Source organism: Paenibacillus piri (genome assembly GCF_004354045.1).
Classification (GTDB): Bacteria; Bacillota; Bacilli; order Paenibacillales; family NBRC-103111; genus Paenibacillus_S; species Paenibacillus_S piri.
The window spans coordinates 115,343-159,391 of sequence record NZ_SMRT01000019.1; the positions used below are offsets into that span (position 1 = coordinate 115,343).

At 45.7% G+C, this 44,049-nt stretch carries 42 protein-coding genes and 1 pseudogene (1 of these 43 running past the window's edge); 35 read left to right on the top strand and 8 right to left on the bottom strand.

Annotation, left to right across the window (positions count from 1 at the left end):
* The 7 genes from E1757_RS29130 to E1757_RS29160 form a co-directional block, all read left to right on the top strand.
* Nucleotides 1–2,503: the 3' portion of a glycosyl hydrolase family 95 catalytic domain-containing protein gene (locus E1757_RS29130; protein WP_133234869.1), read on the top strand. It extends 29 nt beyond the left edge of the window; only the last 2,503 of its 2,532 coding nucleotides appear in the window; the start codon falls outside the window, past its left edge; the stop codon is at nucleotides 2,501–2,503.
* Between the two features lie 348 nt (nucleotides 2,504–2,851).
* A complete protein-coding gene (locus E1757_RS29135; protein ID WP_133234871.1) occupies nucleotides 2,852–3,481 on the top strand; it encodes an NUDIX domain-containing protein in 630 nt (209 codons plus the stop codon).
* A gap of 123 nt (nucleotides 3,482–3,604) precedes the next feature.
* The gene (locus E1757_RS29140; protein ID WP_133234965.1) at nucleotides 3,605–4,162 is read left to right on the top strand and encodes a DJ-1/PfpI family protein; all 558 of its coding nucleotides are present in this window, start codon (nucleotides 3,605–3,607) and stop codon (nucleotides 4,160–4,162) included.
* Between the two features lie 488 nt (nucleotides 4,163–4,650).
* The gene (locus E1757_RS29145) at nucleotides 4,651–6,021 is read left to right on the top strand and encodes a flavin monoamine oxidase family protein (RefSeq protein WP_133234873.1); all 1,371 of its coding nucleotides are present in this window, start codon (nucleotides 4,651–4,653) and stop codon (nucleotides 6,019–6,021) included.
* 171 nt (nucleotides 6,022–6,192) lie between these two features.
* The gene (locus E1757_RS29150; RefSeq protein WP_133234875.1) at nucleotides 6,193–7,158 is read left to right on the top strand and encodes an aldo/keto reductase; all 966 of its coding nucleotides are present in this window, start codon (nucleotides 6,193–6,195) and stop codon (nucleotides 7,156–7,158) included.
* A 1,065-nt stretch (nucleotides 7,159–8,223) separates the two neighbouring features.
* The gene (locus E1757_RS29155; RefSeq protein WP_220446551.1) at nucleotides 8,224–8,790 is read left to right on the top strand and encodes a VanZ family protein; all 567 of its coding nucleotides are present in this window, start codon (nucleotides 8,224–8,226) and stop codon (nucleotides 8,788–8,790) included.
* A gap of 580 nt (nucleotides 8,791–9,370) precedes the next feature.
* A complete protein-coding gene (locus E1757_RS29160) occupies nucleotides 9,371–10,834 on the top strand; it encodes an Msr family ABC-F type ribosomal protection protein (protein WP_133234877.1) in 1,464 nt (487 codons plus the stop codon).
* A gap of 148 nt (nucleotides 10,835–10,982) precedes the next feature.
* Here E1757_RS29160 and E1757_RS29165 read toward each other — a convergent pair whose 3' ends face one another.
* The gene (locus E1757_RS29165) at nucleotides 10,983–11,468 is read right to left on the bottom strand and encodes a DUF3995 domain-containing protein (RefSeq protein WP_246079625.1); all 486 of its coding nucleotides are present in this window, start codon (nucleotides 11,466–11,468) and stop codon (nucleotides 10,983–10,985) included.
* 221 nt (nucleotides 11,469–11,689) lie between these two features.
* On the opposite strand from E1757_RS29165, the gene E1757_RS29170 reads away from it, so the two are divergent.
* The 12 genes and pseudogenes from E1757_RS29170 (at nucleotide 11,690) to E1757_RS29225 (ending at nucleotide 20,632) form a co-directional block, all read left to right on the top strand.
* Nucleotides 11,690–12,316, top strand: a complete 627-nt coding sequence (locus E1757_RS29170; RefSeq protein WP_133234879.1) for a hypothetical protein — start codon at nucleotides 11,690–11,692, stop codon at nucleotides 12,314–12,316.
* A 45-nt stretch (nucleotides 12,317–12,361) separates the two neighbouring features.
* Complete coding sequence (locus E1757_RS29175; RefSeq protein WP_133234881.1) at nucleotides 12,362–13,045, top strand: response regulator transcription factor; 684 nt, start codon at nucleotides 12,362–12,364, stop codon at nucleotides 13,043–13,045.
* A complete protein-coding gene (locus E1757_RS29180; RefSeq protein ID WP_133234883.1) occupies nucleotides 13,038–14,081 on the top strand; it encodes a sensor histidine kinase in 1,044 nt (347 codons plus the stop codon). Before E1757_RS29175 ends, E1757_RS29180 begins: the two co-directional genes overlap by 8 nt.
* Nucleotides 14,082–14,381: 300 nt before the next feature.
* Entirely contained in the window at nucleotides 14,382–15,050 is a 669-nt protein-coding gene (locus E1757_RS37345) for an SRPBCC domain-containing protein (RefSeq protein WP_181956703.1), read from the top strand.
* Nucleotides 15,051–15,095: 45 nt separating this feature from the next.
* On the top strand, nucleotides 15,096–16,133 hold the full coding sequence (locus E1757_RS29190; protein ID WP_133234885.1) for a carboxymuconolactone decarboxylase family protein: 1,038 nt from the start codon (nucleotides 15,096–15,098) through the stop codon (nucleotides 16,131–16,133).
* Nucleotides 16,130–16,483 carry a DoxX family protein gene (locus E1757_RS29195; RefSeq protein WP_133234887.1) on the top strand — a complete coding sequence of 118 codons (354 nt, stop codon included), beginning with the start codon at nucleotides 16,130–16,132 and terminating at the stop codon, nucleotides 16,481–16,483. Before E1757_RS29190 ends, E1757_RS29195 begins: the two co-directional genes overlap by 4 nt.
* A 468-nt stretch (nucleotides 16,484–16,951) precedes the next feature.
* Complete coding sequence (locus E1757_RS29200; protein WP_133234889.1) at nucleotides 16,952–17,266, top strand: ArsR/SmtB family transcription factor; 315 nt, start codon at nucleotides 16,952–16,954, stop codon at nucleotides 17,264–17,266.
* 13 nt (nucleotides 17,267–17,279) lie between these two features.
* Nucleotides 17,280–18,692 carry an arsenic transporter gene (locus E1757_RS29205; protein ID WP_133234891.1) on the top strand — a complete coding sequence of 471 codons (1,413 nt, stop codon included), beginning with the start codon at nucleotides 17,280–17,282 and terminating at the stop codon, nucleotides 18,690–18,692.
* Nucleotides 18,693–18,723: 31 nt separating this feature from the next.
* Nucleotides 18,724–19,149 carry an arsenate reductase (thioredoxin) gene (gene arsC, locus E1757_RS29210; RefSeq protein WP_133234893.1) on the top strand — a complete coding sequence of 142 codons (426 nt, stop codon included), beginning with the start codon at nucleotides 18,724–18,726 and terminating at the stop codon, nucleotides 19,147–19,149.
* Between the two features lie 10 nt (nucleotides 19,150–19,159).
* On the top strand, nucleotides 19,160–19,630 hold the full coding sequence (locus E1757_RS29215; protein WP_133234895.1) for an ArsI/CadI family heavy metal resistance metalloenzyme: 471 nt from the start codon (nucleotides 19,160–19,162) through the stop codon (nucleotides 19,628–19,630).
* Nucleotides 19,631–19,644: 14 nt separating this feature from the next.
* A pseudogene (locus E1757_RS29220) lies at nucleotides 19,645–20,044 on the top strand (methyltransferase domain-containing protein); the annotation flags it as partial.
* A 183-nt stretch (nucleotides 20,045–20,227) separates the two neighbouring features.
* Nucleotides 20,228–20,632 carry a GNAT family N-acetyltransferase gene (locus E1757_RS29225; protein WP_165972336.1) on the top strand — a complete coding sequence of 135 codons (405 nt, stop codon included), beginning with the start codon at nucleotides 20,228–20,230 and terminating at the stop codon, nucleotides 20,630–20,632.
* A gap of 92 nt (nucleotides 20,633–20,724) precedes the next feature.
* Here the strand turns inward: E1757_RS29225 and E1757_RS29230 are convergent, their stop codons facing one another.
* Nucleotides 20,725–21,303: an Hcp family type VI secretion system effector gene (locus E1757_RS29230; RefSeq protein ID WP_165972337.1), complete on the bottom strand. Its 579-nt coding sequence runs from the start codon at nucleotides 21,301–21,303 to the stop codon at nucleotides 20,725–20,727.
* Nucleotides 21,304–21,498: 195 nt separating this feature from the next.
* Nucleotides 21,499–22,899 (bottom strand): MocR-like pyridoxine biosynthesis transcription factor PdxR, encoded by a 1,401-nt coding sequence (gene pdxR, locus E1757_RS29235; RefSeq protein ID WP_133234901.1) that lies wholly within the window; start codon nucleotides 22,897–22,899, stop codon nucleotides 21,499–21,501.
* 111 nt (nucleotides 22,900–23,010) lie between these two features.
* On the opposite strand from pdxR, the gene E1757_RS29240 reads away from it, so the two are divergent.
* Nucleotides 23,011–24,027, top strand: a complete 1,017-nt coding sequence (locus E1757_RS29240) for an aldo/keto reductase (RefSeq protein ID WP_133234903.1) — start codon at nucleotides 23,011–23,013, stop codon at nucleotides 24,025–24,027.
* 478 nt (nucleotides 24,028–24,505) lie between these two features.
* The gene (locus tag E1757_RS29245; RefSeq protein ID WP_133234905.1) at nucleotides 24,506–26,377 is read left to right on the top strand and encodes a bifunctional metallophosphatase/5'-nucleotidase; all 1,872 of its coding nucleotides are present in this window, start codon (nucleotides 24,506–24,508) and stop codon (nucleotides 26,375–26,377) included.
* 209 nt (nucleotides 26,378–26,586) lie between these two features.
* On the opposite strand, the gene E1757_RS29255 is transcribed toward E1757_RS29245, so the two are convergent.
* Nucleotides 26,587–26,967, bottom strand: coding sequence for a DnaJ family domain-containing protein (locus tag E1757_RS29255; protein ID WP_133234907.1), 381 nt, complete (start codon nucleotides 26,965–26,967; stop codon nucleotides 26,587–26,589).
* Nucleotides 26,968–27,158: 191 nt separating this feature from the next.
* Here E1757_RS29255 and E1757_RS29260 point away from each other — a divergent pair, with 191 nt between their 5' ends.
* The 11 genes from E1757_RS29260 to E1757_RS36025 all read left to right on the top strand — a co-directional run bounded on the left by E1757_RS29260 (nucleotide 27,159) and on the right by E1757_RS36025 (nucleotide 36,801).
* Nucleotides 27,159–27,383 carry a hypothetical protein gene (locus E1757_RS29260; protein WP_133234909.1) on the top strand — a complete coding sequence of 75 codons (225 nt, stop codon included), beginning with the start codon at nucleotides 27,159–27,161 and terminating at the stop codon, nucleotides 27,381–27,383.
* Between the two features lie 2 nt (nucleotides 27,384–27,385).
* The gene (locus tag E1757_RS29265; protein WP_133234911.1) at nucleotides 27,386–27,712 is read left to right on the top strand and encodes a hypothetical protein; all 327 of its coding nucleotides are present in this window, start codon (nucleotides 27,386–27,388) and stop codon (nucleotides 27,710–27,712) included.
* 223 nt (nucleotides 27,713–27,935) lie between these two features.
* Nucleotides 27,936–29,480, top strand: a complete 1,545-nt coding sequence (locus tag E1757_RS29270; RefSeq protein ID WP_133234913.1) for an FAD-dependent oxidoreductase — start codon at nucleotides 27,936–27,938, stop codon at nucleotides 29,478–29,480.
* A 30-nt stretch (nucleotides 29,481–29,510) separates the two neighbouring features.
* Entirely contained in the window at nucleotides 29,511–30,668 is a 1,158-nt protein-coding gene (locus E1757_RS29275) for a type III polyketide synthase (protein WP_133234915.1), read from the top strand.
* On the top strand, nucleotides 30,661–31,374 hold the full coding sequence (locus E1757_RS29280; protein ID WP_133234973.1) for a methyltransferase domain-containing protein: 714 nt from the start codon (nucleotides 30,661–30,663) through the stop codon (nucleotides 31,372–31,374). Before E1757_RS29275 ends, E1757_RS29280 begins: the two co-directional genes overlap by 8 nt.
* Before the next feature lie 25 nt (nucleotides 31,375–31,399).
* Complete coding sequence (locus E1757_RS29285; protein WP_133234917.1) at nucleotides 31,400–32,545, top strand: NAD(P)/FAD-dependent oxidoreductase; 1,146 nt, start codon at nucleotides 31,400–31,402, stop codon at nucleotides 32,543–32,545.
* Between the two features lie 125 nt (nucleotides 32,546–32,670).
* The gene (locus E1757_RS29290) at nucleotides 32,671–33,258 is read left to right on the top strand and encodes a TetR/AcrR family transcriptional regulator (protein ID WP_133234919.1); all 588 of its coding nucleotides are present in this window, start codon (nucleotides 32,671–32,673) and stop codon (nucleotides 33,256–33,258) included.
* A gap of 168 nt (nucleotides 33,259–33,426) precedes the next feature.
* The gene (locus tag E1757_RS29295) at nucleotides 33,427–33,933 is read left to right on the top strand and encodes an SRPBCC family protein (protein ID WP_133234921.1); all 507 of its coding nucleotides are present in this window, start codon (nucleotides 33,427–33,429) and stop codon (nucleotides 33,931–33,933) included.
* 43 nt (nucleotides 33,934–33,976) lie between these two features.
* Nucleotides 33,977–34,324 carry a DUF1801 domain-containing protein gene (locus E1757_RS29300; protein ID WP_133234923.1) on the top strand — a complete coding sequence of 116 codons (348 nt, stop codon included), beginning with the start codon at nucleotides 33,977–33,979 and terminating at the stop codon, nucleotides 34,322–34,324.
* Nucleotides 34,325–34,489: 165 nt separating this feature from the next.
* Nucleotides 34,490–35,050, top strand: a complete 561-nt coding sequence (locus E1757_RS29305; RefSeq protein ID WP_133234925.1) for a dihydrofolate reductase family protein — start codon at nucleotides 34,490–34,492, stop codon at nucleotides 35,048–35,050.
* Between the two features lie 416 nt (nucleotides 35,051–35,466).
* Nucleotides 35,467–36,801 carry an NAD(P)-dependent oxidoreductase gene (locus tag E1757_RS36025; protein ID WP_165972338.1) on the top strand — a complete coding sequence of 445 codons (1,335 nt, stop codon included), beginning with the start codon at nucleotides 35,467–35,469 and terminating at the stop codon, nucleotides 36,799–36,801.
* A gap of 37 nt (nucleotides 36,802–36,838) precedes the next feature.
* Here the strand turns inward: E1757_RS36025 and E1757_RS29315 are convergent, their stop codons facing one another.
* Nucleotides 36,839–37,837, bottom strand: a complete 999-nt coding sequence (locus E1757_RS29315) for a hypothetical protein (RefSeq protein ID WP_133234927.1) — start codon at nucleotides 37,835–37,837, stop codon at nucleotides 36,839–36,841.
* Nucleotides 37,831–38,271, bottom strand: coding sequence for a MarR family winged helix-turn-helix transcriptional regulator (locus E1757_RS29320; protein WP_133234929.1), 441 nt, complete (start codon nucleotides 38,269–38,271; stop codon nucleotides 37,831–37,833). The genes E1757_RS29315 and E1757_RS29320 overlap by 7 nt, the downstream gene beginning before the upstream one ends.
* Before the next feature lie 281 nt (nucleotides 38,272–38,552).
* On the opposite strand from E1757_RS29320, the gene argC reads away from it, so the two are divergent.
* Together argC and E1757_RS29330 are read left to right on the top strand one after the other, a co-directional pair.
* The gene (gene argC / locus E1757_RS29325; protein WP_133234931.1) at nucleotides 38,553–39,515 is read left to right on the top strand and encodes an N-acetyl-gamma-glutamyl-phosphate reductase; all 963 of its coding nucleotides are present in this window, start codon (nucleotides 38,553–38,555) and stop codon (nucleotides 39,513–39,515) included.
* A gap of 58 nt (nucleotides 39,516–39,573) precedes the next feature.
* Nucleotides 39,574–40,104 (top strand): DinB family protein, encoded by a 531-nt coding sequence (locus E1757_RS29330; RefSeq protein ID WP_246079626.1) that lies wholly within the window; start codon nucleotides 39,574–39,576, stop codon nucleotides 40,102–40,104.
* A 146-nt stretch (nucleotides 40,105–40,250) separates the two neighbouring features.
* On the opposite strand, the gene E1757_RS29335 is transcribed toward E1757_RS29330, so the two are convergent.
* A complete protein-coding gene (locus E1757_RS29335; RefSeq protein WP_133234933.1) occupies nucleotides 40,251–41,930 on the bottom strand; it encodes a hypothetical protein in 1,680 nt (559 codons plus the stop codon).
* Between the two features lie 168 nt (nucleotides 41,931–42,098).
* Nucleotides 42,099–43,661 carry an extracellular solute-binding protein gene (locus E1757_RS29340; RefSeq protein ID WP_133234935.1) on the bottom strand — a complete coding sequence of 521 codons (1,563 nt, stop codon included), beginning with the start codon at nucleotides 43,659–43,661 and terminating at the stop codon, nucleotides 42,099–42,101.
* A 199-nt stretch (nucleotides 43,662–43,860) separates the two neighbouring features.
* On the opposite strand from E1757_RS29340, the gene E1757_RS36260 reads away from it, so the two are divergent.
* A partial coding sequence (locus E1757_RS36260) for a hypothetical protein (protein ID WP_220446507.1) occupies nucleotides 43,861–44,049 on the top strand: 189 nt, incomplete at its 3' end.

Sequence of the window (44,049 nt, forward strand, 5' to 3'; positions counted from 1 at the left end):
GGATTTGAACTACGATCACAATGTAAAGAGAAGCGAGGGGGGGCTGCCGATCGGGAACGGCAGAATGGGCAGTCTGATTTGGACTTCTCCTTCAGCTGTTAAATTCCAAGTGAATCGTGTTGATGTCTATGCCAATGACCGGTCTACAAACAGCTTTAATCAAAGACATCTGGATTATGGATACGGATGCGGCTTTGTAGATATCGATCTGGCGGATTATGGCGAGGACGTTTTTCAAGACGGTACGATCCGGCAGCAGCTTAGCCTTTATGACGCATTGGCAACCATCCAAGGCAATGGAGTGGATGTCGAGGCCTTCGCTTACGATAACGATGTATTCGCCGTGAAAGTTAATGACGGAAGGGCAGAACCGGAAGGAATTAACATCAAGCTGAAAATGTTAAGACCGGCGGAAGTCGTAACCAAAAGCCATTCAGCGGTTTCTACCTTAAGTATCCATCAGGATATCATGATATTAAAGCAGATATTTAGGGAAGGGGATTATTATTGCTCGTCCGTAGTCGCGATTGGAATATCCGGCCGCAGCGGGGTCATTCGGATGAACGATGAGTTCGGCGGCAGAGCACCTGTAGGCAGCTTCAGAGTTAGTAAAATGTTGGGGATGCCCAATGAAACGGAGATGCGTCTTTGCGTCAAGCCGGCATCGGGGAGCTTCGAAATCTTTATTGCCAGTGCAGCGACATTTGACGAGAACGAGGATATTACGGCTCAAGCTATAACAACGCTTGAATCGGCGCGAACAATGGGCTATGAAAGTATGCTTCGTGAGCATAAGGAATGGTGGAACGAATTTTGGCGGAAGTCGTACATCCGGCTAAGCAGTGAAGACGGGACCGCGGAGTTTGTCGAGGCGCATTATTCATATTTCGTGTATTTGATGGCTTCGAACTCCCGGGGAGGCAACTATCCGATGAATTTCGGAGGAATGCTCCTCAGTCCTCGCGGCGACCTCAGACATTGGGGGGCGATGCAATGGTGGAGCAACCTGAGACTTTATTATAATGCAGTTCTTCCAACCGGCCATTTTGAACTGATGCAGCCTTATTTTAGCATGTATACGGCCATGTATGATTCATGCGCCAGAGCGGCCGAGCAACAATGGGGAAGCAAAGGCATTTACATCCCCGAAACCGTATGGTTTAACGGTGTGGATGAGCTGCCGGAGGATATAGCCGCAGAGATGCAGGATCTTTATTTGCTCAGAAAGTCATGGGAGGAAAGATCCGAGAGATTTAAACGCTATTCGTTCAACAAACATCCGCACGAAAGCAGATGGAACTGGAAAGGATTTGAAAAGTGGGTTGACGGAAACTTGGTTTATACGGAAAAAGGCTACGGTCCTTTCGGTTCCACTTCCCACATGTTTGGCAACGTAGTCGGAATTGCTTATCATTATTGGAATTATTACGAGTTTACAAATGACTTGGCGTTCCTTAGGGACAGAGCTTATCCGATGATCAAAGGCGCAGCCGAGTTCATGCGCAATTATCCTCATGTGCGCAAGGATGATGACGGCAAATACCACATTTATAACAGCATTACCGGGGAATCGTATATCGGAGGCAAAGATACTATGCAGTGCATGGCCTCGCTGCACGCCATCATGCCTGTGGTGTTGAAGTCAGCCGATATATTAGCTGTGGATCAGGAGATGATTCCTGTGTGGGAGGAATTTTACCGCTATCTGGGACCTCTGCCGAAGAGCGACCATCCAACGGCTGTTTTGAAAACAGCAGAGGATGAACCTGCCGTTTGGGTCAGCGCTATCGGACCTGTACAAAATAAAAAAAATGACATTAACGTCGATCCGATGCGATATTTTGACCTTTGTTCGGTGGAAACGTCTTATGAGAATCCGGATTGGTTTGAGACGGGTAAGGCTACCATTCATTATTTGGAAAAATCATACGGAGGTGACTGGAGAAAAGCTCCTACCGAAATGTCGGCTATTGCCTGGATTTTGTCGGGCATGGGTTATGCGGAGGAGTTTAAACAAGCTGTTCTGGCGCAATTGGAATGCGACAACGCAGCAAGAGAGTACTGTTATTTCGACGATACCGGTAAAGTCCCATTTTTCGACAACCGACTGACCGTGCGGGAAGGGATAAACGCCCTGAGCGCGCAGCGTTTGGGCAATGCAGCAACCGCTGTACAATACGCACTCTGTCAAAGCCAGCCCGCAGGGCCGGGTAAAGAGTCGGTCATCCATCTATTCCCGGCATGCCCGAAGGATTGGGATGCTGAGTTCTCGCTTTGGTGTCATGGCGGTTTTAGGGTAACTTCCGCGATACGCAAAAGGGTTATCGAGCTTGTGAGCATCGAATCGATGCTTGGCGGAACATGCAGACTGCGCAACCCGTGGGGCAACCGGGAAGTTGCCGTATATCGGGATAACGATGAAATCATGCGCTCCGTTGACTCATTGATTGAATTCCATACGGACAAAAACACCGCATATACAGTGAGAGAGTCACGTGATTAAACTCAGTTCTGTTGGAGTCATCCGATACCTTTAAAGCATACCAAATCAAATGGCTCAGCAACCGGTTAACCGGTTGCTGAGCCATTTGGTGATCGGTGACATACGGCGTATGCCGCTGAGGAATTTTTCTGGTCGGATGTAGAGTATGTACCGGCATGCGGGTCCCAAAACAGCGATGTAACTCCTTCAAAGATAGGAATAGTATCAGTCCGAAGCGATGAAACGGGCAGATTACAACAATGAAAGGACTTAAGGGACTTGATGTAGAATTAAATCATTCAAACCAAGCTCAACGAGGAACAAGAGCTCAACCGTACATTACGAGGCTGCCGGCATGGGAGGTGGAAAATGCAACAACCAAATGTACTAGATAAAGTCACTTGCTTTATCACTAGGGAAAAGGATACGAAAACAGAACTTCTTCTAATTCAACACCCAAATGCAGGTATTCAATTACCGGCAGGAACAGTTGAAATCAACGAGGATGTGAAACAAGCTGCCTTGCGAGAAGCTAATGAAGAAACTGGTTTAGCTGAATTTATTACATGCAACTATATCGGGAAGCAAGACATTAATTTAGTGGGGAAGTACATTATTTCCCGGAAGGCGAAGGTCTTCTCAAGACCTGACTTGTCAAGCTTTCAATGGGCAGAAATTAGAAGGGGTATTACGGTACAACAAGAACGCAGACAAGGGAAGTTTGTACAAGTATCGTACATAGAAGGAGATCAATATCCAGAGCCTAATTACATAACTTATCAAATAACAGGTTGGGTTGAAGATTCACATTTAGCTTCAAAAATCTCGCGACATTTTTACCACTTACGTTCAAGCTGTTACCTGAATGAGTGGGAACAAGAAGCAGATAATCATACTTTTAAATTATTCTGGACTCCATTCGACAAGTTGCCTGAGATTGTTTCACCACAAAATGAGTGGCTTGACTTTGTTTCAAACGAGTTGATGTATTCCTTCTAAATGATGTTTATTTATTTCAACCTAAACATCTGACATGATTCAACAATTTGCGTCCCTTTACAGGACAAGGCCATGCGCTTAAAATATGAGTGTTATGAAAACCAAAAGAGGGACGTGATGACTTTGTCCAAAAAAATTCTTATCATCACAGGCGATGCTGTAGAAGCTCTCGAAGTGTATTATCCTTATTACCGGGTTCTGGAGGAAGGCTATGAAGCCACTCTAGCCTCGCCGACCAAAAAAGTGTTGCGTACGGTGATCCATGATTTTGAGGGATGGGACACTTATACGGAAAAGCCCGGATATCAATTGGAATCCCATATTTCATTCGCGGATGTCGATCCTGCGAAATACGACGGACTTATCATACCTGGTGGAAGAGCGCCTGAATATATCCGTTTGGATGAAAACATTCCACGCATTGTCGGCCATTTTTTCGAAGCCGGCAAGCCTGTAGGCGCGATCTGTCATGCTGCGCTAGTTCTAAATGCTCTCAAAAATAATCAATATTTCGAAGGGCGTACGCTAAGTGCCTACACAGCATGTCGGTTCGATGTAGAGGCGCTTGGAGCAAAGTTTACAACTGAGACGCTTTATGTTGACGGTAACATCGTTTCGGGGCATGCATGGCCTGATTTGCCAGGTTTTATGCGTGAGTTTATAAGGCTGGTGCGCGGTTAGGATATTAGGAAGAAATAATAAAGGGTTGCTTAAATTGTCATTCCTAATGACAGTTGGAGCAGCCCTTTCTATCATTTCAAGATGCTCGCTCATCTTGGAAAGGCCTCGATAGAGGTTTTCTTAAGCGAGCTTAAAATAACGAAGAAGCTCTTTGGTATAACAAATAACATAATGAATATATTACGCTAACGGGACACAAGAGCTCACCGTACATCACGAGGCTGCCGCGGATCGACCATCATTTTCACTACAGGCAGAATACGCAAGACAAACACCAGAGGAAATATCATTCCGAGAAGGTGGGTCCTGAAGCCTTAAGCATTAGCTGACGCACAATTAAGTTTGGAAAAGCAAATCGCCTTAATGAAAGAAAACCGAGACAAATGGTGATTATTATATGGAATCATCCATCGGTCAATAAAGAATTGGAATGCAGCCATAAACACGTAAGATGTATAAAAAAGTAATATTTGGAGGAATCGGACTCTATGGTAATAGGTCGTTTTCCCGAGAGTATTGTAGTTATTGGGGCAGGGATGGCGGGTTTGGTATGCACTTTGGAGCTTATGAAACAAGGATATAATGTGCGTTTATTCGAGGCAACTAATCGACCGGGCGGTCGCGTATACACGATGCGGGATCAATTTGCTGACGGAATGTATTGCGAGATGGGGGCTGCCTTCATTGGAGCGCATCATTTTCTCACATTGAGTTATGCCCAGCAGGCCGGGGTTCAATTAATAAATTTACCAGTCCCCAATAGACGTTTGACATATATCAACGGAAGATTAATAATAGATTCTCCGGCTGAACCTGCACGGTGGCCTGTTTCGCTTACAGCGGAGGAAAGAAATTTAGGATATGCGGGAATTTTGGAAAAATATCTTAATCCGGGGCTTAAAGCGACGGGTAATCCTTTTTTGCCGGACTGGCCCACAAAACAAGCGATACAGCTCGATTCAATGACAATGGAAGAATATCTTAAGGGTCAAGGAGCATCTCCAGGTGCAATTAAGTTGTCTGAAATCGGTTATATGCAGATGTTAGGCGATGGTATTCGTAAAGTATCTGCATTACAGCGACTGTTGGACCTAAAAATGGCCAGCTCTGAGGGAAGCGCACAAACTATAGCAGGTGGAATGGATCAACTACCGAAAAAGCTTGCCCTTACAATTGGCTCCAATATCAGTTATGGATGTGCTGCGACGCATATTGAGCATAATAATAAAGGAGTAACTATCCAATTTACTAAATCTGGCGAAGTTTTCACTATCTACTGTGATCGGGTCATTATGGCTATTCCCTCTACAGTTCTGCGAACAATTCATTTTTCCCCGCCACTCACCAAAGAAAAAAATGATGCCATTCAAAATCAACTTTCTACTTCTGTTACTCGTACCGTCGTACAAAGTCGAACCAAATTCTGGAAAAACTTAAGTTCCTTTACTACAGTAAATACAGATCTGAAAATTGGCTGGCTGTATGATGCCACATTCACTCAAACGACCTCAAGGAGAGGGTTAATTTGTTCGTATTCTTCCGGTGAAGCGGCGCGGGAAATAGCTAGAGCTGGTAATCTTAATGCGGCTGTATCAGAAATCAAACAGGTGCTGCCTGAATTGTCGTATAATTATGAAGGTGCGGCGGTCTTTTCTTGGGATCATAATCCTTACTCTCGGGGTGCATATGCTTGGTATAGGCCGAAACAGATGATTCGAATGATCCCGACACTGTCTGCCCAGCAAGATAGTATTTACTTTGCAGGTGATGATACAAGTCTTTTTCCCGGTTGGATTGAAGGTGCGATCTCCTCTGCGTTACGAACTGTAAATCAAATTATTGCAGGTAACAGCATATAGTACGCTAATGTATGTATAGGTTTTGCTGAACATTGCTGTGATTGAAGCTTACTCCACTAAAACCGGCATGTTACCTTCCAAGAATTGACGAACAAGGCAGTGTTAGGTAATCTATAATTATTCATTACTTGTAAAGAAATTCAAATTGTGAAAGAAAGAGAGGATCACTCTATGTCTAAACCTCTGCTATCCAATCGGTTACTTGGCAGAACAGGCCTTCTTGTCTCCCCGCTTTGTATAGGTGGAGCTCCACTTGGCGATATGCCTGAAACCTTTAACTACAGTACAACAGAAGAAAACGCGCTGGCCACAATTCGTGCTGCCTTTGCAGGCCCGATCAACTTCCTCGATACAGCTGCGGCCTATGGTGATGGTGAGAGCGAGCGCCGTATCGGCAAGGTAATTAAAGAGAACGGTGGACTCCCATCGGGCTATGTGCTCGCCACCAAAGCTGATCGCTGCTTACAAACCGGTGACTTCAGCGGCGAACAAATCAAACGTTCCATCGAAGGAAGTCTCCTCCGCTTGGGGCTGGATCGCCTGCAATATGTTTACATCCATGATCCGGAACATACTACCTTTGAGAATGTAATGGGGCCGAGCGGACCGCTTGAGGTATTGAAAAGCTTCAAAGATCAGGGAGTCATCGATCACATTGGTATATCTGGCGGGCCGATCCAAATGCTCATTCGATATGTAGAAACGGGTGAGTTTAGCGCCGTTGAGACTCATAACCGCTATACGCTGCTCAATCGATCAGCTGAGCCTTTGCTTGATGTCGCCAGTCGATTGGGTGTTGCAGTAATCAACGCAGCACCCTATGGTAGCGGCATGCTGGCAAAAGGTCCAGATGCCTACGCCCGCTATGCTTATAGTGATGCACCGCAATCATTGCTCGAACGCGCACGATTGTTTGTAAAAGTCTGCCAGGAATACGATGTGCCTCTGGCCGCCGCGGCGCTTCAATTCTCCATGCGTGATCCCCGTGTCACGAGTACTGTCGTTGGCATGACCAAACCGGAACGAGTCGCCCAGACATTGGAGCTTGCCAGTTACTCTATTCCTCCCGAGCTTTGGCCTGCGCTAGACGCCATTGGATTTGATACGGACGATCCCGAAGCGAATAGATTTACATAATGGGCCGATAATTTGTGACTTTAAAGCCAATGTCATGGTCTAATAAGCAGTTTAATTGAACACTGGTTGCAGTAGAGAAGGACCGGTCAAACTTTATAGTCGATTGTTAAATCACCATCAATTGAAAAACCGCGAAGGCTTGATGCTGCGCGGTTTTTCCCTATTTATGGCCGAATCTTTCATTATGTAGCGTAAGTTGTAGTGAGAGAATTAGACAATCATTTAAGACAAATGAGATACCGGTCTTTTTTTCATTTATTGCATAATAAGGTTACGCCCTTTATCATCTGTTTTGGAATACGAGTCACTGGAGGGCGTAAAAGTGACAATAAAAAATGAAAGGAAGATACCGTTTCTCTTCCTTCTGAAACAAATTGAAGCAGCTCTACTGCTTGCAGAAATTCAAATCATAAAGGGTTGCTTAACAAGATAATGTGATAAAATGAATACATTAATTGATCCAAAGACTGTTGATGAGGATGTGCTTTAAAAAGGAATTTTATGAGAAAACTAAGAAAACACCTATTCAATTTAGCGTTGGGTGAGTTAGCGGCCGCCTTTTCTTTTTTGGTTGTATATAAAATTTATGTAGATTTAGGGGTCGCGAGCTTGCTTGCGCTATCATTCCTTGTGTTTATATTATTTCAAGGTGTTACGTATTGGGTATATAGATCTCAATCAATAGGGAAGAAGAAACCGTTTTTAATGCGGAAAACTCTAATTGCACTTAGAATTACGAATCTTATTTTAGCTGTGTTAGTAGTTATAATATTGATAATGCTCGCTCAGAATAAAAATGACCTGGTTGTCAGTATATTAATTTATGTTTTTTCCGTGATAGAATATATAAATTACTATTGGTATCGTTTAAGCTATGGGAAGTCAGGTTTCAATATCAAATTGCTTATCCAAACCGGCTTACAGCCATCGAGTATTCATAAATTATTAAAAAGAAAATAATTGGCCTGTTATTAGCCAAAATATGTAATTCCAGTAACGTTTGGTCGGCTTATAGTCAAAGCCGTTACGAATTTATAAACTGGACGTCAGAGAATAGGAGAAGAAATGAAAAATGCAAGAATTATGAATAAACAAGAGAGAATTGAAACAGTCTTTTTATATGGAGTTTTCATTTGTTACATACTTTTTTTATTTAAATTATTGTTCTTATCAAGAGTTTCACTTTTGGATTTGTTAAATAGTCAAAGGACTTTAGATAGGTCAATCAATCTCATTCCTTTTTATAGTATAAAGGAATATATATTTAGCAACTCTGCCACTATAAAAAATTTCGCTTTTGCTAATGTGGTTGGCAATATAGTTATCTTTATTCCTCTTGGCACATATTTGTCAGCATTCAAAAACGATAAAAGAGTAATAACCAATCTGCTATTTATATTCATAGTGAGTTTATTTATTGAAATCATTCAGGGGCTTTTAGGCATTGGAGCATCAGACATTGATGACATAATTTTAAATTGTTTGGGTGGATTAGTTGGTATTATAGGGTATAAGTTTTTAATGTTTATATTACGAGATGAGAAAAAAGTACGTACTGCAATTACAACACTATCAGCAATAGGATTGCCTGTTTTATTATATTTATTATTTGTGGTGAGATTGCGTCTCTGAATATCTGGAGTCGTCACCTTTCGGTTGGTTTGTAGGGGTACAAACAAATTTTACCGGGTTGACGATTCTTTTTCTACCATTTAGTGGTTAATCAACAGGCCTGAGAAAATAATTGTCTAAACGATTGTGCGTGATTTACTGAATTGACAGTCGGAGCAGTCGATGTTATCATTACATATATTTTTAATTAGGAGGCTTGTCATCTATGATACACTCCATGCGTTTAAGATAAGCTGGCAATAAAAAAGCGGGTTTTTCCACATATTGTGGGCTTTTTTTGAGCTGCTTATTTTACGTGTGCAGGACATAGATCGCGATTTGGATAGCTTTTTTCGGGCTATGCCTCTTTCGGTGCGTTCTCTCTCGTGATAAATGCAGATCTAAGCCCGCATTGTGGACTTGGATCTGTATTTTTTATTGCCCAAATTGCTTCCGTCTATTCGAAATTTAGATGAAATAAACGGGAAGGGGCTATTAGTATGCGATATATGCACTGGTACTTCTTTATATAATCCTCGCTTCATAAATCGCAGGCTATCCTGCGAACAGAAAACTGCGATTTCTGAAGGAGGTTATTATTGTGAATTTATTGATAAAAGCAAAAGATATTTATGTGGAATATATGGGTCGCGATATCCTGGATATCGACGAATTGGAGCTTTATGATTATGATCGTATCGGTCTGGTAGGCGCAAACGGGGCAGGAAAGAGTACATTGTTAAAAGTATTGTTGGGTGAAACGCCAATACCGCAAGGTAAAATCGTCCGGGAGGCTAATTTTGCTTATATCCCGCAGTTGGATGATGTCGTCGTGCACGAGATAAAGGATCACGCTTTAATGGGCAAACTGGGAATTGACCGTATTCATGTAGAGAACTTGAGCGGTGGTGAAGAAACACGGCTAAAAATTGCGCAAGCATTATCTAACGAGGTGCATGGTATCTTTGCTGATGAACCGACGTGCCACTTAGATCGTGATGGCATATACTTTTTAATCAACCAGCTTAAAAATTTTTCCGGCGCATTGCTCATTATAAGTCATGACCGCTATTTCCTTGATCAGGTCGTCGATAAAATTTGGGAACTGAAAGATGGAAAGATTACCGAGTATTGGGGGGGATATTCCGAATATTTGGCGCAAAAGGAAGAAGAACGGCAAACTCAAGCTGCACAATATAAGCAGTTTACTGCTGAACGAGACAGGTTAGAGAAGGCAATCACCGAAAAACAGAATCAGGCTCGGAAGATGGATCAAAAAGCGAAGGGAGCTTCAAGAAAAAACAGTTCTGAAAGCGGCGGACGTCTCGGTCATCAAAAAACGACGGGCAGCAAACAGAAGAAGCTCCATAATGCCGCTAAAAATATGGAGCATAGAATCGAGGCGCTTGGTGATGTGAAATCACCCGAAGCAGTTCGCTCCGTCCAATTCCGACAAAGCAAAGCCCTGGAGCTTCACAATCCGTTTCCTGTCACAGGGAAAGAGATTTGCAAACAGCTTGGGGGCAAGGTCATTTTTGAACATGCGTCTTTTCAATTTCCGTTGGGTGCCAAGATTGCGGTAACCGGTGCAAATGGAACAGGTAAAACGACGCTTTTCAAAATGATACTGGATCGCGAAGACGGCATCTCCATATCTCCTAAAGCGGAAATCGGCTGCTTTGCTCAAAAAGGTTACAAGTTTGACCGTAATCAGGGTGTTATGGAGTTCATGCTGGAATACTGTGATTATCAGGTGCCGGAAATTCGCGCTGTACTGGCATCTATGGGATTCTCTCATCATGATGTACGCAAGGAGCTATCTGTTTTAAGTGGCGGCGAAATGATTAAATTGCAGCTTGCCAAAATGCTGCTGGGGCGATATAACATCTTGCTTATGGATGAACCAAGCAATTTTCTTGATCTTCCTGCCGTGGAAGCGCTAGAAAATATGATGAGGAACTACGCTGGTACAATCATATTTATCTCGCACGATGTTCGTTTGTTGGAGAACGTAGCTGATGCCGTATATGAAATTGAGGATAAAAAGATCGTTCGGAAGGCTTAGCGAAGTTTGACCGGTGAGCAATGCTAAAACTCAATAAAATACGAAAGGCAGTCGGGCAGATGAACGGCTGCCTTTTTCGCCTGTGGTGAAAGTAATTCGCATCTTCTCCCGCAGCTTGCCGGCAAACATTTCCTGTGTCCTGTCGAATTTATGTCTCCGATCGCTTTCTCCAACTCATGCGTGCATAGAAGCGACGGCCGGAAACGAAATAGAGCACCCCGCCGAGCATCCAGAAGGGCTCCCAGAAGAAGAGCCGCCAGTTCGCGGAGTAACGGTCGATATTCATGTTCAGCACCTGAGCGGACGCAAGAAGTACGGCTAGCCAATTCAGCAAACCATAAAGAAAGAGAAATGCGCCTCCCGCCACCGCCGCGAAATAGAGCCCTTTGGCCGTGAGCTTGCTTTTCCACGGTTTCAAGAGACCGAACAGCAGAACGGCGCCCAGAACTTTGACGACTCCCGTGAGCCATACGAGCATCATGAAACTCTTGTCTCTTATAACTGCTTGCCTGGCGATGAATTCGCCCAGCGTTGAAACCCCAAGCATGCCGCCGCTCGCCCAATAGAAGCTCATTGCAGCGAACAGCAAGGACCAAATGATTCCGCCGATGACGGGCCAAGTGTGCTTTTTCACGATTATGGTCACCTTCACGATCCCTCGGTAGATTGTTTTAGCGGTGTAAAAATCCCCAACTCTATTCTAACACACGTCAGTCCTATCCGCCGACCGCAGCCCGTAAGAAGAACATATACCAAATTTGAAGCTAAAAGGTTCTAAACTATTTTCCAAATAGAGGAATAGCCACAGCTGCGTTGAATTATTTTTAAGGAAATAATTTGATTATGGAGGATACAATGAAATTACTCATTATACAGCCAAAACTCGAAAAAACAATAGAACAGCTTGAAAGTGAATTAATGAGTAACTCATCGGTTGATGTTGTGATTTTTCCAGAAGGGTACTTGAATGAAAATTTAGAAGAAGCATGTGCCTTAGCCAAAAATTATAATGCAATTCTTATCGGTGGACATAGAAGATTTCACGAAAGTCCAAAAGATAGAGCCATCATTATTAACCGTAAAGGTGAAATTGTTCTTGATAGAATAAAGTATAGCGATACATCTTTTGTTGTTGAAGAAGGTCTTAAATTTGGTCATATACTTTGCGATGAGTTAGTCAAACAAGGAGTAAAAGGCGGAGCAGACGATAATATTGACATGATCGTACATCCAATCGGTGTAGGCATGTTTAGCGAAGAACAATTTGAAGAGTGGATAAACCTGGCTAGAAAAATAGCAATCGAACATAAAACGATGATTATTGGTACAAGTCACGCTGATGGTTCATTCAGAGGAAGTGACGTATCAATACCTATTGCATATTGCTTTGATAAAGCTGGTGAAGCTGTTTTTATTTCTAAAAATGATGTTCGAACAATAATATTGGATATTGAAACAAGGCAGGTTACTTTTCCGAAATAACTAACGAATAGTACGGGCTTATCCATTTTGAATAGGGGGCCGGGTATGACAAGCGTTCTTGTGGTCGAGGATGATGCGCATATGCTGGAAATGATTTTATTCGTTTTAAGCCGAGAGGGCTATCGGGTTCGAGGAGTTTTAAACGGAAAAGAGGCTATGGATGAAATAGAACGCTCTCCTGCGGATATAGTTGTTCTTGATGTCATGATGCCCGTCATGGACGGGTGGGATCTGTGCCGAGAGCTGCGGGTTTTGTACCCTGACTTGCCTCTCTTCATGATCACGGCCAAGCACGAAACGAGCCAGAAGCTGAAGGGCTTCGGATTAGGTGTCGATGATTACTTGGTAAAACCATTTGACCCGCAGGAGCTGGTGGCACGGATCAAAGCACTGCTGCGCCGTTACCGGATTACAGCCGATAAAACAATTTCCATGGGCAGTTTCAAATTGGACCGGCTCCGAGGCAGAGTGATCTGCGGGAATCAAAAATGGACTTTGCCGCAAAAGGAATTCGAATTGTTATTCCATCTTGCGAGCTATCCCGGTCAAATATTTATGCGGGAGCAATTGATCGAGGCCGTATGGGGATTCGATCACGAAGGGGACGAACGGACGATTGACGTTCATGTTAAAAGGCTGCGGGAGCGGTTTGCCGCTTATGCCAATGAATTCCGGATCGTAACGGTTCGCGGTCTTGGCTATCGGTTGGAGACAGCGAACGATGTTTAAAAATTTATACATCAGAATCGTGTTGACCTTTATTTCTGCTGTTTTTGTCGGACTCGGCACATCGATTCCGATTACATATTATCTATATAAAGAACAGATCGTTCAATTCATCCAGGGCACCGAAGCTATTTTGCAGCTTCGCGTGGCGCTGTTGACGATGTTTTGTTTGGCGCTAGTAATCGGCAGCCTGAAATTTGTAATCTTAACCTTTTTCCTGGTGAAGCCGCTGAAAGCACTAACGGAAGCAACCAAAATAGTTGCCAAAGGCGATTACAACATCCGACTGCAAAGAAAAGGAAACGATGAATTGGGCGTCCTGTCGCAGCATTTTCAACAAATGGCAAACGAGCTGAATCAGGTTGAACAGATGCGCCAGGAGTTCGTGTCCAACGTTTCTCACGAAATTCAAACGCCGCTAGCGTCCATATCGGGTTTTATTTCGATTTTGCAAACCGACGGTTTAAGCGAGCAGGAACAACTGCGATGCATGGAAATTATACGTCAAGAAAGCATTCGGCTTTCCCGGCTCAGTGACAACATGCTGCATCTTGCCATGCTGGATTCGAAGTACCATCCGTTTCATCCCTCCCTCGTTCAGCTCGACCGGCAGCTTCGCCACATCGTGGTTGCGGCAGAACCGCAATGGACGGCCAAAAGATTGCATATTCATCTGGACCTGCCCAAAACCGCGGTAAAGGCGGACGAAGATTTGCTGAACCAGGTATGGCAAAATATTTTTCATAACAGCATCAAGTTTACCCCGGAAGGCGGAAACATCACGATAGAGGTTAGTCCCGGCAGCGGTGAAGTTACTGTCACCTTTCGGGACAATGGAATCGGTATCGCCGATGAGGACCGCAAGCGCATCTTTGAACGATTTTTTAAGGCGGACAAATCCCACAACCGGGAAGTGGAGGGAAGCGGTCTCGGCTTGGCGATCGTAAGGCGCGTCGTTGATCTGCACTGCGGCTGGATCGAAGTGGACAGCAGGCCGGGCGCCGGGACGGCCATCTCGGTTATTTTACCTCGTGCGTAGTGTCGAAATTATTCATATCCTTGGAAAGAAAAGATGAGCAATCCATTTTGCTCGTCTTTTTAATTTTCCATATTTAACCATTTAGTTCATGCTGCGTTCATATAGACCACATAGAATTAATTGTAGATAAGCGAGAGGAGAGTGAAAAAATGGAACAAAAACAAATCGGATCCCTGTCCACGCAAGGTAGGATGATTGGCGCGAGTTTACCGGTCGACCGAGCCGAGAATGTGCAAGATTTTTATAAACAGGTGTGTACTAAAAATTGATAGCCATAACGGCACAAGGAGGACATCAGATATGGAGAACCTGAGTGAAAACCGGCTACCCGACATCCGCAGAACGATCATAGTGGATGCTTCCATTCACAAAGTGTGGCAAGCCGTCGCCACATCGGAAGGTATAGCCGCATGGTTTATGCCAAATGATTTTAAGCCCGTGCAAGGCCATAAGTTTTACTTGGATGCAGGCCCGTTAGGGCTAACTCCGTGTAAATTGACGCTAATTGAGCCGCCTAAGCGCCTATCGTTTGAATGGGGCAAGGATTGGCAATTGACGTTTGAACTGAGCGATTTGGGCGGCCAAACGGAAATAACGATTGTTCATTCGGGGTGGGAAACGAACAAGGTAGCGGAATCCGGCAGACTCCACACCGTAGTGTATGAACGTATGACGCAAGGTTGGACAGTTCTCATAAATCGTCTCGTAAGAAGAGCAATTAATAAAAAGAATAATCAAGTTATCAGCATAAATAGCGGAGACATTGATATGCGGCAAACAACACTTCAAGTAACGGGTATGATGTGCAATCATTGTGTCAAATCGGTTGAGGAAGCTTTGAACGTGCTCGGGGCGTCGGGGCGCGTTGACCTGAACCGGGGTACAGTTTTTATAGAATACGATGAAAACAAAGTAACCATGGAAGCCATGAAGGATGCCATTGAATATTTAGGGTACGACGTTAGCTGAAGACAAAGGCAGGGCCACGGTCAACATCAGAAAAGGAGGAAAGCAATGATCAAGTACATCCGGCCGTTACCCGTATCCTCATGCAATGGTCTCGTATCCGAAATGTACAAACAAATACGGAGGGATTTTGGTTTTGTAGGAGATATTTTCATCATGCATTCCCCTTCGCCGCCTTTGTTGGCAAGCTTATGGGCGGCTTTAAGAGAAACGGAACTTGTCGGCAGTGTGCCGAGAGGCATTAAGGAAGCGGTTGCCGCAGCGGTTGCAAGAGCCAATCAATGTTCGTTTTGTGTCGATGCGCATACCACTATGTTAATGGCAGCCGGAAATCATGAGGTTGCCCAAAAGATAAGCAAAGATCAAGTTGATTCAATATCGGATGAAAAGATGTATTCGATTGTAAAATGGGCGCTTGCAACCCGTTCGCCCCGGTCGTCAATATTGCTGAATCCGCCTTTTACCGCACAAGAAGCGCCGGAAATTATCGGAACCGCTGTGACTACCCATTATATCACCCGCATGATGGACGTTTTGCTGACTAATAAAACGTTGGTACCCATTAATCATTCTTTAATGAATTATATGATAAAAAGGGTGATTGCTTTATTATTCTCCTCCTCCATAAGAAAAAGCAGAAAACCTGGAGAGTCAATTGTTTTCTTGTCGGAAGCCTTGCTGCCGGACGACCTGCGTTGGGCGAAATCACACCCAATCATAAGCCGCGCTTTTGCCTGTTTTGCTGCCGATACGGAAGCGGCAGGACATACTACCTTGCCTGAAGAAGTCCGTTCGAATGTCCGGCATTATATCGACGAATGGGACGGTAAAGAGCCCGGCCTCAGCCGGAAGTGGGTGGAACAGACGGTAAAAACGCTAAGCGGACCATCCAAGATCGCAGCCAAACTTGCATTGCTGACTGCTATTGCCCCATATCAAATAGACGAAGATCTGATTCAGGATTTTAGATCAGCTTACGAAGACGATGTCCAGCTCCTGAATGTGTTATCGTGGTCCAGTTTTATGGCCGCCCGAAAAATAGGATCGTGGCTTTCGGAACCGAATTACGAGGAGGAGGGTCAATGAATATTACGTTATGGATCGTGCAAGGTGTTTTAGCATTAGTTTTCATAGTGGCAGGTTCCATGAAAGCATTTCAATATGAGAAAGCAAAGGCTTCGATGCCTTGGGTAAAAGATACCTCAAAAGGCTTAGTTGCTTTTATCGGGATAGCGGAGCTGCTTGGAGGGCTTGGTTTGATTTTACCTTTTGCACTCAAAATTGCTCCTTCTCTGACACCCATTGCGGCCATCGGGCTTGGCCTCGTCATGCTTTTCGCTGCTTTGTTTCACGCGAAGCGGAAAGAAAATCAGGCAATCGGAATGAACATTGTTCTCTTTGCTTTATTGATTTTTGTCGCGATGGGACGTTTTTAAACGTGATACTCAATCGTTTGAGATGTTGATTACTATTTTTGGATTATGGTATTATTTCACTCGTCCGGTAACGCTGGAAAATGCGCCTCTTGGGAGAAGCACCCAAGAGGATTTTTTTATTTTTTTTAGAAGCCGAAACATCGTACTCAGCAAGAGAAGAGGAACAAGTGTTAACAAAATATTAATAATATAATCAATTGATTATATGAGCGCATTCGTATATATTTATTTCATAATTCAATTGATGTGAGGTGAATATATGAACAAACCGCTGCGGATGTAGTCCATTACCGGTGCAGAAGTCAAATAGCCGAAGCGTTTGCCAAACATTATGCAGGAGATAAGGTGACTGCTGATAGCGCGGTGGAACATTGAAGATTTTCGGGTGACACGTGATTTGATTCAGGAAAAAGTGCTGCAGCTTTTAAAAGACCAAAAGATTGTATCGTGATTTAGCGGAGGTTCTCAATGGAACAAATAAATGAAATGTCAGAAACCTTTAAGCTGCTCGGAGACAAGACACGGTTAACGATGATGGCTCTTTTGAAAGAACGGCCGCTTTGTGTTTGTGACATCGTCGATTTGTTGGAAACGTCCCAGCCGAATGCGAGCCAGCATTTGCGTAAATTAAAATCAGCCGGGCTTGTTAATGAAACACGTAAAGGTCAATGGATTTATTACTCTTTAAATATTGAAGACAAACCTTATATTCAGGCAGTTTTAGGATACATCCCGTCGTTAAAACCAAAAATCGATCAAATGAAAAACGACAGTTGCGAATAGGTTGGAGGACTACATGGCCATCATTGCATTTCTTATTTTTTTAGTTACCTTAACATTTGTCATTTGGCAGCCGCGGGGGTTAAATATCGGGTGGTCGGCCAGTGCCGGAGCTATCCTCGCTTTAATTTTCGGAGTGGTCAGCTTTGCGGACGTTGGCACCGTTACCGGCATCGTATGGAATGCGACATTGGCATTTGTGGCGATTATTTTAATCTCACTGATTCTTGATGAAATCGGATTTTTTGAGTGGGCAGCCTTACATATGGCACGGCTCGCCCGTGGAAACGGTCTCCTTATGTTTGTTTTTATCATTCTGCTTGGATCCGCGGTCGCCGCGTTGTTTGCCAATGATGGTGCAGCCCTGATCTTAACGCCGATTGTGCTTTCTATGGTCCGGGCACTGAAGTTTGATGAAAAGATGATCTTGCCGTTTATTATGGCCAGCGGTTTTATTGCGGATACAGCATCATTGCCGCTTGTCGTCAGCAACTTAGTCAACATCGTATCTGCGGATTACTTCAACATCGGTTTTGCGGAATACGCCAGCCGCATGATCGTTCCGAATTTCTTTTCGATCATTGCAAGCCTCATTGTGCTCTATCTGTATTTTCGGAAAAGCATTCCGGAAAGCTACAATCTAACTCAACTGAAAAGACCGAAGGAAGCCATAAAAGATCTGCAGCTTTTTAAACTATCCTGGGTCATTTTAGCCGCGCTGCTTGTTGCCTACTTCGTCAGTGAATTTTTCTCGATCTCTGTATCCATTATTGCAGGTATCGCTGCGATAGCGTTTTTGTTCGCTGCGAGAAAGAGTCCTGCGATTCACACATGGAATCTGGTGAAAGGCGCTCCTTGGGCAGTGGTAGTCTTTTCCATAGGCATGTATGTGGTTGTGTACGGCCTCCGAAATGCCGGGCTTACCGATGTGTTAGGCAACATCATTCAAGCGGTTGCAGATCAAGGACTGTTTGCGGCAACGGTAGGTACGGGCTTTATAGCCGCGATCCTGTCGTCCATCATGAACAACTTGCCGACGGTCATGATTGATGCACTGGCGATCCAAGGCACACAAACCGGCGGATTTATTCGTGAGGCGCTGATCTATGCGAATGTGATCGGTTCGGATTTAGGACCGAAAATCACACCGATCGGCTCTCTGGCTACGCTGCTTTGGCTGCATGTGCTTTCCACGAAAAACGTGAAAATCAGTTGGAGATATTATTTTAAAGTTGGCATCCTGTTAACGGTACCTACATTGTTCATAACGCTTGTCGGTCTTTATTTATGGCTGTATGTTCTGCAAACCCTGCAGATGAATGTATGGTTATGTAATGCGATGATTGCGGTTCTGCTTGTCGTGGTTGCTATGATTATGAAGTCGATCTTGGGCAGTAAACAAGCTAAAAGAGGACATCAAGGCGTATAAATAATTGATATCAAAAGGGAGATTGTTTACCATGGAGAAAAAACCGTTAGTTTACTTTTTGTGCACCGGCAATTCCTGCAGAAGCCAAATTGCGGATGGCTTTTTAAAGGCTTTAGGAAGCGACAAATACGAAGTTAGAAGCGCAGGGCTTGAAGCCCACGGGCTGAATCCGCGTGCGGTGCAAGTGATGCAGGAAGCCGGCGTTGATATTAGCCAGCATACTTCGGATGTGATCGATCCGGAAATTTTGAATCGTGCAGACTATGTCATTACACTGTGCGGCCACGCAGACGAGCATTGTCCTGTAATCTCCAACAAGAACGTTACGAAATGGCACTGGGGGTTTGACGATCCGGCAAAAGCAACCGGAACGGAAGACGAAATCATGAACCAGTTCCGCACTGTTCGCGATTCAATCAAGAGCCGGATTGGGCAGTTCGTAAAAGAAGGGAAATGAGGTGGCGGTTATGATTAAAAGAATGCATGTCGCATTAAACTGTACGGATCTGAACAAATCCCTTGACTTTTACCGTGCTTTTTTTGGAGCAGAACCCAGTAAGATCAAAGATAATTACGCCAAATTTGAACTAGAAGATCCGGCGCTGCATTTTTCGCTCAATGTCCGGCCGTTCGAGCAAAAAGGCGTGCTGAATCACTTGGGATTTCAGGTGGATAACACCGATGAAGTGCTTGCCATGGGGGAGCGGCTGCGTCAAAGCGGGCTGCTGCTGATCGACGAGATGAATACGACATGCTGCTATGCGGTACAGGATAAGGTTTGGGTGTATGATCCGGACGGTAACGCGTGGGAGATATTTTACACCAAGGAAGATTCCGAATTTGAATCGGCAGGAGAAGCCAGAGATTTATCCTTATGCTGTGCGCCGCCATCGGTCCCGGTTCCCGTAGAATTTGGATCGTTTAAAAAAGGAGTGTAGTCCATGCCGTCATCGATTTCCGTTTAGGGGAAATTGAACATCTGCCCGTTCCCGATCAATCGGTGGACGTTATTATTTCCAACTGCGTCATCAATCTTTCACCGGCGAAGCAGCAAGTGTTTGACGAAGCTTTCCGGGTTTTGCGTTCTGGCGGACGTCTGGCTATTTCGGGTATTGTTACAACAACAGACCTTCCGGTGGAAATTAAAAATGAATATAGACCTCCTATATTCCGGATGTATCTCTGGCGCATCATTTGTTGATGAACTGAGAGCAATGTTAACTAAGAGCGGATTTAAAGAAGTGATTATTGAGGCCAAAGATGAATCTAAGGCGTTTATTAAAGACTGGGTTCCCGGAGCGAATGTCGAAAATTATATTGTTTCTACCGTTATTAAAGGAATTAAACCATAGTAGTAGTTAAGTTAAAAGGTTCTTGTTCTTGTTCGATGACAAGAACCTTATTGCATTTGTATGCTGTTTCCGCGCGGATGTATATTCAAAATTTTATTTTTGATGTCTATAATGATTTGGCGGCATGCCGTATCGAGCAGTTATGTTAAAATATGGGTAAACATATCGATCGGAGGCAAGAGCGTGAAGCCAATATGTTATACAATCGAACCCCCTGAAGATTTTGCGCAATTACATTCCCTCTACGAGGCATTAGGGTGGGATTCACTTCAATTATCCGTTGATGATTTAAAGCAAATGTGCGATCAAAGCTGGTACGCCGTTTATGCATTTGACGATCAAAAATTGGTGGGGATGGGGCGCATTATTTCAGATGGAGTGATTACTGGAATGATATGCGGATTGTGTGTGCTGCCGAGTTATCAGTCCAAAGGAATTGGCAAAGAACTGCTGAATCGTATGATTGACCATTGCGGGCAAAATCGCGTAATTCCCCAACTTTTATGTACAGAAAATTTGGAATCGTATTATGAGTCTTGTGGATTCAAGAAATTTTCAGTTGGCATGACAAGAAATATAATCCGGTAATTTTTCATGAAAATCAAAACAACAAGTTGACGCCGAATTGGGAGTCATAAAAAATAATCCCTGAACCTTTAAAAAGGCAAGGGATTATTTCTTTATGGTTGAACCTTATTATGCGTGAAATCGAAACCGCCATAAATGGGGGGAGCCTTGGACCCTTTCGAATCGATTATTGAATAACTGAGTTGAATCGAACTAAACTGCAAGCTAATGGTCTCGCTCGTATTGTTAAAGTCATAATTAGATATAGTCACGTCATTTAACTCGATAGTTAAGAGGGGAGTCGATGACTCGCCGCGTGTTGCAAAAACAATCTTGCCTTTTTTTAAATGTTTTCCGGTTGCCGCATTCAGAAAAATAGGCACGGACGAAACGTCAAACGGTTTCGTGACCACAAACTCGTTTAGAACGGCTTTTCCGGCCGCACCGCCTGCACCTGAATTCGATGAGTCATTCGTAATATCAAAATAAACGCCGGAGAGTACAATCCATTTTTCATAATCTTTTGCTGCTGATTCGCCTTCGATACCTTCTAATTGCATGTAAACATTGTAGCGAAGTTCAGGCTGAGTCTCAGCGGTCGCTGATGTTACAGTGGAGGCCGAGACCGGACTAGCGGCCAATAGCAATAAACTAAGCAATACGAATAGAAACGGTTTTTTTAATATTTTCATGGAATCACTCCTCGTACAGGTATTGACACAAATATTGATATTCCACGGAATGGTAAAAGATGCAAACTGATAAATAAACATAAGCGTTAATTTGTCCAATGAGATGGTGCGCTTTGAGCCACCGTAACCCGGCCTCTCCCGGCAAGGCGGAAGGCACGGTCGGCGAGTCATGTCCCGTGGCTTTCGTATGCTAATTTACCGGTATTCCGCAATGAAACGGCGAATCCGGTCGACCCCCTCCTTGATGTTCGCTTCGCTCAAATGTCCATAGCCCAGCACAATCCGCTTCCCGTTCGCTCCCTTGATCAGGGCGTAATCCTCCAGTCCCTGAATCCGAACGCCGTACGATTCGGAAAGGCGCCAGTCCGAGTCGCGCGGAACGGAGATAAATTCAACCATAACATGCATGCCGGCCTCGTCGCCGAAGACGGCGGCGCCGTCCCCGAAGGCGTGCTGCAAGGCGCTCACCAGTTGATTCCGCCTATGCCTGTAGATGCCTTTCATTTTGTGAATATGCCGGTCCAGCCGCCCGTCGCTGATGAATCGGGCCAGCGCGATTTGCGGAACGGACGGGGAGCGCAGGTTCATATCCTCTCTCAACGCTGCGAAACTGCCCGCCAGCCGCTTCGGGACGACAACGAAGCCGATGCGCAGGCCAGGAGCCAGCGTCTTGCTGAACGTCCCGAAATAGATGACCCGCTCCGGGGCCAGCGTATACAGCGGCGGCACCGGAATGCCCTTGAGGCGAAAATCGCCGTCATAATCGTCCTCCAGAACGTAGGTATCGGACTGTTCCGCCATCTTGACGGCAAGCTGCCGCCGCTGGATCGACAGGATGCTCCCGCAAGGAAAATGATGGGACGGGGTCAGCAGCAATAAGTGCCCTTCCTGCATGCAGCCGATGTTCTGCAAGTTCATCCCGGACCGATCGACTTCCACAGGCACAAGATTGTAACGGGCATTGCGAAAAATGTGCTGCGCCAGCTCGATCGTCGGGTCTTCGATATATACGGAGCGGTACCGGGGATACAGGGCTCTGGCGGCCAGTGCGAGTCCGTCTGCAGAGCCCGATACGATCATGATCCGGTCCGGATGGCAGCGCATGCCTCTCGTCCGGAACAAGTAAGATGCAATCGCCGTCCGCAGCTCGTATTCGCCGCGAATATCTCCGTAATCGTAGAGGCGGTCCGGCCCATACTCGGCCGCCTCCCTCAGATACCGTGCCCATACTTTTCGCGGAAATGAGCCCAGATCGGGCGTCCCCGCCGTAAAGTCGATGAGTCCATCGGCGTTTCGCCGCCCGGAAGGAGAGGCATCCGGTTCGTCGCCGCCGTCCATGAAGGGATTGGTGGAGATCCCAGCTGCGACGTAGGTACCCGATCCGACTTTCCCGGTCACATAGCCTTCTGCCGTCAATTGCTCGTACGCGTCGATTACAACGTTTCTGGCAATGCCGAACTCCTGTGCAAGCCTGCGCGTGGGAGGGAGACGCGTCCCCTTGGCAAGTTCGCCGCTTTCGATTTTACGGCGCAGCTGGTTGCACAGCTGCATTGTTACGGACATGGCCAGCGAAGTGTCGATATGGATACCGTACATGAATCAAGCCTCCGATTGGTTCCTCAAAATAATCCATTTTTGGATCTACAAGAAACCATTACCTTTCATTATAATCGGTATGAAATAAAAGGAAAGGGAGGCTGCAACAAGATGAAGATCGCAAGAAAGAAGCTGGGAAATTCGGAGATCGAGGTCAGCCCGCTGGGGTTCGGCTGCTGGGCGATCGGAGGGCCGTTTTGGCTGGACGGACTTCCGGACGGTTGGGGGCATGTGAATGACGAGGCTTCCATCCGCGCCATAGGACGGGCATTGGAGCTGGGTATCAATTTTTTCGATACGGCGGATGCCTACGGCGTCGGGCACAGTGAAAGCATTATCGGCCGCGCGCTGAAAGGGAAGCGCCACGAGGCGGTGATCGCGACCAAATTCGGCTTTACACACGACATCGCGACCAAACAGGTTTATACGCGCACCGATGTGTCTCCCGCCTATATCCGGAAAGCTTGCGAAGCATCGCTTCGACGGCTGGGGACCGATTATATCGATTTGTACCAGATCCATGTTGGCGGAGTCCCGCTTGAGGAGCTTGATTCCGTTATTGAGTCGCTTGAGGGATTGAAGCGGGAGGGCTGGATCCGCTCGTACGGATGGAGCACTAGCGACGCGGAACGTGCGGCGGCTTTCGGAGAGCGGTCTTCCGGCGTTGCCATCCAGCATCCGCTCAACGTGCTGCACGACGACGGGCCAATGATCGATGTGTGCGAGCGTTACGGTTTAAGCAGCATTAACAATTCGCCGCTCGCCATGGGACTGTTAAGTGGAAAATTCGACCTATCGTCCAGTCTGCCGCAGGACGACGTTCGGGGCTCAAAGCACGAATGGGTCTTTTACTTCAAGAATGGCAAGCCGGACGCCGGTTATATGGATCAGCTCGAAGCGGTCAAGGAAATTTTGACTTCTGGGGGGCGAAGCCCGGTGCAGGGGGCGCTTGCGTGGATTTGGGGAAGAAGCGGAGCCGCGGTTCCGATCCCGGGGCTGAAAACGGAAACGCAGCTGGAGGAAGCCGCCAAAGCGCTGGATTACGGACCGCTAACGCAAGGCGAGATGGAAGAGATCCGCAAGCTTCTGGATAATCTTCTGGATAATAGGGATACGATGCGAAACTGACTGAACAGTTTCGCGGTTCGGCGGACAGCCTGCAGCGTAGGGCCGGTCGCTTCCACGTGTAATTAAACAGTCAAGACGGATGCTCTTCATCATGAGGAACATCCGTCTTTTGTTGACGATGACTTCCAGCAAGTTGCAGCGTAATGTCGGAACATTCGCCGGCAATGCTGGATGGAGGCGTTCAACTTATGGATCGTTTCGAACAATATCTGGAAAAGCTTCAAGGCTAGTAAACGGGTAACGGATTATTATCGGAAATCGTATCGGCCATCCGATCCAAAAAACGGGCGGCTTTTTTTTTGCAGTGTTGACTTAAAAAAATATTGCGCTAAAGGATTTCTATGAACCGGTAGTGTCAAAATTGAGCCGGGAATATCATATTTTATAATGATTTTGCATTCCATTTACATTGTCTTGACACTTTCTGTTGGCATGTCTGCTATGGTAATAGACAGACGATTCCAAGGGAGGAAGAGACATGAATAAATATCGGACACTATCGTTAATGGCAGCCGGCGTGCTGACGCTGAGTTTGATAGCGAGTGCGGCGCATGCTGAGCCGTTCCAAGCATCCGCGCATGCGGGCTGGATGAAGAGCAAAGGACTGCTCGAAGGCGAAGCCGCAGGCAATATGGCGCTGGACCGCAGCATCACGGCAGCGGAGGCGGTAACGCTCCTTGCCCGGCTGAAGGGAGAGAAGCTTCAGACTGCCCCGGCGGGCGGACATTGGGCTTTGCCTGCCTTGTCCTGGTCCGTAAGCCAGAGCTTCCTGATGGCGGAAGAGGCGAAGACGCCGAATGCGGCATTATCCGCCACCCGCCTCAATCAGCTGTTCGGTAAAGCCGGTTACCCGGTTGCGCTTCCGGCCGCTGATACGGTGGCCCGTACGGAGCTTTTCAATGCGCTGGGACAAAGCATGACGGTCCATGTCACGATTGCACATATGAACGATACGCACGGCCATATTACCGAGAATAAATCCGGGGGAGAATTCGGCTACGCCCGCATTGCCACCATTCTGAAGCAATGGCGTTCCGAAAACCCGAATTTCCAATTATTTGATGCGGGAGATACGTTCCAGGGAACGATATTCGTCAACCAATTCAAGGGGGAATCGCTGCCGCCGCTGTTAAAGGAGCTGGGCATCAATGTCATGGAAGCGGGCAACCATGAGTTCGATTTCGGGGCCGATCAGACCTTGAAGCTGCGCGGCATGCTGCCTTACCCGATGCTTGGAGCCAACGCCGTGAAGGAAGACGGCACACCTCTGCTGGACAAGACGTACCGCTTCGAGGCAGGCGGCGAGAAATTCGTCGTGTTCGGCCTCGTTACCCCTGAAACGGCAATTTTGACTCACCCCGACAATGTCAAGGGGATCACGTTCAAGGATCCCGTGGAAACGGCGAAAGCGATGGTTGCGGAGCTGAAGGGCAAAGGGGAGCATATCATTCTGCTATCACATTGCGGGGTGGAAGAGGATCGCGAAATTGCGAAGCAGGTTTCCGGGATCGAGCTGATCATCGGCGGGCATTCCCATACGAAGCTGACCCAGCCGGAAGTCGTGAACGGAACTTATATCGTGCAGGACTGGGAATATTTCAAGTCGCTCGGCCGCGCCGATCTATATTATTTGAACGGGGAGCTCGTAGCATTGACCGATTCGCTTAAGGAGTATGACGAAAAGGTACCCGAGGATCCGGAGATGGCAAAGCTGGTCAAGCAGGTCAGCGACAACATCGACAAGGAGCTGAACGTGACGATCGGACATACGGATGTGCTTCTGGAGGGCGACCGGACGATCGTGCGCAATCGCGAATCGAACCTCGGCAACTTCGTGACCGATGCGATGCTGAACCGGACCAAGTCCATTAAAGGCTACGAAGCCGATTTGGCGATCACGAACGGCGGCGGCATCCGTACGGAGATCAAACCGGGGGATATCACGAAGAAAGCATTGTACGACGTGCTGCCGTTCCCGAACACGGTTGTCGTGTTGGAGGCGAAAGGCAGCGAATTGGAGGCCGCGCTCGAGAACGGCGTTTCGCAGGTGGAGAGCGGCGCAGGACGGTTCCCTCAGGTGAGCGGCCTGACGTTTGCCTGGAATCCGTCCAAGCCGGCCGGCTCCCGCGTAGCCGAAGTGAAGATCGGAGGCCAACCGCTTGACGAGAACAAGACTTATCGCATCGCAACCAACGATTTCATGGCGGTCGGAGGTGACGGCTACGACATGTTCAAGGATAAAAAAGCGTACAACACGGGAATTACGCTTTATGAACTGATCGAAGAGACGATCTCCGGGCAGGAGACGATAACTCCTAAGCTTGAAGGACGTATTACGGAGGTAAAATAAAACAATCGGTTACTCGAGACTGTCCCAAAGGTCATTATTGGATTTTCATCCCTCCACTATAATATGAATTTGCATGTAAAAAGCCGCTTCCATCGCCACTTATTTAGTGGTGCGGAGGCGGCTTTGCATATGCTTTGGGACTGTATCACCGGTTGATACCTTTATGGGACAGCCTCTTTTTATGCGCTGCCAGGAGACAGGCGCTATTATTACTCGCTCTCTGTTAGTTTTTGTTGGATTTGACGCTCATATTCGGTGAACGCTTCCGAGATCAGCCATCCGCGGTCAGACATCAGTGATTGATAGCGAAGCCTCTTGGCCGACAACTGACATTGAAGCTCTGTGCGCTCGGTATCGTCTTGACAGACCGAAAGTAGATCACCAAGCGTTACCATTTCTTTGCGAAGCTGCATTTCCTCGGGAATGAGCCCGGCATTCTTGAGTAGCTTGAAGCCGACCCGAAGCTCCGCCGGGACATTCTCTAAATCATCAGGGGCAAGCGGCTTGCCGGCACCAGGCGGATTGTCTAATTCCCCGCGACGAATGGCCTCCAGGATCCTCTCCTCTGCGATCGTGCGCATAAAATCCATCGGTTATCAACTCCTCGATATCATTTTATCATACTACGGCAAACGTATTCTTGTACGATATGGCGGTTTTGTTATCAATGGTTGAAAATTAAACTCCTTTACTTTCCATGCATGAGTATGACTCAAATCACAAATATTAAAAATAGAAATATGGTCATAAACAATTCTGCCTTAAGGATGGAGTACTTGTTATGATTTATTATCTATTGGGCATTGCTGCAATAGTATGTATTTTTGCGTTTATTGTCTCCGCCGTCGTTATAAAAAAACAAGAAAATCAAGAATACGATAAAGGAATGAATCATTTAACCAGAAAACATAACATTATTGCAAATCCCATTTTAATTGCGTATGTCCTGTTTCCATTAGTCATTGTTCTAGGGGCTGCAGTTCTTATTTATTATTATGGAGGATAAAAATGGATAAAAGGACATATTACATTTCCGTCCAAGCGAGAACGATAATGGTAAATCAAGGTGATGCAGCATATGAATTTGAAATCGAAGCAACTCAAGAGGATATTGATAAATTACAGGACCTTTTTGAGATGATGAACGAATACGACGAGGGGACTTTTATTCGTTCACATGTGCCCGGTGTACCTTATCATCATGATAGCGATAATGATGCTTATGACGATACCTTAAAGGAAATTTATTCTATGATCGGCAGATTAGGAACAAAAGAAACGAGCGATCATATCGCTAAGATGGATATAGATAACATGGGTTGGAATAGCAATTAATAATACACACGGATATCTCGCTTTTAAATTCAGTTTTAAAAGAATTGAAGTAAACCATGAAGGAGCTGTCGCGGCAGCTCCTTTTCTTTTTCACAAATAGCGAAAATTTTTGTACATTTGGCTGCTGAAAATGGCTAAATTGAAGACTCTATTCACGGAATCGCGGGTATAAAATAAACCACATCGGTTATATTATGTTAAAAATGGAAGAAGGTATATCGAAATGCTAAATAACGAGTTACCCAAAGAAAACCTTCCACAATTTCCCGAATCCTTATGGATTGCTTCTTCGAGTATTCCGAGTTTTCCTAAGCTGACAAATAATATCAAAGTAGATGTAGCAATCGTCGGGGCAGGAATCTCCGGCGTAACAACGGCATATTTGCTTTCAAAACAGGGTCTTAAAGTCGCATTAATTGAGGCCGGCAAAATGCTTAACGGAACCACAGGCCATACAACGGCAAAAATTACTGCACAGCATGATCTTATATACAACGAATTCATTTCACATTTCGGCGAAGAACAAACAAAGCTATACTACGAAGCCAACCGGGAGGCATTACATTTCATTAAACAAACTGTTCATGAGCATCAAATATTATGTGATTTTTCAGAGGAAGATGCTTATGTTTACACGAATTCAGACGATTACGAGCAAAAACTGGCCGCCGAATACTCAGCTTATGAGGCATTAGAAATACCCGGAGCTTATATAAAACAAGCGCCGTTGCCTTTTCCAACGAAAGCTGCGGTTGTCATGAGAAATCAGGCCCAGTTTAATCCGATCCCATATTTAACGTATTTAGTTAATGATGCAGTACAACAACAGGGGTGCCAAATTTATGAGCATACGACAGCTGTAAGTATGGAAAAAGGAAATCCTGCAACATTGTTTACGAAAGAAGGATATCGTATCACCAGTGATTATGTCATTTCGTGTTCACATTTTCCCTTTATTGACGGAGGGGGATTTTATTTTGCAAAAATGCACGCGAGAAGAGCTTATATTCTGGCTGTAAAAACTGCCAAACCATTTCCGAGGGGCATGTTTATAAGTGCCGAGGAACCCAAACGATCTCTCAGGTCTACGACGGTTAATGGAGAATCAATGGTATTAATCGCAGGCGAAAGCCATAAGACGGGACAGGGAATCTGTACGCTTCAGCACTACGAAGCTTTGAAAATGTTCGGTGAAGAACAGTTGGGAATAAAAGAAATCAATTATCGATGGTCTGCTCAAGATTTGGTTACTTTGGACAAGCTTCCGTATATTGGACAAACAGCTTCGGATGATCCTAATATACTTGTCGCCACCGGATATAAAAAATGGGGCATGACTACAGGAACAGCGGCGGCATTATTAATCGAAAAGCTGGTCACAGGAAAAAAAAGCCCTTACCAAGAACTCTTTAAGCCTGCAAGATTTCACGCAGATCCGAGCCTAAAAACATTCATCGTGCAAAATGCGGATGTGGTTAATCATTTCGTTTCCGGAAAATTGGGCATGATTTTCAAGAATCCGGAGGAGCTAAATATTGATGAAGGAGCCGTCGTGAGAGCTAATGGAAAAAGAGCAGGCGCCTATCGGGATCAACAAGGCCAACTACATATCGTCGATACGACGTGCACCCATATGGGATGTGAAGTCGAATGGAATGATGGAGAGCGAACCTGGGACTGCCCTTGCCATGGTTCAAGATTTTCATACAGAGGCGAAGTGCTTGAAGGTCCCGCTAAAAAGCCGTTAAAAATAGTATTTCCTGAATGATAAGCAATTGCGAGGAGATGACGATACAAATTGATACAAGCAGCTCCAGTCGTAGCAATTCTGGGAATAGGCACAGCCGTACCGGATTATCGTCTCGATCAGGCTGATACATCACAAAGATTAGCTTATGCATTAAGCGATAATCCCGATTCAGCGCGCTGGGCAAAAAGAATATTCAAGCAATGCGGTGTGGAAGCACGTTACACTTGCGAACCGAACCTGCTGGAAGCTGCCGAAGATTGCCTTTATTTTTCCCAATCCAGACGGCCAGTTCCCTCGACTGCCGAACGAATGGAAACCTATAAAAGGGAATCCATTCCATTAGCGCTGAATGCTGCGAGAAAAGCGCTGGCAGATGGAAATGTGAAATTGTCTGACATTACACATCTAATCACAGTTAGTTGTACAGGGCAGTTCCTTCCGGGTTTGGATGCCGCGTTGGTTCAACAGTTAGGATTAGCTGTCACTGTCAATCGGATTCCGCTTAACTTTTTAGGATGCGCCGCTGGATTAAAAGCCGTTTGCCTATCACGACAAATCGTAACAAGTAATCTCGCCGCTAAAGTTTTAATTGTTTGTCTTGAATTATGCACGCTTCACATTCAGCCCTCCAGCGAGCGTGAAGCCTTATTTGGCGCTTCATTTTTCGGCGATGGAGCTTCAGCTTGTATTGTAGGCTCTGTAGGTTCTACGGGATTTGACCATCATGGAATTTTCAAATTAGGAAACGAACATTCCATTCTTCTGCCAGACTCCGACGAAGAGATGATGTGGGAGGTGGGCAATTACGGGTTTGATCTTTATTTATCGACAAACATTCCTAAACTGATAGGCAGATATATTCCAGAGCAAGTTGAGCGTTTGATTAATGGAAATCAAAAGCCTGATATTTGGGCGATTCATCCCGGAGGCAAAGGAATTATAGATACGCTGGAAGAGACGTTCGGGCTAACAGAAGAACAAACCAGGCCCAGCCGCACCGTATTGCGCAATTATGGAAACATGTCCTCCGCAACGATAATATTCGTGCTTAACGAAATGAGGCATGAGCTGCAAAGCCGCAGCTCCGGACCGGCAAACGGCGTTTCCCTGGCATTCGGGCCGGGCCTTACCTGCGAGATGATCCAGATCACTTATTTCCCATCCGGCTCATTTCAAGAAGGGATTTTGGATGAAAACCATGTTTAGAAGGTTCAAACAGCGAGCTGTAGAACACGAACTGATGGATGACTTTTCGACAGGGGGAGCAGAGCTTCGGGAAGCTTTGCAGCATCTTCGAATGCTTAACCGGATCTTCGGTGCCGCATCAACCACTCTCTTCGGGGTACAGCAAATATGGCTAGAGTCGGACAAACCGCGGCGTTTTTCCATCCTGGATATTGGATCGGGGTCCGGAGATGTGAATCGGCAAATTCTGCGATGGGCGGATGAGAACCAGATCGATGTAAGGATCACCTTGGTAGACATTACGGAAGAAGCTTGTGAGGAGGCAAGGCTGCTTTATTGTAACGAACCGCGGATACATGTGATGCGAAGCAATCTGTTCGAGCTTCCGGAAGGTTGCGCGGATGTGCTTACGGGGACACAATTCGTTCATCATTTTATTGGGAATGAGCTGCTCAAAGTTGTAGAAAGTATGCTTAAGGCATCCAGATTAGGTGTTGTGATCAACGACATCCATCGGCATTGGATTCCTTGGGCAGCGGTATGGCTTACAGCGAGAATTGTCTCCAATAACCGATATATATTAAATGACGGACCGCTATCCGTGGCTAAAGGTTTTCGTTCGGAGGATTGGAAAAATCTCAGGGAAGCTCTAGGCGCAACCGAGATGTTCTATGTCTGGAGACCCATGTTTCGGTACGTGGTGGTCATCCCGAAAAGCAAGGGATAATTTATATCATCGGAGTTGAATGTTGATGAATCACACCCTGGATGTGGCGGTTCTTGGCGCAGGAATTGCCGGCAGCAGCTTAGCCAAGTCTTTAGCGGATCGGGGGTGGGAAACAGTTCTGATCGACCGTCAGCAATTTCCGCGGCATAAAGTTTGCGGTGAATTTCTGTCCCCCGAATCCCAAAGCATGATGAATACTTTTGGCTTGCGTGAATTTGTAGAATCGCTGCAGCCAAGTTTGATTAGTCGGGCACGTATAATTTTTAGCTTTGGCGAAGCCTTAGAAATTCCTCTGCCCGGTATTGCTTTAGGGGTAAGCCGATATTCGCTGGATTCCACTCTCCATAGCGCTGCGCAAAGCTCAGGTGTTCATCTGCAGACCGCAACAACAGTAACTTCCGTATATCCCAATGGCAGAGGATACACAATTGAGACGAAACAGGGAGAGGAAAGAAAACTATATCAGGTACGAGCTGCTATTGCTGCGTGGGGTGCAAATTGTCGTTCAGGACTTCCAGGTCATAACCCTTATACTCTCGATCAGAATACGTATATTGGCGTAAAATCCCATTTTAAGGGAGTAGAAATGGAGCCCGTTGTAGAGCTCTATTTGTTTGATGGCGGATATTTAGGTATTTCACCCATTGAAGGCGGGCTCGTCAATATTGCGGCACTACTGAAACGGAAAGCTTTTCGGAACAGTGACAAATCGATTTTAGGGTTGATTAATGCCGCTTGCAGCAGGAACCCGAAGCTTTATCGGAAGATGGCTAATGCCGTTCCAGTTCCCTATACCCAGGCAGCCGTTGCCCCGGTTAATCTAAACCGCAAGCCATTGGCATGGGATTCAATTCCCCATGTAGGTGACGCCACTCTAATGATACCGCCACTCTGCGGAGATGGGATGTCCATGGCGCTGCGTTCAGCACGATTGTGCGCTCCTCTTGCAAACAGCTATTTATGCGGGGAGATTTCACTTTCTAGGTGGCAGCATGAATACACGCAATCCATTCAGCATGAATTCATGGGTCCCTTACAATGGGGACGTCTTATTCAATGGGCATTCGGCGTACCCGTTATACCCAGACTGCTACTAAATGCAGCACAACTCTCACCGAGACTGGCATATGGATTGGTTCAAGCGACCAGATTAAAAGAAAGCGAATCATAGACTTCATTGATTTCATCTTCTCCATTCGATATCAAAAAACCAATTGCTATTGACAGATGGAAAGTACTGGTATACACTAATGTCAGTTAGAACTGACAGACATTTTTTGAAAAAGGGGTTATAACGTGAAATACGGTAGGCAAAGTACGGGCGAGCGGTTGCTGCAAGCCGCCATTAATCTGATCTCGGAAAGAGGCTATAACGGAGTAACCACGGAGGAGATCGCAACAGCAGCCGGACTGAGCGAGAAGACATTATTTCGTTACTTCGGCACCAAACTGAATCTTCTCGAAGCATCCTTCGATCACTTCCATTACGCCGAAGAAATGAAAAAGATATTCGAGGATAGTCTTGTATGGGAACTTGAAACAGACCTCCTTACTATATGCAGGGCGTATCACGAAATCATGAATCGCGACCGAAAGTTGGTCTTGATTAGTCTCAGGGAAGCAGCCTTACTACCTGATTTTAAGAAACGGATGCATCAGCATCCGCTGCAACTTCTGGAGGTTTTGACCCATTACTTCATCGACATGGGACAAAGAGGCAAGATGATTCGCACGAACCCGGAATTGCAGGCCTTTACGTTCATGATGACGCACTTTGGCGCATTTATCAATGATTTGGAATCTGGAAAGCATTACCCAAACATTGAACTTGATCCCTTCATGCAAGAAAGCGTTCGGATATTTGCCAGGGCTTTAACCCCCTAGTTTTTTACTCTCGTAATTTCAGTTTGTACTGATAGACCAATAACGGAACTAAAATTTTAAGCTCTGATTCTTGGGTGCACAAGCGCTCGACTTACAACCAATAAGGAGAGTCGCTTTTAACCAAATACTGTTTTTAACCAAATATTCAAACATGAGGAGGAAACAAAATTGGCAGCAAACAAATCCGTCGAACAAGAGTTGTTGATTACTCGTGTCTTCGACGCACCTCGCGAATCGGTATTTGAAGCCTGGACAGAGGCGGAGCGCTTGTCACAATGGTGGGGACCGCAAGGCTATGAATTGGAGGTCAAGAAACTCGAACTTTATCCGGGTGGTCTCTTTCTGGGTAGCCAGCGCTCGCCTGAAGGGCATGTGATGTGGGGCAAGTTCGTGTACAAAGAAATTGTCGCGCCCGAAAAGTTGGTTTTCGTCCAATCTTTTTCCGACGAAGATGGCAATACGATCCGAGCTCCGTTTAGCGGAACGTGGCCGCTTGAGGTTATTAATTACTTGATCCTCACCGAGAACGGTGGAAAGACGACGCTTACGCTTAGAGGCGGTCCGTATCAGGCGTCAGAAGAAGAGCTTGCTACTTACGAAAGCATGAGGCCTCATATCCAGCAGGGACTTGTCGGCACCTTTGATCAGCTTGATGCTTACTTGGCAAGAACATAGCTTTTTCAAAAATATCTGCATTAAAAAGGAGCGAGAATTATCAATGAACCAAAATCAAGAAGTAACGACATTTATTGAAAGCCTAAGTCAACCTTGGCAGATCGAGGTTTGCAATCGGCTTCGTCAATTGGTCCATCAATCTATTCCGGATGCGGAAGAACGCGTGCAATACAAAAAACCTCACTTTTTGAAAAACGGTCAGTTCGCTGCTGTTATAACTCCATCCAAAGATTCAGTTGCATTTATGATCATGAACGCTAAAGATCTTGAATTACCTAAAGGTCAGTTCGAGGGTCCCCCTGAAAGGAAATGGACGAAAATCCGTGAAGGGCAATCACCCGACTATGATATGTTGTCCAAACTGCTTGTCCAGGCATCGAGTACACTCTAAAACAAGTGCCACGAATCTTCTTGAATTCGTGGCACCTGTATTTATGGGAGGAGTCAGGATTCGTATGCAACTTAGCAATCAAGAAGAAATATGATTTCTTCCTAAATGGTAGAATGGGGAGTGTGATTCCTAGAAACTTAATGAGCCAAGAAGGGAATGAAATCGATGGGCAGAGTATTTTTAGACATCTCAATGTCATTGGATGGATTTATTGCTGGAAAGGATGATGACGTAGAGCGGCTGCACGATTGGATTCTGGATTTCAACACCGGTATTTTTAAAAAAAGCGAAGTCCTGAATGAGCTGTTCGAAAGGACAGGAGCCATTGTTGCCGGCAGACGAGTCTATGAGATCACATCCGGATGGGGTGGTAATCATCCGATCCGTGACGTTCCCGTATATGTGCTTTCCCACGACATCCCGGAAAACGTTCCTCCAGGCGGGACTGTATTTACCTTTGTCTCGGAAGGCATTGAAGCTGCCATACGAGAGGCCAAGGGTTCGGCAGGCGATAAAGACGTATATGTGCTGGGTGGGGCGTCAGTAGCCCAACAATGCCTCAAAACGTCGCTCCTTGACGAAATTCATGTGCATATTGCCCCCGTACTTCTTTCAGAGGGGATTCGATTGTTTGATCATATCGGATCCGAATGTATCCAACTTGAAACTATCAGGATCTTAGAATCTCATGGGACAACCCACACTAGATATCGCATCATCAAATAAATATTTGTATTTAGCCAACTAAGAGATAACGCGAATACAATCAAAAATACGCCTCCCTTTGCGGGTGTTTTTTGTTGTAAACACTTCAAGGGGCATTGCAATCATGGTACTACACGTGTACGCATAAGCCAAATAAGTTGCATTTAAGTCCTTGATATACAAGGATTTTTTTGTTATGCAGCCTCAAACAGATGTTTACCTGTTATTTTGCAAATTTGCTTCCCGAATACCCCCCTTAGAGACCGTGTAAACAGCGGTTTTTTTGTGTTAGGGATAAAGTTATGCGGGTTGAGACCAACAAAGTCCAAGCGTGCAATCAACAAAAACAATAGAGTCCAATTGCCGGATATTAAGGAACTCTCTATAGTGAGGGATGCAAGCAAACACAGTAATCGTAAGGAAAGGATTGATCTCTTATGAGTAAATTCAAAGTGGTGCTTACCGGACCGTCATGGCCCTCCGCTTTGGAGAAAATCGAGCTTCAGTGTGAGGTTAGGATTTGGAAAGATACTGAACCGATCCCCCGAGCGTTATTGCTTGAATGGCTGCAGGATGCGGAAGGGCTATTCAGCACAGGCGATGTGAAGGTTGACTGCGAATTATTAGCAGCTGCCCCTCAATTGCGGGTTGTTGCCCAGTCATCAGTCGGCTATGACAATATCGATATCGATGCCTGCACCGCAAGAGGAGTCCCTTTTGGCAATACCCCGGGGGTGCTTGTTGAAGCGACGGCAGATTTAACTTTTGCCTTGCTGCTGACTTCAGCCCGCCGCATTCATGAGGGTTGGGATAATGTGCGATCCGGAGGCTGGAAAAGCGGCCAAGCTATCCCCTATGGTGTCGATTTGTTCGGGAAAACTCTCGGCATTGTAGGGATGGGAGATATAGGATGTGCGGTTGCCAGGAGAGCCAAGGCATGTGGACTAAATATTATCTACCATAACCGCACCAAACGAAAAGATGGGGAACTGCTTGAAGCAGCCTATGCGGACTTTACAGAGCTGCTGCAGCAATCGGACTTTATCATTTCTCTGGTTCCTTTATCACAGCAAAGCCGGGGGATATTTGGAGCTGAGCAGTTCCGTCTTATGAAGCCTACAGCGTATTTTATTAATGCTTCCCGCGGAGGAAAAGACTTGCTACAAGCGCTTCGTATCGGGAATCATGAAGAATCGGCTGCTTTATTCGAGCAGTTCGTCTCTGCCTTTAAGCAGCAAGCTGATATCGAAACCGTGCTTCGCCAAGGTTTGCTGCAATTGCTGGGTAGTGTTTTGCATGTGGTATACCAAACAGGTCATAGCCCGCAGAAGGTGTTTGGTCTCAGTAATCTATATGAAGAATTATTGCAGCATCACGAACTTCAAAAAATGTGCGATTGCTTCATCCATCTTGTTATGGAGCCGTTCATTGAGCTTATTGTTGAATCGCAAAATGTAAAGCTTGTTCAACTGGTTGAGGAGGTTAAAGAAACAATTCATAGCAAATATAACATTGATTTATCCTTGGAAATGTGCGCCGATTTGCATCACGTCGACCCTTTTCGTCTGAGTAAAGCCTTCAAGGAAGTAACGGGTATCAATTTCATCGACTACGTAACAGATTACCGAATTAAGAAATCGAAGGACCTGCTCAAAAATACGAGCCTTCGGATTAACGAAATTGCTGAATTGGTAGGCTATCAGCCAACGTACTTTAATCGGATTTTTAAGAAGAGAGAAAGTATGACTCCAGGTCAATATAGAGAAAGATAATGGTTATATTCCAGCGACACGCTGTCCAAGGCGGCGTTTACCGAATATCGAATGAATCTACGAAATGAGGGGTATCGATGATGACGTGTGGGACGAAGACGTGATAAGCCCACATATGCACCCAGGGGTTCCCGGTCCTATCCGTAAGTACCGACTTTACTACACCGGGCATGAAATATTGCATGAATAAGGCGCTGAACGATGCCAGGAAAGCCCCGGGACTGCTAAAGACCATCCAACTGTCGAAGAAATGCAACGCCGTATAGGTGAGCCCTCCGAGTACAATCGGGATAACGGCGCTATTGGCGACTGCCTTGAATCGCGGGTATAGGATGGCGAATAAAAAAACGGCGGTCGGGATAGCCGTTCCGAACAAGTTAAAGATAAAGGCAGCAAAACCCCCGAAAATAATTTGTCTTGGCGTCAGACTGAGCAGCGCGTCGGACAGACCTCCCAACTGTACAATAGATTCTATAACTATAATTATGATAATGATAATCGTATCGCGCAGCACATTTTGGTTCGAGACGATATTCAGCTGCGAGAGTGTATACCCCTTTTTTAAAGTAAAATATAAGACGGGCAAAACAGCATACATGATGAAGTTATAGAATGACCAAACGAGCATTTCAGCCAGTTTAAGATGCTCATGAGTCCCATAAATACTTCCCGCTAAATGGAAACTGATCGCATGGAAGCCTAACAGTTTGCCTAATCCGAACCCCAACAACTGAGCAAACGCCATATAACCCAGCAAAAGGTATATCTCTTTTTTGGATGATTCTCTGCCGGGTGACATCAGCTGCTTGTTCCGGTAGCCGCGTGTTATCAAAACAATGATGCCAATGAGGACTAAGCACCACAGGGAAGCAGCTAGCAGATCCCAAAATCGATCAGCGGCCGAAGCGTGTTCGACAAGCGGCTGGTGCGCGACAAAAGGCGCTCCGAATTGCTTTAATAAGATGTAGCCGACCGCAGATATTCCAATGTAGCCAAGGATCGCATATAAGGTATGTTTTCCGGTGTCATTCAGCAAGTTTCATTCTCCTTTTTCAGCTCGGCGAGTAACGTATCCAGCGTTTTCATAAATTGTTCTCGCTCCGCCAAGGGAATCTTCTCGAATTTGGATGCGAACATGGCTTCCAACTTCGGATTTACGAGGGATAATACTTCTTCTCCTTTCTGTGTAATCGTGATCCGTTTCTCCCGTAAACTCTCGTCGCTGACTTTAATAACGAGATGGCCGGTCGACTCAAGCTTGCGGCATAAATGACTGCTCGTAGGCGGCTGGACATTCAGCCATCTGGCTATACCGGTAACCGTAACGATGTGGACTTCGCCTACCGCGACCAGAACAAGGTATTGAGCAAAGCTTATTCCGGCAAGTTGTTGGACGATTTTTTCGGCGATTGCGTCAAGCATGTAAGTGAGGGAATGGAGCTTGTAATTGGGTTCGTCATATAGTTTCATGATTAAATATTACATATCTAAATGTTTGATGTCAAATGATTTTATTCGGAATCTTTGAACATGCTGAATGCGTTGCACGTTTCCAAGTAACAAACTAAGCCGAACCATGCGTCGCATCAATTGGCACAATGGTTCGGCAAACGTTCGGCAGCTCGTTGAACCAGCGGGCAAAATAGTTAAGTCTTGTTTTGTAATAATTTGCAAGATATATTGATTGAAATAAAAACGCATGTATAATTATACATATCGTCGAATATTTATGCACGACAAGGAGAATGATTATGAAATATAAATTATTTGTTGACGGACAAGAAGGTACAACAGGATTGAAGATCTTTGAATATCTATCAAAACTATCAGACATTGAGGTTCTCAGGATTGACTACGATAAAAGAAAAGATCCTAAAGAACGGAGCAAACTCCTTAATGTAGCAGATATTGTTTTTCTTTGTCTGCCCGATTCGGCTGCAAAAGAGTCCATTGCTCTTGTGAAAAATGAAAAAACTAAAATCATTAATACCAGCACTATCTTTAGAACTGATAAAAATTGGGTATATGGTTTGCCTGAGTTAAAAAATCAAAGAGATTTAATACGTACCTCATCAAGAGTTTCCGTTCCTGGTTGTCATGCTACCGGTTTTGTTCTTACCATTAGACCGTTGATCGAAGCTGGTATTCTTCAACAAGATTATCCCGTTACATGTTATTCGGTGACCGGCTATTCCGGAGCTGGGAGAAGTGGAATTGAGGAATATGAGAATTCAACATTAGTTACCGAAAAAAAGCTTAATGTTCCAAGACATTATTCATTGCAGCTCAATCATAAGCACATCCCTGAGATGTTATTGTATTCAGGGCTTTTATATGAGCCATTATTTACACCCATTAAAGCTAATTATGCGCAAGGACTAGCAATGTCAGTTCCCTTAATGAGCAGGTATATGCCGAAAAACCCTTCCGCAAAAGATGTACATGAAGTATTATCAGCGTACTTTGAAACAGAGCGTTTTGTACATGTGATGCCGTACGATTCAGAAGCTTACCTCGACGAAGGGCATTTTATGATATCTGAATGTAATAACACGAACCGACTGGAAATATTTGTTTTTGGACAAAAGGACAAGATAAATATTATTTCAAGATACGATAATTTAGGTAAAGGGGCATCAGGCGCTGCTGTACAAAATATGAATCTCATGCTTGGATTCGATGAAGGAAATAGTTTGGTAGAGCATAACATATAACACTTTGAGGCTGCCGTAGATCGATAACGGCGGCTTCATATAGAAGGAGGTTGTTTTAGTGAAATTAAACTATTTAGTTCTGAATGAAATGAACAAACAGTTAACACGGATAGAATCATGTTTAAACCTTTTGTCAGATGAACAAGTATGGCACAGATTTAAACCGAGCATGAATAGTATTGGCAACTTATGTATGCATTTGGCGGGAAACGAATATCAACATTTTGTAAGCGGTATTGGCAAGGCGCCTTTTACTCGAACGAGGTCAGAGGAGTTTCATATAAACGATGGTATATCCGGAAAACAATTAATAAAACTGCTCAAAGATGTGAGACGACAGTCTTCAATCATACTTGAAGCTATTACGGAAAGTGATCTAAAAGCAAGCATTGCCATACATTATTCAACCGATGATTGGAATAAAATGATTGTGCGTCCCGTTTTTGAAACAATGTCCAACTATTCGAAGGATCTGGAAACGATGCTAATTCAAGTTTGTGAGCATTATAGTTATCATGCTGGACAAGTTGTAGTTCTAACGAAATTATTAATTGATAGTGAGGACAATATAACAGGAACGTACCACTAAAAACAGCGGCAGCCCGGGATTTTAATTCCAGGGCTTGCCGCTGTTGTCGCATCTGCGGTATGAGCAAGGCGAATCATAAAATAAATGAAAGGTCAGTTCATCCCGACGGGAAACGAAAGCTCAATAAACAACATAATGAGGCTGCCTTACGAGCCTGCGTAAATAGAAACCTGCCGGCGAACGGGCGTGAAATCGGTCATATAGACGGTAAACTTGTCTTTACTGTTAGCCTCTGTGCCTCTCATGGCCGATGTATAGGCGTGTTCGCCGAATCCGCCCTGCAGACGGATCGACTCTCCGTCCAACCGGTAGATCGCTTCGCCGTTTTTTAATATAGCGGTGCGTCCCGCATCTCCGGGAATAAGGGTATCGCCGGTTTCCAGCATCCCTCCGGATTCAAATATGAATTCCAGCTTGCAGGGGACCTGCTCAACTCCTTCCGAATGCACGTCCATAACAATTCCTTCGCGTTCGATGATGATATCGATCGTAATGTCATAGCGCTGAAGCTGCACGCGCTCGCGTTCCGCATGCTTCATTTCTCCCCATACCGGGGTAGGAGAACCGTTGGGGAAGGGCCGCACATAGCCCCATTCACAGCTATAGTTCAAGCTGTAGCCCTTGTCGGTCTTCTGGATGTCGTTGACCTTGAACTGCCCCTTGCTGAAAAAGGAGCCTGCAAATTTCACATATACTTTGTTACCGCCCGATTGGAACTTCAGGAAGGTGCTATTATTCTTCAGCACGGTTAAGGTTACATTGTCTGTACGCTGCCGGATGACGCCGGAGTTTTTAAACCAGGTTTCATAATGAAGCCCGGGCGCCTCCGTTTCCGATTCAAAACGGTCCAAGCCTTCGTTCAGCATATATTGCGTCAACAGGCGGGGTGCAGGTACCGCCGCGGCTATGTCGACAGCCGAATCCGCTTTTTTCAGCAAACGATCGGTGAGGTGGAGCAGCTGATCGGCGACATAGGCGTAGGTCTTGTTGGACAATTGATAAGCCATCAGTAAAAAGTTGTCGTAATAGCTGATAGGGTAGGTGTCCTTGCCGTAATCTTGCCGGGTTGAATTTAACGTAAACAAGGTTTGATCCGGTTCGATATACTTCATTACCATGTCCAGATTTCTTTGAATGTGCTGCAGCAGCTCCGGCATCGCCAATTGCTCCGCCATAATTTGCAGGGAGCGGTTATTGATCACGTTATAAATGCCTACAGACCTCTCGGTATACTCGCCATACTCATCGCAATCAATGCCTTCATTCAAGTATAACTGAATTTCTGTCCTCAGCCTTTCGTCACCCAGCAGGTTGTACAGCAGCGACAGAGCGGAAGCCATCACCCAGCGGTGATTCGGCGTATGGAAACCGCCGTTCAGGATGCCTTCCGCCGCGCGGCTTAAATAGTCGAACATCATGCCGCCAATTTCCTGCTCCAGCTCCGATTGCTTCGAATACTTCTGCACCAGCCGATACGTATAGGCCAGCACCTGTACCGTAAAAGCGGCCGATGTTGCATCATGGAAATTCGTTTCCTTCAAGTCCTGCGTTCCGTCCTCGTGCTGCTCGCGCAGCAGGCTCGCTATATAGAGACGGGCGCTGTTCAGCAGCTCCGGCTTGCCGCAATAGATGGAATCCGCATTGTAATACACGCTGAGCAGAACGTCCAGGCAATGCGCGGTTACCCCCGGCTCGCTAAATTCCTTGGGCGGGACGACACATCCGCCGTAATCGCGGGAGCTTGTATCCAGACATTGGAAACGCAGTATAAATGGAACATAGAGCTCTGTAATTTCAATGATTTTGCGATAATGTCCCTTCAGCATGGCCGTTTCTCCTCTCGGTTCAAAGCTAAGAGATGAATGCTCCGGGAGCACCATCTCCGCCTGCCTTTATTGAAATTATTGAGCAGCGATTTCTATAGAAAACTGGGGGCTCCCCCAAAAGTAATCGGAATTGGCTTCAGAGCATCACGTCACTTTTAGGGGATTTTGTTATTTGAAGGTCTTGTTATACAGTGCCGTTCTTTGCGTAATAATCTGATCGATGCCTCTCGACTTGAGTTCATTCTGGAATTGCGCATACGTCGCTTCAAAATCGGTTGCCGTCACCATTTTGATCCAGTATTCCTGCTCGGTTTTCACAATTTGCGGATTATTTTTCACTTCGGCTTCCACCGGCTCGTTAAAGAGAACGTCGGATACGGCATCCTTCGCAGCGATTTGATTGGACAGAACGGCAAAATCGCCATACGGCTGTGCGGTCAATTTCAACAATGCGTCCGACTGCGCCTGCGGCATCGGAGGATTTCCGTTGTAGATCAGCTTTAAGTCGGGCATAATCCAGTTCATCGTTTTGTTGTTTTCCTCCGCGCTGATCGGAGTCGGGATGCCGTTATCCATTTTGAAGTTTTTGCCCTCAAGGCCGAACGCCAACGTTTGTGTCACATCCGGCTTCGCCATCCAATTTAAATATTTGACTACCGCGTCGACATGCTTGGATGTTTTCGGGGTGAAGATGTATAGTCCTAATGGAGGATAGTTGGTCTTGTAATAATGACCGTCCGGATTTTTAAATACCTCGATAGGTGTCAGCTTCGCTGTCGGCACGCTCTTCTGCAAGACCGAATAGGGGCTTGGCACGCTGCTGTACGGTACCCAAGCGCCTTCCGTAAAGAAGCCGGCCACTCCTTTAGTTACATTGGCCATCTGGGTCTTATTATCCGATGTCGCAAATTCCCGGTTGAGCAGTCCGTTTTTATACATCGTATTCATAAACAGCATAAAATCTTTAAAGCCTTCTCTTGCAGGCTCGGGAGTGGTGAACCTCGTTTTCAGAGAATTGTCTTTGAAAAAGGAAGCCATCAGGTCGTACAGCAAAAATTCGGTGCTGAATTTATTCGGGTCCTGCGGTACTCTTTCCCATGGAATAAGATTGTTTGCTCCTATGCCGCCCGGGTCCTTTTCTTTAAAGGCCTTCAGCACATTAACCAGTTCTTCGGTAGTGGTGGGGGCTTTTAATCCCAGTTTGTCCAGCCAATCCTGGCGAATGAAGGAGCCGTAATGGTTCGTGTTGCTTCTTACGGCAGGGATCGCGTACTGCTTGCCGTTAATGACGCCATTTGCCAGTACCTTATCGCCCAGCGCCTTCTTGAGCTCAGGCCCGTATTTGTTGAGGGATTCCGTCAAATCGGCCAAGCCGTCAGATAGCGCATACTTGGTGAACAAAAGTCTGTCATACGTAAAGACGATATCCGGCGCGTTGCCTGCGGCCATCATGACATTAAGCTTGTCTGTTTCCTGGCTTCTGGGGACGGGAACAAAGGTTACCTTGACGCCTTGTTTTAACATTTCCTGCTGAATCCAACGGGTCCATTGGTTATCCATAAGCGTCCCTTGACCCTCAGGAACGTTATTGCGGTCAAATAATTCCACAGTCAGCTCCTCAGTTTTCTGATTCGACTCCTGGGATTGCGGAGAACCGCCGCCTCCGCCGCTGCATCCCGCCACGATAACTAAAACGAATGCCAGCATGCCGGCCCATTTTTTCTTGCCCATCCGTACCGACTCCCTTCAAATTTGTTTATTATAAGAAAAGCTTCTGACCGAAGCCCTTTCGATGAAGATACATTCGTGTTTTAGATGTGGCTTTTCTGATATGAACGAGGTCTGTCAAGAGCGTCTCTTGAAGCTCCCCGTTTTTTTGAATTTTGAGTAAAAAGTAACTCTTTGTGATGCTTTACATGGAGGGGCGGGTATGATAGGCTCATTGGCCTATGGCGATGAAGTGACCAACGTAATCGCTCTCTCGCCAGGATGTCATACCCGCAGAGGCTCCATGTCAAGCATTACAAAGTTCCGCTTAAAGGCTGAGCGTGAAGGCAAAAATCTTTTCGACGTTGAGCAATCTGATATACGTGGGTTGGTTACACACATTTTATCTCTC

Bases quoted from the DNA above. Each gene is read 5' to 3' on its own strand.
- E1757_RS29280 (WP_133234973.1), top strand. From the start codon at position 30,661: ATGTTTAGAAGGTTCAAACAGCGAGCTGTAGAACACGAACTGATGGAT.
- E1757_RS29190 (WP_133234885.1), top strand. From the start codon at position 15,096: ATGATCAAGTACATCCGGCCGTTACCCGTATCCTCATGCAATGGTCTC.
- arsC (WP_133234893.1), top strand. From the start codon at position 18,724: ATGGAGAAAAAACCGTTAGTTTACTTTTTGTGCACCGGCAATTCCTGC.
- E1757_RS29205 (WP_133234891.1), top strand. From the start codon at position 17,280: ATGGCCATCATTGCATTTCTTATTTTTTTAGTTACCTTAACATTTGTC.
- E1757_RS29335 (WP_133234933.1), bottom strand. From the start codon at position 41,930: ATGCTGAAGGGACATTATCGCAAAATCATTGAAATTACAGAGCTCTAT.
- E1757_RS29145 (WP_133234873.1), top strand. From the start codon at position 4,651: ATGGTAATAGGTCGTTTTCCCGAGAGTATTGTAGTTATTGGGGCAGGG.
- E1757_RS29240 (WP_133234903.1), top strand. From the start codon at position 23,011: ATGAAGATCGCAAGAAAGAAGCTGGGAAATTCGGAGATCGAGGTCAGC.
- E1757_RS29270 (WP_133234913.1), top strand. From the start codon at position 27,936: ATGCTAAATAACGAGTTACCCAAAGAAAACCTTCCACAATTTCCCGAA.
- E1757_RS36025 (WP_165972338.1), top strand. From the start codon at position 35,467: ATGAGTAAATTCAAAGTGGTGCTTACCGGACCGTCATGGCCCTCCGCT.
- E1757_RS29320 (WP_133234929.1), bottom strand. From the start codon at position 38,271: ATGAAACTATATGACGAACCCAATTACAAGCTCCATTCCCTCACTTAC.
- pdxR (WP_133234901.1), bottom strand. From the start codon at position 22,899: ATGTACGGTATCCATATCGACACTTCGCTGGCCATGTCCGTAACAATG.
- E1757_RS29255 (WP_133234907.1), bottom strand. From the start codon at position 26,967: ATGGATTTTATGCGCACGATCGCAGAGGAGAGGATCCTGGAGGCCATT.
- E1757_RS29260 (WP_133234909.1), top strand. From the start codon at position 27,159: ATGATTTATTATCTATTGGGCATTGCTGCAATAGTATGTATTTTTGCG.
- E1757_RS29170 (WP_133234879.1), top strand. From the start codon at position 11,690: ATGAAATTACTCATTATACAGCCAAAACTCGAAAAAACAATAGAACAG.
- E1757_RS29135 (WP_133234871.1), top strand. From the start codon at position 2,852: ATGCAACAACCAAATGTACTAGATAAAGTCACTTGCTTTATCACTAGG.
- E1757_RS29215 (WP_133234895.1), top strand. From the start codon at position 19,160: ATGATTAAAAGAATGCATGTCGCATTAAACTGTACGGATCTGAACAAA.
- argC (WP_133234931.1), top strand. From the start codon at position 38,553: ATGAAATATAAATTATTTGTTGACGGACAAGAAGGTACAACAGGATTG.
- E1757_RS29305 (WP_133234925.1), top strand. From the start codon at position 34,490: ATGGGCAGAGTATTTTTAGACATCTCAATGTCATTGGATGGATTTATT.
- E1757_RS37345 (WP_181956703.1), top strand. From the start codon at position 14,382: ATGGAGAACCTGAGTGAAAACCGGCTACCCGACATCCGCAGAACGATC.
- E1757_RS29200 (WP_133234889.1), top strand. From the start codon at position 16,952: ATGGAACAAATAAATGAAATGTCAGAAACCTTTAAGCTGCTCGGAGAC.
- E1757_RS29300 (WP_133234923.1), top strand. From the start codon at position 33,977: ATGAACCAAAATCAAGAAGTAACGACATTTATTGAAAGCCTAAGTCAA.
- E1757_RS29285 (WP_133234917.1), top strand. From the start codon at position 31,400: ATGAATCACACCCTGGATGTGGCGGTTCTTGGCGCAGGAATTGCCGGC.
- E1757_RS29230 (WP_165972337.1), bottom strand. From the start codon at position 21,303: ATGAAAATATTAAAAAAACCGTTTCTATTCGTATTGCTTAGTTTATTG.
- E1757_RS29180 (WP_133234883.1), top strand. From the start codon at position 13,038: ATGTTTAAAAATTTATACATCAGAATCGTGTTGACCTTTATTTCTGCT.
- E1757_RS29155 (WP_220446551.1), top strand. From the start codon at position 8,224: ATGAAAAATGCAAGAATTATGAATAAACAAGAGAGAATTGAAACAGTC.
- E1757_RS29340 (WP_133234935.1), bottom strand. From the start codon at position 43,661: ATGGGCAAGAAAAAATGGGCCGGCATGCTGGCATTCGTTTTAGTTATC.
- E1757_RS29265 (WP_133234911.1), top strand. From the start codon at position 27,386: ATGGATAAAAGGACATATTACATTTCCGTCCAAGCGAGAACGATAATG.
- E1757_RS29175 (WP_133234881.1), top strand. From the start codon at position 12,362: ATGACAAGCGTTCTTGTGGTCGAGGATGATGCGCATATGCTGGAAATG.
- E1757_RS29150 (WP_133234875.1), top strand. From the start codon at position 6,193: ATGTCTAAACCTCTGCTATCCAATCGGTTACTTGGCAGAACAGGCCTT.
- E1757_RS29245 (WP_133234905.1), top strand. From the start codon at position 24,506: ATGAATAAATATCGGACACTATCGTTAATGGCAGCCGGCGTGCTGACG.
- E1757_RS29195 (WP_133234887.1), top strand. From the start codon at position 16,130: ATGAATATTACGTTATGGATCGTGCAAGGTGTTTTAGCATTAGTTTTC.